The following is a 57671-nucleotide window of genomic DNA, read 5'->3' on the forward strand; positions in this document are numbered from 1 at the left end:
CACCCCCGACATGCTCGACGACATTCGTCAGCAGCTCTGTCGCGCACAGGCGGACGTCGTAGTCGTACCCACGGAGCCGATGCCGCAGCTCCGGTACGGCTTTCGGCGTCGCCGGCATGTGCAGCTCGACCGCCCTCATTCCTCGCCCGCCGTCTTCTTGAGTACGGCGGCGAGCGCCCGCGCCGTGGCCATGTTGCAGTTCCCCAGCGTGACGAGCCCCTGCGTGTGCCCGTACTTCCCGGCGAAGCTCGGCAGATGGATGGTCAGGGAGGGCAACTTGATGTCGTGCAGGGCGAGGGCGGCGCGGAGTTCTTCCACGCAGAGGGTGACGTCGTAGGGGGTGGTGGGGGAGTGGTCGGACATGGAGGAGCCCGCCTTCTGTGCGTTGTGTGACAAACACCTCACAGAGTGTCGTCGTGATCGCTACGGTGGAAGACGTTGCGTGTTCACAACGCGATCAGCGGAACGGGATACGGCGGTGGGCGTGTGGTTCGGCGCAAGGAAATCGATGGCTCGTCGAGCGTGCCCTGCTTCTACGGCAAGGAGCTGCGGTACAAGCGGGAGCAGGCAGGGCTCTCACTGGAGGCGTTCCTCGAAGGCAGCTACTACGGCAAGTCCTACCTCAGCGACATCGAGCATGGTCAGCGCAGGATGCCCATCGCTCTGGCTCGGCACGCGGACCAGCGGCTGGGGACAGACGGGTTCTTCGAGCGGAACTGCAAGGACGTACAGAAGGCCGGCAAGGGCGGTCACGCCGAGTACTTCGCGGATGTGCTCGAACTGGAGAAGCAGGCGGTGGAGATCGAGGAGTGGGAGCCGCTGCTGATCCCGGGTCCGCTTCAACTGGAGCCGTACATGCGGGCCTTGATACTCGCCACGTATCCAAGGGAGTCCGAGGAGGTGCTGGCGGCCAGGGTCGCCGCCCGGCGGGCTCGGGCCTGGCTCTTCGAGGACAGGGACTCGCCGGAGAGCTGGGTGGTGCTGCATGAGTCCGTGCTCTGGCAGCCCTTCCTGCCGCCCGACGAGATGGCCGAGCAGCTGGCCCATGTGGTGGAGGTGATGCGCAAGCGCCGGGCATTTCCGCAGCTCGTGCCCCAGAAGTCGGGCCCCCACCCCTTCATGATGGGCATGTCCAGATTCCTGGCCTTCAGCGATGCCCCTCCGGTCATGTACACCGAGGGGATGTACCACGGGCAGTTGATCGATGAGCCCGGACTCGTGAGGCAGTACTCAAAGGCATACGGTCGCCTGCGGGCCGCCGCACTGGACCCTGAGACGTCTCTGAGGCTGATCGAGCGAGCGGCTGAGGACTACCGAAATGGCAAGCGACCTCGCCCACTTGAGTGACACCCTCCGGCGCAAGCCGAGCTGCTCCGCGACGGCCCCGCCCTCCTCCTCACGGCCACCGCCTGGGCCCCGTTCATCGGCTCACTCAAGTAGAACCGCGTCCGGGCTCGGCCGGTTACCCGCCGGGTTTCCCGTACTGGAAAGCCGAGGAGCTTGACCCGGAAGTCGCCTGGTCGGGAGCATCGGCTTGACCAAGCCTGTCGACAAGAGGGGGACGCCGTGGGCGCACCGCTGCGGAAGCTCTCGGGAGACCCGGACTGCAAGAACGGCACCTGCCCCACCCTGTGGAGCACGGCCGACGGCAAGGAGTACGTCGTACAGGGTTACGTGATCAACGACTCCGAGCGGCTGGCGCAACTCGGCCTGCCCGAGGGCGAGACGGCGGTCATGGTCCCCGCGGCCGTACTGGAGGAGTACTTCCGTGCTCACCGGTGAGGAGTTCGGGCGCCTCTTCGAGACATTCGAGCGGACCGCGTTCCGGCTGGAGACGCTGGCCGAGTACGACGTGGAGGAAGAGCGCGAGGAGATCGCGCGCTTCCTGGCCGGCGAGGACATGGGTCCGGAGTGGGACGACAACCCGTGGGTGCGGTCCATGACGGACAAGGGCAAGCGGGTGTCCCGCGTCCACGTCCTGCGCTCCCCGCTGACCGACTATCTGCGCTACGAGTTGGCGGCCTACCCCGGCAACATCAAGGCCGGGGAGTCGATCGGCATCATCGACCTCACCGAGCGGAACGCGGACGGTCTGCCCGAACACGACTTCTGGCTCTTCGACGACCGTGACGTGTACCGGATGCACTACACCCCTGACGGCCGGTTCCTCGGCGGTGAACTCCTGCCCACCGACCGCCTCCCGGAGTACCGGGAATACCGGGATCTGGCGCTCTCCCGGGCCGTGCCGTTCACGGCCTACTGGGAGCGGCACCACTGACCACGGAATCCCTCGGAAGAGCACTGCGGGCATTGCGCGAGGCGTCGGGACTGACCGGCAGCGCGGTCGCCCGCAGGGCTTCCATGTCCGCGGCCAAGCTCTCGAAGATCGAGAACGGCCGGACCATGCCCACGGTGCAGGACGTCGACCTCGTCCTGTCCGCCCTCGGGGTGTCCGAAGAGGCCAAGGAACAGTTCCTCGCGGCGGCGCGGGCCGAGGCCACGGAAGCCAAGGCATGGCGTTTGCTGCGTCGCATGGGAGCCTGGAAGCACCAGAACACGATCAAGGGCATCGAAGCCAACACGAAGGCGCTCAGGCTCTTCCAGGGACAGCTCATCCCCGGCCTCCTCCAGACCCCCGAGTACGCCACGGCGGTGTTCTCCCTGCCACCGGCTCTGCCGGACGAGACCAGGGCGCGGACCGTGGCGGCCCGGTTGGAGCGGCAGGCTGCACTGTACGAGGACGGGCGGTCGTTCCACTTCGTCATCTGCGAACACGTGCTGCGGTGGCTGATCTGCGAGCCCACCGTCATGGCCGTCCAACTCGACCGGCTCGTCTCCCTGTCACGGCTCCCCGCCGTCCGCGTCGGCGTCGCCCCCCAAGCGGGCCGGAAACCGGACTTCCCCATGACCTGTTTCAGCATCCACGACGACAGCCTCGTCATTGTCGAGACCTTCCACTCGGAGGTGACGACACGGGACCCGCGGGATGTCCAGACGTACGTCGACACGTTCGACAGGTTCGCCGCGGTGGCGCTCTACGGCGACGACATGCGGAGCCTTGTCGAGGGCGTCCGGGACGAGTTCTTGAGGCATTGCAGCACGCGCTGAACGACTTCCCCTGGTCGACCGAGGCCAGACCGCCCGTCGCCTTTTGTGACCGATTTGCTGCGTTGAGTAGTATCCGTCTGTTATTTCCAAGGGGCGGCACCAAGATGGGGATGTCGCGGCGGCTCTGGACCGGGCGAAGCAAGCCGGATGTCAGGTGGTGCCGGACAAGAACGGGCACCGATGGGGTTGGGTGGTGTGCTGCTCCTGTGGAGCGCGCCACGTGGTTTCAGGCACCCCGAAAAACCCTGGCAACGAGGCGAAGCGCATCGACCGCTTCGTCCGGGAGCACCAGCACTGAAAGGACCGCCGTCGTGTCAGAGTGGAGCTTCACCCTCCTGGTCAACCAGCCTCTCACCGCCGAGCAGGCCGATGTCTTTGATCACTGCGATGCCTTCGCGGACGGGTCGGTCTCTTACACGCTGGGTCCCGAGAACCCCGGGGACTACAAGCATGTTTCGGATGTGAGCGCACTCAAAGAACTGTCCTGCGACATCGACGCCCCGACCCTCCTGGACGCCGTCGCCCAAGTGGCCCGCGCCGTCCGTCTCATCCCGGGGCTGCGGGCGGTCGGTGTCCGATACGACGACCTCGTGACCCTGGAGGAGGCCGCCCAGCGATGTGGGCGGGAACTGTCCCGGTGGCGAGAGGAATTCGCCGGGTTCCCCGGCCCGGAACCCGGCACCGGCGGCACCGAGTTCTACTCCTGGCGCAAGATCGCCGAGTGGCTGGCCCGGACGGGCGACGCCGTACCTGAGACGCCCTCCGACCTTCTCATCGCCGACCGTGCCCTGCGCCTGGCCGATGCCCTCGAAGGTGCCGACGTACCTCCGGGCACGCTCCGTTCCCTGGGTCTGCCCGCCACCTGAGTCTCGCTCTCCCTGCCCGGGGGCTTCGGCAGGATTCCGTAAAGTCGTCGTACGAGACCCAACCCGCCCCACCACCCCACCCATCTCAAGAACCAGCGAGGCGCAATCAGGCGCTTTCGGAAGGAAACGGGTCCCTCCCGACCAGGGGGACCCGGGGGAGGGAAGCAGATGAACGGGATGAAGAGGGCGCGGGGCGTTCGCGCGGTCGTGATCGGGGCGCTGGGGCTGGCCTCGGTGACGCTGGCCGCCGTACCGGCGTTCGCCAAGGGGGACGTGGAGGTCACGGTGCCGCGCACGGCGCACGTCGGCAAGACGTTCACGATCAAGGCGGACGGCGACGACGACATCGCCGGCTACCTGCACCAGCTGTGCCTGGAGGAGCGCACCGGCAAGCAGCCCTGGCACCAGGAGAACTGCACGACCCCGGTCAAGGGCGACGCCCGCCTCACCACCCACGGCTCGGCCGCCCACCGCGGCGACCTGCAACTGCGCGCCGTGCTCTACGGCCTGAAGAACAAGCACGACCACCACCCGGTGCACCTGCACACCTCCGGCGTGGTCACGGTCCACATCCGCTGAGCCCCCGGCCGGTGCTCGCCTCCGCCCGAGGCGGGCACCGGCACCGGCACCGGCACCGGCCGAGGCGATCAGACCCCGGTCGGCGCCATCGCCGGGCACACTTCACGTTCCCCCGCAGGGACCGCCGTGCGATGCCGCCTCTCGATGCTCTGCCCCCAGTACGTCCCCGCCACCATGAGCCCCGCGCCCAACGCCGCCCACAGCGTGAACCGTTCACCGCCGAGGGTGAGGCCGATGGCGACGGCCCAGATCGGCTCCGTGCCCAGGAGCAGGCTGGCCCGGGTGGCGGAGGTGCCCTGGACCGCCCAGGTCTGCGCGAGGAAGGCGAACACGCTGCAGAACAGGGCGAGATAGCCGAGCTGGGCCCAGGTGGCGGCGCCGCTGTGGGCCAGGGCGGGGAGGGAATGGGCGGCGGCCGGGAGGAACAGGGCGCAGCCCACGACGGTCTGGACGGTCGTCAGGTGCAGGGGGTCGATACGACGGCCCGTCGTGAGGCGTCCGACGAGCGTGACGTGAGCGGCCCGGACCACGGCGGCGGCCAGTATCAGCATGTCGCCGAGCCGGGGCGCGTGCAGCCCGTTGCCCGCGGTGAGGAGCCCGACGGCCAGTACGCAGAGGCCGGCGGCGAGGAAGAACGTCCGGGGGAGCCGACGACCGCCGACCCGGTCCAGCAGCGGCGTCAGCACGATCGTCAGGCTGATGATCAGCCCGGCGTTCGCGGCGCTGGTGTGCGCCACCCCGTATGTCTCCAGCACCAGCACGGCCGCCTGGGTGACCCCCAGCAGCGACCCGACGCGGACCTCCGCCCGGGTCCAGGAGCGGCGGGACCGGAAGGCGACCAGCGCTCCGCACGCCGACGCGGAGATCGCGTACCGGGCGAACAGCACCGCCAGGACCGGCAGCGCGGCGGTGGCCGTCTTGGCCGCGAGATAGCTGGAACCCCAGACCAGCGCGACCAGCAGAAGTACCGCATCGGTACGGCGGGAGACGTTCATGCCTCCACGCTGCCCCAGCAGGACATTGAAGGCCACAACCAACTTCTACAACAAAGGTGTAGCCGTTCTACATCATCGTCCTACACTGTCACCGTGGACGAACGGCAACTGCGGATCCTGCGCGAACTCGGAGACCTGGGCAGCGTCAGCGCCGTGGCCGAGGCGCTGCATGTGACGCCGTCCGCGATCTCGCAGCAGCTGCGGCTGCTCCAGCGCTCGATCCCGGTCCCGCTGACCGAACGCGCGGGCCGCCGGGTCGTACTGACCGACGCCGGACATGCCCTGGCCGCGGCCGCCATCGAGGTCGAGTCCGCCCTGGCCCGGGCCCGGCACGCCGTCACCGACTTCGCCGAACACCCCGGCGGCGTCGTGTCGGTGGCCGCGTTCCACAGCGCCGCCTCGGCGTTCTTCCCGCTCCTGCTGCACGGCCTCTCCGGCCCGGAGCATCCCCGCCTCGCGTTCGCCGACGAGGACGTCGCCCAGGACCGCTTCCCCGCGCTCACCCGCGATTACGACCTGGTGCTCGCCCACCGCCTCGACCACGCCCCGCCCTGGCCGCGCACCGTCACCTCGGCCACGCTGCTGCGCGAGCCCCTCGACGTGGCCCTGCCGGTGGGCCATCCGCTGGCCGCCGAGCCGGTGCTCTCGCCCCGGGACGTGGCGGACCAGCCGTGGATCACGGTCCATGACGGCTTCCCGCTGATGGCCACCATCGAGGCCATCGCCGCCTTCGCCGACCGCGCGCTCGACATCGTCCATCGGATCAATGAGTTCACCGTGGTCGCCGAGGTGGTGGCCGCGGGCGGCGGTGTCGCGCTGATGCCCCGCTGGACCGCCCGCCCGCACCCCGGCATCGTCCTCAGACCGCTGAGCGGAGTGCACGCCCGGCGCCGCATCGACGTACTCCACCGGCCCGAACGCACCGCCCGCAAGGCCGTACGGACGGTCCTCGCCGAACTGCGCACCACCGCCGCGCGGATCCAGGGCCGGGACCCCTCCGGGGCCTGAGACGCGTCACCCGGCCGCGTGCGGTGCGGTCTCCTCGGCCACCCAGCGCAGATACGCCTCGGAACCCCCGGTCACCGGCAGGGTGATCCACTCGGGGACCTCGTAGCCGTGGTGCTCGGCGACCCAGGCCGCCAGCTCGGGCAGCCGGTCGGCGGTCGTCTTGTACGAGATCCGCCACTCCTGAGCGGTCTCAACGGCCCCTTGCCACCGGTACACCGCGGTGAACGGCGGATCAATGTGGGCGCAGGCCGCCAGGCGGTTCTCCACCGCGCCCCGGGCGAGGGCCCCCGCGCGTTCCTCGTCGTCGACGGTCGTCTGCGCGATCACGATCTCGGTCATACAACTGCCTTTCCAGATCAAGGAAATTGGACCCTACCCACCCTCACGACGAGGCCGCGCCGCCCGCACTGCCCGCGCCGCCCGCGTCGCGCAAGTCACGGAAGAACGCCCTGATGTCGCCGACCAGCGGCTCCGGCTGCTCCATCGCCGCGAAGTGGCCGCCCCGGTCGAACTCCGTCCAGCGGACGATGTTGTCGGTGCGCTCGGCGACATGGCGCAGCGCGATGAAGTTCTCCTCGGGGAAGGAGGCGAACGCGGTCGGGGCCCGGGACGGCTCCGGCGGGCGGCCCCAGTAGGCGGCGTGCGCGCGCTCGTAGTAGAGGCGCGCGGCGGAGGTGGCGGTGTTGGTCAGCCAGTACAGCATCACGTTCGTCAGCAGATGATCGCGGTCGACGGCGTCCTCAGGACGGTCGGCCGAGTCCGTCCACTCCTTGAACTTCTCGACGATCCAGGCGAGTTGGCCGACCGGTGAGTCGGACAGTCCGTAGCCGAGGGTGTGCGGACGGGTGGACTGGATGTCCGCGTAGCCCTGCTGCTCGCGGCTCCAGGCCCGCATCCGCTCCCAGGACGCCTGGGTGCGCTCCGCCTCCGCCGGGGTGAGCGCGCCGAGTTCCTCCGGCGTCGGCTCGGCTGTGGCACCGGCGCCGGGCAGCAGGTTCAGATGGACGCCGATGACCTGGTCGGGGCGGGCACGGCCCAGCTCCCGGGAGACGGCCGCGCCCCAGTCGCCGCCCTGGGCGCCGTAACGGCCGTACCCCAGGCGGGACATCAGCTCGGCGAACGCGGCGGCGACCCGGCGGTACTCCCAGCCCTTCTCGCGGGTGGGTCCTGAGAAACCGAAGCCGGGGATGCTCGGCAGGACCAGATGGAAGGCGTCCGCCGGGTCGGCGCCGTGCGCCCGGGGGTCGGTGAGCGGGCCCGCGATCCGCTCGAACTCGGCGAGGGAGCCGGGCCAGCCGTGCGTGATGATCAGCGGGGTGGCGTCCGGTTCCGGGGAGCGGATGTGTGCGAAGTGCAGGTGGGCGCCGTCGACGGTGGTCGTGAACTGCGGCCACCGGTTCAGCCGGGCCTCCGCCGCCCGCCAGTCGTACTCGTGCCGCCAATAGCGCGCGAGTTCCCGCAGATAGTCGCCCGGAACGCCGTACTCCCAGCCCGCTCCCGGCAGTTCGTCCGGCCAGCGGGTGCGGTCCAGACGGCTCCTCAGATCCTCCAGGTCGCCCTCCGGGATCGCGATGCGGAACGGTCGGATGCTGTCCTGCGGTGCGGTCGTCATGGTGGTGCAGCCTAGGTGTCCGGCCCCGCCCGCACCGGGAGGCACCGCCCGCACCGGGAGGCCCCGCCCGCACCGGGATGCCTCGTGCGCACCAGGAGGCACCGGGAGGCACCGTGCGCGGCAGAACCGCCGAATCCCTCGGCAGCGCGTGCACGGACGCGGAACGCGAAGGGGACGCGAGGCCGGTGATGGCCCCACGTCCCCTTCTTCAGAAGCTCAGTTCAGCTCGGCAGAGCCGTTCAGTGCTTCTTGCTGCTCTTCTTGGCGTACGACGCGACATAGCCGTTCGCCGGGGAGCCCACGCCCGTCACGTCGTCGTAGCCCTTGGTCGCGGACAGCGAGCTGTCCTTGCCCAGGGTGCGGACGGAGTAGAGCAGGCCGCCGGTGGCGTCGATGCTGTTGGCGTAGTCCACGCGGACGACACCCAGGCCGTGGCCCGTGGGGTTGTCCGTGACGTCGTGGTAGACGCCCTTCTTGCCGAACTTCGCGTAGATCGACGGGTTGGCGAAACCGATCGCCTTGCCGCCGCGCGCCTGCTCGGCGAGGGCCTGGACCGCCGCGATGGTCGGCGCGGCCAGCGAGGTGCCGCCGATGCGGTACTCGCTGTACTGCTGCGACCCGTCGGGGAAGGTCTGGGTCTGGCCCACCAGGAACCCGGTGTTCGGGTCGGCGATGGCCGCGATGTCCGGGACGACGCGGTTGCCGGAGGCGTTGTTCGCCTTGGCGAGCGAGTCCGGGACGACGCCCTTCTGGTAGTACGGCTCGGCGACCGTGCTGCTGGTGCCGCCGCCCGCGCCCGAGGTGAAGGCACCGGGGAAGTTGGTCCAGCTCTTGCCGTCGGTCGACAGGCTGGACTTCGTGGTGCCCCAGCCGGTCTCCCACAGGTACTTGTCGCCCTTGCCGACCGCGAGGGAGGTGCCGCCGACGGCGGTCACCCAGGCGGAGTTGGCCGGGGTGTCGACCTGCTTGGTGCCGGTGTTGGCGACCTGGTCGCCGTCGTCACCGGAGGAGAAGTAGAAGCCGATGCCCTGCACCGCGCCCAGCTGGAAGACCTGGTCGTAGGCGGCCGCGAGGTCCGGCGTCTGGTTGGCCTCGACGTCGCCCCACGAGTTGGAGACGATGTCGGCCAGGTGGTTGTCGACCACCTTGCTCAGCGAGTCGAGCAGGTCGTCGTCGTAGCAGGACGCCGCACCGACGTAGGTGACATCGGCGTCCGGCGCGACCGCGTGCACGGCCTCGACGTCGAGGGTCTCCTCGCCGTACCAGCCCGCGGCACCGCACTCGTCGGTCTTGGTGAAGTTGGCCGGCAGCGACTGGTGCAGCTGACCGGTCTTCCAGGCCTTGTCGCCGTTCTTCTGCGCGTACTTGCCGGCGTCGTAGGCGATGGTCGGCGAGGCGTAGGCGTCGGTGATGGCGACGCGGACACCCTTGCCGGTGTACTTGCCGGCACCGTAGACCGAGCGCAGCTGCTTGCCGGTGTAACCCTTGACGGCGTAGGGCAGCTTGGTGCCGTACGCGGACGGCAGCGTGCTCGCGGTCTTCGAGCCGTAGTACGACGAGAACGGACCGGCGTTCTTGAACACCGCGTCCGGGGGCGGCAGCGTGTCGTCGTGGTCGGCCTTGTGCGGGGCGCTGTCCAGACCGGTGACGGTCAGGACGGTGCCCTTGAGGCCGGCCGGGACGGAGGCCGCCTGCGCCGGGGCGCGGTACGTCTTCGAACCCTTGGCGTAGTTGTGCAGCTGGGTGCCGAACGCCTTCTCGGCGGAGGCGACGTCACCGGAGACGGCGACGTAGTGCTGCGTGACCTCGGTGACCTTCAGACCGGCCGACGTCAGCCAGGACTTGACGGCGGCGACCTGGGCCTTGGTGGCGCCGAAGCGGGTCTGGGCCTGCTTGGGCGACAGGTACTTGCCGTAGTACGGCGAGCTGGGGTCGGACACGGCCTTGGCGTAGGCCGCGAGGCCCGCCGAGTCCTGGCCGGCCAGGTACACCCGGGCCTTGACCTGGGAGCCGTTGTTGGTCGCGCCCTTGTCCGCCTTGGCCGTGGCCCACAGCGGCTTGGTGCCCTTCAGAGCGTTGCGGGCGGGGCTGTCCGCGGCGTGGGCCGCGGGTATGCCCAGCGCCAGCGCACCGGCGATCATGGGCAGCGCGGCTGCCATGCTCACGGCGCGCGTGCGGTTGGATCTCATAGAACCCCCTGCGATGCGTTGCGCATGCACGTAGTAGGTAGGTACACGCGGTTCCGCGCCGGCCGGCGGCGGTGGTGAACAGCCGGCGAATGGATCACACGATGGGGGCAACTCTGACCGATGAACCGTTCATGCCAGGTAAACGGGACGGAAAGAGAAGCTCAAGTAACCATCACGTAGGGGGATTTGAGCGGTTTTTCCTTACGGCAGTGTTACGAAGGGACTTGTTCCCTGGTCAGGAGAGCGGTTTGGCTCCGCGCTCCTTGAGCATCCCGGCCATCACCTGGAGCTCCGACTGCTGCGCGTCCACCATGCCCTGGGCCAGCCGTTTCTCCACGCCCACCGTGCACTTGGCCACACAGCCCTCGGCCATGTGGATGCCGCCCTTGTGATGGTTCGTCATCAGCTGGAGATAGAAGATCTCGGCCTGCTTCCCGTTGAGGGTCGCGAGCTTCTTCATCTGCGTATTGGTGGCCATACCGGGCATCAGCGAGCCGTCCTTGGCCGTGACCATGCCGCCCATGCCCATCCAGGTCATCGGCGGGTCCGCGGACACCTTCGGCAGCCCCCACAGATCCAGCCAACCCAGCAGCATCCCGCGCTGGTTGGCCTGCGTCTGCGCGATGTCGTAGGCGAGCCGCCGTACGTCCTCGTCCTTCGTGTGGTCGCGGACGATGTACGACATCTCGACGGCCTGCTGGTGATGCACCGCCATGTCCCGCGCGAAGCCCGCGTCCGCCGAGTCCGCGGTCGGCGTCTTCTGCGCCGCCTTCCCGTCACCGGAGCCGGAGCCGGAGCCCGAGTCGGCGACCGCGTACGTGACCGCGCCGGCCGCGACGAGCACCGCCGCCGCGGCCCCCGCCGCCCAGCCGATGGCACGCCGGCTCACTTCATCACCCCACCGGTGCACGAGGCACCCGGCTCCGGCGTCTGCGGCCCCTGCACGAACTCCTCGAAGAACTTGTTCACTTCGGGATCGCTCGCGCTCTTCACGGCCACCTGGTGCCCCCACGCCGACAGCATCAGCGGCGCGGCCTGGTTCTCGTACGGACTCATCAGCGAGTACGGCGTCTTCTTCACCTTCGCCGAGAGCGCCTCGATGTCGGCCTTCGCCGCCTTGGGGGTGTACGTCACCCACACCGCGCCGTGCTCCAGCGAGTGCACCGTGTTCTCGTCGTGCAACTGCTGCGTGTAGACGTCACCGTTGCAGTCCGCCCACACCGGGTTGTGGTTGCCGCCCACCGGCGGATGCATCGGATACGACACCGGGGTCGTCACATGGGTCCGCGACAGCGTGCCCTTCCAGGTGCGCACGCCGTCCTTCCCGGTCGTGAAGTGCCCGGAGTCCCCGGAGCTCTTGCTGTTCACATCCCCGGTGTCCTTGCCGTTGTCGCCACTCGCGGCCGTGTCCTTCTTCCCGGACCCGGACCCGGAGTCCGCGAGGACGACACCGCCCACGACGAGCCCGGCGACGACGACCACGGACGCGGCGATGACCAGCGTCCGGTTCCGGCGCGCGCGCGAACGCTCGGCGCGCCGCATCTCCTCGATGCGCGCCTTGCGCGCCGCGCTGCTGCTGTTGTTGGCGGAACCCATGAGGCGATGTCCTTCTGGGGGGAGGGGGCGGACAGGGGGTGGAGCCCGCTGATCGTAATGGGGGAGTGGGGAACCGCCGTAGAGCGAGCACGGCAAAAGGGTTAAATTTGCACCTGGGATGCGTATTATTTACGCTCGCGCCATGAGGCTGCTGCGTTCCACCGACCTCGCCCTGCGCATCCTGATGCGCCTCGCCGTATCCACCGAGGACACGCCCGCGACCCGCAAGGTCGCCGAGGACATGGGCGTGCCCTACACGCATGCCGCGAAGGTCGTCGCCGAACTCCAGCACCTGGGCCTGGTCGACGCCCGCCGCGGCCGCGGCGGCGGCCTGGCGCTCACCGAACGGGGCCGTACGGCCTCCGTCGGCGCGATCGTGCGCACCTTCGAGGGCGACGACGAGGTGGTGGAGTGCGAGGGCGCCACCCCCTGCCCGCTGCGCTCGGACTGCCGGCTGCGCGGCGCGCTGCGCCGGGCCCAGGAGGCGTTCTACGGCTCCCTGGACCCGATCACCCTGGACCAGATCGTCAGGGACCCCACCGGCCCGGTCCTGCTGGGCATCTCGATGCGCCCGCCCGGAGCCCCGCTCCCCTGATGACGCGAAGGGCCGCCCACCGGAACCTCCGGCGAGCGGCCCTCTTCACCGTTCAGGCGGCGAGCCACAGGTCGGGCCCGAAGACCTCGTAGTGGATGTCGGCCGGTGCCACGCCCTTCTCGATCAGCTGACCGCGCACGGCACGCATGAACGGCAGCGGCCCGCAGAGGTAGGCGCAGGTGCCGGGCGCGATGTCGATTACGGACAGGTCGACCAGACCGGTACGGTCGCCGGGCCCGGCGTCCCGCTCGTAGAAGAAGCTGACGTCCGAGTCCGCGAGCTTGTCCGCGTGCGCCTGGTGGTCGACGCGCAGGGCGTGGTCCGCGGGGGAGCGGTCGCCGTGCACGACGGTGACCGGCGCGTCGTGCCCGTCGGCCGCGAGCGAGGCCAGCATGGCGACCATCGGGGTCACGCCGATGCCCGCGGAGGCGAGCAGCAGGGGCCGCCCGGCGACACCGTCGAGCACCAGATCGCCGTACGGCTCCGAAATCTGGAGCATGTCACCCACCCGTACCCGCGCGTGCAAGTGAGCGGACACCTCCCCCTCCGGTGTCGCACCCCCGTGCACCCGCTTGACGCTGAACCGCCGTACGTCCTCGCCCGGCGCCCCGGACAGGCTGTACTGGCGTATCTGCCGCGCTCCGTCGGCCAGTTTCACCCCCACGGAGACGTACTGCCCGGCGCGAAAGCCCCGCACGGGGGACCCGTCGGCGGGCCGCACCCGGAAGGAGACGACCTCGGCGGTCTCCTCTTCCCTCCCCACCACCTCCCACTCCCGGAACTCCTGGCTGCCGCTCTCCTCGTACAGCCGCTTCTCGACGGCGATGAGGGCGTTGGCCATCAGCCAGTAGACCTCGGTCCAGGCGGCGGCGACCTCGGGGGTGACGGCGTCGCCGAGGATCTCCGCGATGGCGGCGAACAGGTGCTCGTGCACGACCGGGTACTGCTCCGGTACGACGCCCAGCGAGGCGTGCTTGTGGGCGATGCGGCTCAGCATCGCGTCCGGCCGCTGGTCCGGGTGCTCGACCAGATACCCGGCGAACGCGGCGATGGAGCCCGCGAGGGCCGACTTCTGGGCGCCGGAGGCCTGGTTGCCGCGGTTGAACAGGTTCCGCAGCAGCTCGGGGTGGGCGTCGAAGAGCCGGGCGTAGAAGCGCTCGGTGATCTGCTCGATGGCGGCCCCCACGGCGGGGAGGGTGGCGCGGACGGTGGCAGCGGACTGCTCGGACAACATCGCGGACTCCTTGCGATCTCGACTGATCGAACGCTATTTAAATATGCATCCGAGATGCAAATTTAAGAGGGGTGTCCTGCCTCACGCCCCCACCCCGTCCCGCCCGGCCGTTACGGATGCCGCCGCCGACAGGCAAGATGGGCGTCAGGGCAGTACACCTGCCGTAAGAGAGGCGTTCAGTAGGTGGACGTCGGGGCGATCAAGGTCCGCAACACGGATGAAACGGTGTTGTGGTGGGATGCTCCTGACCAGCAAGGATGGGGAATCGGAAGATGGACAAGCAGCAGGAGTTCGTGCTCCGTACCTTGGAGGAGCGCGACATCCGGTTCGTACGCCTGTGGTTCACGGACGTGCTGGGCTTCCTCAAGTCCGTCGCCGTGGCCCCCGCCGAGCTGGAGCAGGCCTTCGACGAGGGCATCGGCTTCGACGGCTCCGCCATCGAGGGCTTCGCCCGGGTCTACGAGTCCGACATGATCGCCAAGCCGGACCCGTCGACCTTCCAGATGCTGCCGTGGCGCGCGGAGACCCCCGGTACGGCCCGGATGTTCTGCGACATCCTGATGCCGGACGGCTCCCCGTCCTTCGCCGACCCGCGCTACGTCCTCAAGCGCGCGCTGGCCCGCACCTCCGACCTGGGCTTCACCTTCTACACCCACCCGGAGATCGAGTTCTTCCTGCTGAAGGACCGCCCGCTGGACGGCACCCGCCCGACACCGGCCGACAACTCGGGCTACTTCGACCACACGCCGACCAGCGTGGGCATGGACTTCCGCCGCCAGGCGATCACGATGCTGGAGTCGATGGGCATCTCGGTGGAGTTCTCCCACCACGAGGGCGCCCCGGGCCAGCAGGAGATCGACCTGCGCTACGCCGACGCCCTCTCGACGGCCGACAACATCATGACCTTCCGCCTGGTCATGAAGCAGGTCGCGCTGGAACAGGGCGTCCAGGCCACCTTCATGCCCAAGCCCTTCTCCGAGCACCCGGGCAGCGGCATGCACACCCACCTCTCGCTCTTCGAGGGCGACCGCAACGCGTTCTACGAGTCCGGCGCGGAGTACCAGCTCTCCAAGGTGGGCCGCTCCTTCATCGCGGGCCTGCTCAAGCACGCCGCGGAGGCCGCCGCCGTCACCAATCAGTGGGTCAACTCCTACAAGCGCATCTGGGGCGGCTCGGAGCGGACGGCGGGGGCGGGCGGCGAAGCCCCCTCCTACATCTGCTGGGGCCACAACAACCGCAGCGCCCTGGTCCGCGTCCCGATGTACAAGCCCGGCAAGACCGGCTCGGCCCGCGTCGAGGTCCGCTCCCTGGACTCCGGCGCCAACCCCTACCTGGCCTACGCCGTCCTCCTCGCCGCCGGCCTGAAGGGCATCGAGGAGGGCTACGAGCTCCCGCCGGGCGCCGAGGACGACGTCTGGGCCCTCTCGGACGCCGAACGCCGCGCGATGGGCATCGAACCCCTCCCGCAGAACCTGGGCGAGGCCCTGACCCTGATGGAACGCAGCGACCTGGTCGCCGAGACCCTGGGCGAACACGTCTTCGACTTCTTCCTCCGCAACAAGCGCCAGGAATGGGAGGAGTACCGGTCCGAGGTGACGGCGTTCGAGCTGCGCAAGAACCTGCCGGTGCTGTAGGCGCAGGTCAGAGTGGGTTTCTCGTAGACCGGTCGTGTGGGGCCGACGGTTCGCAGCCGTCGGCCCCACGTCGTGTCAGTGCCCGTGGGCCGTCTGTGGGCCGTCCTGCGCCGGATCGGTGGCCGTGTACAGACCGTCCACGGCGTTCCGGGCCCGTGCGTCGCTACTCGGCATGAGGTGCGTGTACACCCGCAGCGTGAACCCTGGATCGTTGTGCCCCAGGTAGTGGCTCAACGCCTTGATGTTCTCCCCGGCATCCAGCAGAACCGACGCGTAGAAGTGCCGCAGCGCGTGCATGCCGTGCTCGCGTGCAGCCTGGTGACGCTCACCGGGCTTCGGCTCGGGGATGACCCCAGCCGCGACAAGAGCGGGCTTCCAGGCACGGTCGTTGAAGTCGGTACGCCGCACCGCGCCCGCGCCGTCGAGACGGGTGAACAGCAACTGGCGCGTCACCATGCGGCCGTCCTTCCGGAGCCACGGCAGAGTGATCGAGACCGGCGGGAACTCCTTCATATGGCGCTTGAGGATGTCAGCCACACGGTCAGGCAGTGGAACGTCACGGAGCTTGTCCCGCTTCGGCGGGCCGAAGACGAGACCGCCGGTCGTCACCTTCACCTGGTTCACAATGTGCAGCCAGCCGGACTCGAAGTCGATCTCATCGACGGGAAGTCCGAAGATCTCCCCTTGGCGCAGACCGCATCCCGCTCCGAGGTCGACCGCCGCACGGAAGCGCTCCGGAAGCGCTTCCCGGACTCCGAAGACGCGCTCAGCCGTCCACGGCACCACGCGGCCGGTACCTGGCGCGGGAGGACGTACGGACTGCGCGCGGCAAGGGTTCTTCGGCAAGTGGCCGTCGTCCACAGCCGCGTTGAGGATGGTCGACACATTGTTGTAGATCACGCGCCGGTACGACGTCGCGGGGAGTGCCCGCTCCAACTCGCTCAGCCAGTCCCGGATGTGCTCGGGCTTGAAGGAGCCGAGGGGGCGCGTGCCAAGGTAGGGGATCGCGTGTCCTCGAACCGCGGAGGTGACCGTCTCGCGGGTCGTCAGGTCGGTGGTCTGGGTGCTCAACCACTTCTCGGCGTACTGCCCGAACGTCACTCGGCCGGCAGCCGGGTCCACGTAGGTGCCGCTGTTCATGTCGGCTTCCGTCTTGCTGAGCCACTTCTCGGCGAGGCGCTTCTGTCCGTCGCGGAAGCTCTTGGACTTCTCGGTGCCGTCGGGGCCGACGTAGCGTGCCCGGTAGCGCAGGCCGGTGCCGTGGCGGTCGGTCTTGAGGCGGACGGTTTTGCCGTTGGCGTCGGTCTCGGTCTTGTACCAGCGGTCTTGGATGTGGCCTGCCATCTCGGTCGGCGTTCCCTTCTGGACATGGAGCGGGAGGACCACGGTGTGGCCCTCCCGAGGGCTGAACGGTGCTGATCGGACGCGTCAGGCGGCGTCCTGAGCGGAGGTCTTGCACTGGGCGACGTAGGCACGCACGTCGGCGGGGTCGTAGCGGACGTGCTTGCCGATGCGGAACCCGGGCGGGCCCGTGTGCTTCCTGCGCCACTGGTAGACGGTTTCGAGCGGCACGCCGAACATGTCGGCGATGTCATCCGGGGTGAGATACCGATCCGGGAGACCCCCGCGGAGGGTCGCGCGGGTGTCGCTCGCGACAACGGTCGGCAATGAGACCTCCAGAAGAAGGCAGAGCCTGCGAATGGGGTTGGACTCAGTAGCTGGCAGCCCGCGTGTGTCCGAGGTGGGGATTTCTGCGTCATCTGCGTCATCTGCGTCATTCAGGCTTCTGACCTGCGGTTTTTCGGTGACGCAGGGCGTTGGGGGTGCGTCATCGGTGACGCAGGCTGTCTGTCATCGGTGACGCAGGTGACGCGGGGTGACGCAGAGACGGGCCGTCTGCGTCACCCTTTCTGCGCAGGTCACCCGCCGTTTTGGGGGCCCGGGTGACGCAGGTGACGCAGCGGTTCCTACTTAGGAAAAAAGGAGGCGGGTGTCTGTGGTGGTGCAGTGCGGCTCAGGGCGTGAAGAAGGAGCCGCTTCGCGGCGCGTCCATCGCAGGGCGGCGACGCCGCCGAACAGCAAGAGGAGCACCCCGCCCCCGGTGCTCCTCTTGCTCGTAGGGCCGGTGCCGGCCGCCGTCAGAACGCCTGTTGCTCGTGTGACGTCTGCGCGGTGAGGCGGGTCATTTCGAGGTAGCGGCCGTCTTTGGTGCGCCCGGAGTCGATGAGGACGCCGCGGGCGGCGAGGGTGGGCTGGAGGCGCTTGAGGCGGTCGGAGAGGACTTTGCCGGTGGTGGGCCAGCCCTTGGGCAGGGGGCGGAAGTCCTCGCCGGTGTAGAGGCGGGTGAGGCAGTGCAGCCACTCGGTGGAGGTCATCCGCTGCGCTGCGCCCGGTTCGATGTCCGCGGCGTGCCTCAGGACGGTCTGCGCCAGCAGGTCGCCCTCGATCACGTCGTCGTTGAGGTCGTCCAGACTGGCCCGGTAGGCGGTGAGCGCGCCGAGGCCGGTCGCCGCGTCGAGCTGGGCGCACAGGTGCGCGAAGTCCGCCATGCGCAGATCGGTGGGAGTCTCCGTCTCGACCGCGCGGACCTTGACCGTGAGGTCCAGGAGCGAGCCGAGGACGACGGGCAACACCTCCGCGTACTCCGCCCAGAGCTCCGCCTCGGTGCGCCGGACCTTGGGCCGCTCCAGGCGTAGTGGCAGGAGCCGTTCGGCGAGGTCGGGCCGGATGACTCCGACGTCGATGCCGGTCAGGAGCAGGGGGCGGCGGTAGCGGGCGCGGAAGACGTCGCCATCGGTGAACAGGGCGCGCTTGACGTTCTCGGCGCCGGTGACGATGCAGCACATGGCGTCGGACAGTTCCGGGGTCATGTGGGAGAGGTTGTCCAGGGCCGTGACCCATCCTGCCGCCACCGCTGTGATCAGGTTCTCTTCGTCCTTCGGGGCGCGGCGCAGGTCGCCGCTCATGCCCTCGATGATCCGCACGAGCATCCGTCCGCCGGTGGACTTGCCGGCGCCCTGCGGGCCGGTGAGGAACGGGGCGGGGACGGGCACGGACGGGCCGAGGCAGCCGATCAGCCAGGCGATGGCCAGGCACTCGGTCTCCGCGGTGGCGAAGTTGCACAGCCGCAGCAGCAGGTCGATGCCCTTGCCCTCGGTGTCCTTGGCGGGCAGGGGGAGTTCGCCGGTGAGCTGGGTGCGCCGCCAGCAGACCTCGCGCGGGTCGGGGACGGCGATGTCCCAGCCGGTGGGGTGGATACGGACGGACTGGCCGTCGCTGCGGCCCAGATCCAACCAGGTCGCGCCGTCGAACCCGGGCGCCACTCGGATGTGAACAGCCTGTACGTCTTCCGTCATCGCGAGTGCTTCGATCAAGTCCAACGCCTCCTTGAGCGCGGTCCCGTTGAACACGCCGATCCCGTCCTTGAACAGGCCGACCATGAGTTCCTGCCGGTGGCTTCCCGACGTGCCCTGGGAGCGGATCGGGCGGGCCACGGGGTGCCCGTTCTTCTGCGCGTACACGGTGCCGTCGGCGGTGCGGAAGTACCGGAAGTGCGATTGCGCGTAGTCGGTGATGACCTCGCGGGCCGGGTTCTTCTCGTCCTCGGACACGGCTACATCCCCAGTGCGGTGCGGGCGTTGGTCCACGCGTCGGTGCAGTGCCGCGGGGACTCGCCCTTGGCCTGCGCCGCGGCGAACAGCCGCGCAATGTGGACGTCGGTGAGGCAGCCGCACCGGCCATGCGTCGACAGCACGGCCAGGAAGGTCCGGTAGACGGTAGCGTGGATCGCCTCGCGGGCCGCGGTGATGCGCTGCTCCGCCATGGCGATACCTCGCTCCAGGTAGGCGGGCGTGCGGTGACGGCACTCCCCGCCCACGGCCGGCGCGGGCACGGTGATGGTGCGCGCCGCCGCCTGGACCGTGCCGGGTACCTTCACGATCAGCACGCGCACCACGTCCGGCAGCTCCGCCATGGTGCCGATGCCGGAGTCGAGCCAACGGGCGTAGGCCATCAGGGACTTGATGTCGACGCCGGGCCGGACGCCGTTGGCGGACGGCATCGTGCCCCGGTAGATCCAGTGTTCGCCGCGCGTGGTGGCCACCGTCTGTGTGGCGGGCAGCGCCTTGCGGGCCCAAGCGATCGCGTCGGCGTTGTCGAGGTCCACGACGGTGAGGCCGGCGCCGCCGGGGTGGTACGCGACCGCTGCCGCCTCACGCCATGCCCGTGCCGACTGAGGGGAGCGGAGGACGGTGGGGTCGGTGGTGGCGGCGGCCCAGCCGTGGCAGGGCGCCGGGCAGGTGCAGGGGCCGGGGGTCTTCATGTTCGGCCGGCCACCGCACCGGGCGGGATTCCCGGCGCAGTCCGGGCAGTTCCCGAACGGCAGCTTCCCTCGGCGCAAGGGCATCACCGGCACGCCGGTAGCGGCCAGCGCCAGCGCAGAAGACAAGGGATCGGGTAGCGCATCCATGCCATCACACCCTCGCCGGATCAGGGTCGGTTGGGTCATGCTGAGACCTCCACTGTTGAAGTGGGTGGAACGAGGGCGGCCCCGGTTCTTTGGCGAGATGCGGGGGCCGCCCTCGGTTGTGCTGGTGGTCGGTGGCGGGGTGGGTCAGGGGCGGTGTGCGGCGGCGAGGGCGATGAGCCAGTCGGGCCAGTCCTGGGGCCAGTTGCGGTAAAACCACTCGGTGGTGCGCCTCGGCCCCCGCATCCCGGGCCGGGCGCCACGGCAGGGGCCTTCCACCTCGGCGCGCACGGGGTAGATGCCGTGGTCCGAGCCGGGGTTGTCGGGGACGTAGATGAAGGTGATGACCTCCGGGGTCACGATCCGCTTGTTGCGGTAGGTGATGTCCGGTAGGCCCTGGTCCTTGACCTCAAGCCGAATGGTGATCGTGTCAGCCATGCCAGGCATCTCTCCAGGTCAGCGGTTGAGTTCGTTGCGGTTGCGGGCGATGAGCCCGTACGCGGGGGCGGTGATGGTGTTGTTCTCCATCCGGACGGGGCCGGTGTAGTGGTGGTGGGTCTCGGTGCGGGTGGCCTTGGCCGAACGCACGGCGGACCCAATGGCGGTGACGACGGCGGCCAGGGCCGCGATGGGCAGCGTCACGAACAGCACGGACGAGAGGGTCACGGCGGCGAATCCCTTGCAGGCGAGCCAAATGCCGCAGCCGACCCCGACGCAGGTGGCGCCGACACCGATCCCGGCCACCGCCATCCCGGCCGCCCAGGCCGGGACGATCCGGTTGTCCGGCTGGACGACGGGCGGCGTGGACCCGTACGCGGGCAGCGGGGCCGGATCGCGGTAGGCGGTCGCCATCCGCGGTGTGGGCTGGTAGGCGTCAGCGAGGATCCGGCGGGCCTCGGCGTCGGCTTCGGCATCGGTCATGTGCAGCGGCCGGGGCGTGGGGTCGTGGTCGGGCATGGCGGGCTCCCTGCCGGGGTCAGGTGATCTGGCGGGCGGCGCCGGCGATGGCGCGGCACACGGCGGTGATGGTGGTGGCGGCGCCGGTGCCGGCGGTGAAGAAGCCGAACAGGAACAGCACGAGCGCGCTGAACGGGCCGACGTAGCGGCCGCGCAGAAGGACGAGTGCCAGCACTCCGAAGAGTGCGACGGCGGACAGGGTCACGATCACGAGCGGCCTCCCGAGGGGGTCTTGCAACGCGGCAGGCCGCCCCCGGGGTGTTGGGGGCGGCCCGTGCTGTCGCTTGTCGCGTTGCTTGTCGTCTGGCTTGTCGTGCGGCTTGTCGCTTGTCTTGTCTTGTCGCTTGTCGTCTCCCAGGTCAGAAGCCGTTTCCGGGTCCCACGGCCCGGTAGAGGGGCTTGTGTCTCCGGGGAGGCGACAGGCGCTGTCCGGTCAGCCCTCGGAGGGCTGTTCGGGGGCATGCCGGTGGTGGACGTAGCGGGCCTTGGTGCCCTCCCCGATACGGACGGCGGTGCCGTCCTGCACCCACGTCTTGAGCCAGCCGACGACCGTCTGCCGGGTCGTGCCGTGCTCGTCGGCGAGATCGCGGGCGATCGCGGAAGCACCGGTGCCGTCCGGGCCGGCGGCGAGCAGCAGCGTGAGTGCCGCCCGTTGTGCGGGGCTGTCCTGCTCGCCGCGCAGGGCGGACAGGTTCAGCCCGGCCCGCTCGCCCGCGGGCTTCTCCGGGCGGGTGGTGGCCGGGTCGGGGGCGGTGGCGAACTCGGCGTCGATCTGCTCCCGGAACCTTGCCAGTTCGGCCTCCACCGGGTCCGGCGCCGGCTTGCCGCGGAGCGCGGACAGGTTCAGTCCGGCCCGGCCCGAAGCGGCCTGCGACGCGGGCCCGCTCGGGGTGCCGTCGTCGGTGGCGAGGGTGTGCTCGCGCATCCATGCGGTGCGGTCGGTGTCCCAGCGGCGGGCGTAGGCGGGGCCTGCGGCTTTGGCGGAGACGTCGTCCAGCGTCGGATGCCGGTCGGAGGTGGCGGCGATGATCTCGCGGATCTGGTTCGGGAGGATGCGCCACGCCTTGAACAGGGCGGCCGGCGACTCGGGGGTGCCCATGAACCCGGCGCCCTTGAACGGGGCCTGCTCGACGCGCAGTCCGCGGGTGCCGGGGAACATCTTGGAAAGGTCCATGCCTTCCGTCTCACCCCCGGTCAGGGCGACGCGGACCTTGGCCTCGCGACGGATCATGAGGTTGCCCAGCACGCTCCCGGTCGCCCCGAGCGCGGTGAGGACGGTGCGGACGCCCATGGCGCGGGCGATCCGGATGACTTCCAGGATCTTCTCCCCGAGCTTGCGCACGTTGCGGTCGCTGCTGGCCAGGATCTCGGCGCCCTCATCGATGACCAGCATGATCTGGGGGATGCGCGCGCTGATGGGCAGTAGGTCGGTGTTGGCCTGGGCGAGCAGGTCCTGGTAGGCCATCTTGCGTTGCTTGGCCACCTTCACCGCGGTGTCCAGCATCGTCATGGCCTCGTCGTGGGTGCCGGCGAGCCAGTCGATCCCGGGCCGGACCGGGCCGCCGTCCGCCCGCTTGATCTCCCCATTCAGTGCCGGGAGGACCCAGGGCAGGCCCGCCGATCCGGCGTTGAGGTCGATGACCCAGGTCAGGATGTCCTCGGCGCGGGCGAACCCGGCCAGGATCGCGTGGACCATGTTCGTCTTGCCCGAGCCGGTCGGCCCGACCACCAGGGCGCACTGCTCGCGCAGATAGGCCAGGATCTCCTCGGCGTTGGTGCGGTAGCCCCACGGGATTCCGGTGTGTACGGACAGCGGCCCATACTCGGCCGGGTAGGTCCGCTCCTGCTCAAGGACGTTGACGGTGGTGACGTCGATGATGGCCCGGCCCTGGTGGATGCCAGGGGACGCGGTGGCGGTGCAGCCGTGCGGCAGTCGGGCATCGGCGGACAGGCGCGCCGACTCAGAGGCGATCTTGGCGTAGGTGGCGCCGCCGGGCGGGAGTTCGGCGTCGATGGAGTACCCGGTCCCGGTGGGCCAGGACTCGACCGCGAGGACACGCACGCTGATCCCGCACACCCGCTGGATGCGCTCCACCCACTCCGTGGCGATCGTGCGGCGTTCGGCGGACAGTTCTTCGGCGACCTGCCGTTCGGCCGCAGTGATCGCTTCCTCTTCCCGTGCCTCTTCGTGGAGGTTGGTGGAGCGGGTGGCGGCGCCGATGCCGACGCCGATGGTGGCGAGCGATCCGAGGGCGGTCCAGGTGAGGGGGCCGTGGGTGATGGCCCAGGTGGTCCATCCCGCGCCGACGAGCCAGGAGGCGGCGCGGGAGGCGATGGTTCGGCCGGCGTTGCGGGCGCGCAGGCCGGCGACGGTGTGGCCGAGGGCACCGGCGGCGCCGACGGTGAGGGCCCAGCCGGGCGGCATGCCGGTGGCGGCGCCGGTGGTGGCGAGGGCGAAGGCTCCGGTGGTGGCGGACAGGGCGCCGGTCACGGGTCCGTGACCGGCCGCCCAGTCCAGCACCGGGCCACTCGGCTTGGTGGCGGTGGTGGCCATGATCAGACGTTCCAGCCCTTCTCGGCCTCGGCCCCGTTGCGGGGGTCCTCGTGGCGGGCGATGTCCGCGGCGTGGACGTCGCGGAAGAGCGGGACGAGGGTGTCGGCGGCGTCCACGGCGTTGAGCAGGGTGCGGTGGATGTCGTCGAAGCCGTCCGCGATGTTCTTCTCGAAGGCGAACTCCTCGTCCGAGCGCTCCGCGAGGATGCGGAAGGTGTTGGCGACGGACAGCAGCGCCGTGGGGAGGTTGTCGATCATCGTGAGAACTTCCATGTTCCCGTCGGGCTCGTAGTCGCGGGCGGCGTTCTCCATCTCCGCCGCGGCCTCTTCGAACTTGAAACCAGACACGTGGATGGCCTCCTGATCAGCCGTGGGAGCAGTCGGGACGATGCGGTCGGGCCGCTCGACGCGGTCACCGACCGCGTCGGTGTCGGTGATGGTTTCCTCGGCGCGCAGGCGCTCGCGGATCTGTTCGTCACGGGCGGCGCGCTGCTCGCGGGCGGCCTGCATCAGCCGCCGGTACAGCCGCCGGCCGGGGTGCATCAGCCACTTCCAGCCGAGCTTGCGGCCCAGCGGCGTGGTCAGACAGCCCAGCATCCCCACCGCGCCGCCGAGGACGGCGGCGAGCAGTCGGCGGCCCTGGAAGCGGGCCGCCGACTTCAGCAGCCCCCACCGGGCACGGCGGCGGCCGGGCGCCTTGCGGACCTGGTCGCGCCGGGCCTTGACCTGGGCGTCGGTTCGCCGGTCGCGGGCGGCACGGGCTCGGTTGACCAGGGCCCGGGACCCGGACGCGGCCTTCCCTGCTGCCCATCCCGCCGCACGCCGCGCCGTCCCCTGCCCGCCCGCGGCCCTGCTCGCACGGGAGGCGGCGCGGGCGTCGCGGCGGGCGTCGGCGACCGCACGGCGCGCACCGGTGGTCTGCGCCCGCCGGTCGGCGCGCGTTCCACCGCCAGCGTGTTGCGCGGCGCGCAGGGCTTTGACCTGCCCTGCACGGCCCGTGCTCTTGCCCGCGGTGCTGTCGGCCGCGTGCTTGAGCGCGCCCCGCCCGGTCGACCTGCTCTTGGACAGGTCGACGGCGCCGGACCGGTGGGCGGTGGGGCTGTGGCCGCGCCGCTGCTGTGCGAGCCCGCTGCCCGGCTTGCCGCCGGTGCGACCCGCACCGGAAGACGCCGAACGGCCGCGCCCGGCCCCCGCGCCCGTGCCGCCGTGGCGCAGGCCCGCAGCGCGGGCTGCACGATGGCCGGCGGCACGCGCGGCGGTCCGGCGCGCGTCGCGGCGAGAACTGGGCTTGCGGGAACGGGCGGCGGCGACGGTGCCGAGGACGACGGCGCCGGTCGCGGCGACCACGGCGGCGACCGGACCACCGGCCAGGCCCGCGGCGGCGACCGCGCCCACCGTGCTGTTCGCCCCTGTCAGGGCCAGCGGGACGACGGGCCACCCACCGGGGGTGTGCTCCACCTCCTTGTCGTCCTTGACCGCAGTGGACTTGGGCTCGGGCGGAGGCGGCGGTTCGGGAGCGGGAGCCTCAACAGCTACCGCTTCGGTGCTGAGATCCGTCATGCTGAATGCCACTCCTTCGCGGAGTAGGGCCCGGCCAGGGCTGTAGGAGGCGATTGGCCGGGCCTGCCAACAGGGCTTAAGCAGCGCGCTGTTCATCCTGGTAGGCGCAGTTCGCGCAGGCGCCGAGCGAGGGCGGGATGACGTAACCGGCATCACGGCCGCACTGCGGGCAGACGCGGCGGGCGGCGTTCGCCTTGGCCAGCGCCGCCCACTTCGCCGGCGTCATGGGGCGGACCGGCTTGGCCAGGTCGATGGAGTAGAGGTAGGCGACCAGCGGGCCGCGACGGCGCCGTGGACGCTCGATCTGCGCGACCACGTCCTGACCGCCGGGCCGAAGACCGAGAGCACGGAGCTGTCGGACCGTGGCGAGCCCGTCAGGCGCGAGCCGCCACGGGTAGACGGGGATCGAGGCCATCAGCGGCCCGCGATCGCCAGCTCAGCACCGCCCGCGGCCGGGTCGCGGTGCTCGGCGTAGCGGGAGGAGACCCAGCCGACCGACCAGCCGCACAGCTCCGCCGCGGACCGGACCGGCAGCCCGGCACCGAACGCGGCGGCCACGATCTGCCGTGCCTCGTCCTCGGGGAGCTTGGTCGTGGCCGGGCCGCGCTCCAGCAGCGCGGCGCGTTCACGCTCGGCCCGCTCCTCACGCTCACGCTGTTCACGGCGTTCACGCTCGACCCGCTCCGCGGCCTCACGATCGCGGCGCGCGGCGGCCTCCCGCTCGATGCGCTCACGGTCCCGCTCGCGCTGTTCACGCTCGCGTTCACGGCGTTCACGCTCCACCCGCTCAGCGGTCTCGCGGGCGGTGCGCTCCTCCTGCTCCCGCAGCTGCCGGCGCTCCTCCCGCTCGGCCGCCTCGCGGGCCAACCGGGCTTCGTGTTCACGCTGTTCACGAGCCAGCGCCGCGGCGTGCTCGCGCTCCTCACGCGCCTCCCGACGAGCAGCCTCCGCACGCTCACGGGCCGCCTGCTCGGCCCGCTCCCGCTCGGCTCGCCGCTCCTCGTCCAGGCGTTTGACGGCGGTGGTGATGGCGCGGCGGTAGGCCAGGCCGGTCTCCGCCGTGACGATCAGCAGCAGCGGCGCCACCGCGTGCACGGCCACGCCGACCAGGTCGCTTTTCAGGGCGGAGTCGGCGACGTTCAGGGCCAGGGTCATGCAGCCGGTCATCCACCGCAGCACGATGGGCCACCGGCCACCGTGCCCTCCGAGACGGGCGAGGACGGCGTCCAGGCGCACGACGATGACGACCGCGGCGTCCACGACGAGGGGCAGGATCGGCGCGGTCCACGCCCACTGGGCGGGTGTGTGAGCGGCGGCGAGCGGGGTCACGGTGAGAACGGAGTAGAGCACCGCGCCGGCCACGATCGCCCACATGCCCACGGACAGGGCCTTCTCCGCTGAACGGATATGAACGCCGTTCACGCCGCCCCCTCGATCTGCTTCGGGGCGGGCATGTGGAGGCGGCGGAAGCCGTTGGAGGCCGAGTTGTAGATGAACTCCTCACACCGCCACGTGAACGCGGCGGCCGGGTGTTCACCACAGGGATACCACCGAGCCCCGGCGGGCACGCCGTGGGTCGCGGTGTCGGCGTGCGCGTCCTTGAGGGAGGCGTAGATGGTGTGGGGCTCACCGTGGTGCAGCAGCACCGTCAGCGACTGTCCCTCCATCGGCTCAGCCTCCAACTCCTCACGGAGTCGGCGGATCGCGATGTCCTTCAGCAGGAGCTCCTGCCGCGAGACGGACAACTCCTTCATCGCGCCGGACAGGAGGACACCCACCTCGTCCGTGGTGGCCTCCGCCCGCTCCAGCGCAGCCTCCAACTCCCCGATCTGCTCGCGCAGGATCGCAGCGTCACTCTCCGCCGTCTCGGCACGCGTCGTCAGGCTTTCCACCTCGCGCAGGTGCCGACCCGAGACGGTGTCCGCCTGCTCCTGGACCTCCCGCGCCCGAGTGCGGGCCTGCTCGGCGTCCTGCTCCAGCCGCTGAAGGCGGCCGGTGGTCACGATGCGGATCACGCCGCCTCCCCCGCAGTCGCGGTGACCCGGTTGGTCAGCTCACGCCGCGCGGCCAGCACCCGGCGGCGAGCCCGCCGCAGCCGGCGCGTGCTCAGCTCCGACGGCGCCTGGTCCAGGAGGGCGATCTGCACGTCCAGCAGCTCGACCTCCGCGCGGATGAGCGGCATCTCGGTCTCGATCGCGTCCAGCTCCGCGGCCGTGGGCTCGCGGTCGTACTCGTCGGCGGTAACAATCGCCTGAACAGCAGCGATGGCATGCATGGGTCGTTGTTCCTCTCACAGGGATGGGACGGCCCGAACAGCACCCCCCGGATTGCCCTCCGGGGGGTGCGGCCGTTTGTGGGGGTGGGTCAGGGGCGGGACAGCAGGTGGGCCGCCGAGGCAGCGAGGCTGTCGGCCGCAGAGATGGCCGACTCACGCCGCGCCGCCAGCACCTCCGTGCTCGTGGCGCCGCGCATGTCGTATGCGGCCCGGACCGCCTCGTTCACGTTGAGTCGGAGCTGCGGGAGCAGCACCGTGAGGGCGATCTGCGGGGCGGTGACAGCCGACCGCGTGACGTGGCTCGCCTCGCGGGCAGCGGCGACGTCGGCCGGGGCCGCGCCGGACAGGCGCAGATCCTCGCGTACCCACATCGCACGGCGGTGATCCGCCAGCGCGGTGCTCAGCTTGGACAGCGCCGTCAGGGCACGGTCCCGCAGCGTCTGCCGGCGCTGGGCGCGGGCCGCGTAGTACTGCTGGACACCGACAACACCGGCACCCAACACGGTGCCGACGACCGCGACAACCGCGGCGGCGATCTCCATCGAACTCCCCCTCTCGGGGCCAGACTCTCCGGCTCCCCGCACCCCCGCCCGTACGGCCCCGCACACGGCAGGGTCGGACGGACGGGAGAGGCAGCCGGCCGCAGCTCAGACGCCGCGAAGCCGGGTAGCGGCGGGACAGTTTCAGACAGCGGCGATGACGAGCGCGGCGACCAGCAGCCATAGGTGGTGGAAGGACTGGTCGAGGGCGTAGGCGCCGGTGCCGAGGCTCGGGTTGTCGTCGTGGCCGGCGCGCGGGGCACCGAGCCGGTAGAAGCCGCCCAGGCCCAGCGCCTCGGCGAGCCGGGCGAGGGTGGTGCGCCGGTCGGCCCACCAGTGCGTGACGGCGTCGACGGTGAGCCCGGCGGCGACGCCGAGCACCGACAGCCGCAGGCCCAGCGACCATGAGGTCACCAGTAAGAAGGTGAGCTTGGTGAGGGTCAGGGTGGCGACGTGCCGGGCGTCCGCGAGCCGGCCGACCCAGCCGGGGCGGCCCTTCGTCATGGACTGGTGTGAGGTCTGCACCCAGTGGTCGCCGACGCTGTGAGCGACGAACAGGGCGACGAACACAGCAGCGAAGGCAGCGGCATTGGTCATGACGGAACTCCTTACGTGTGGGACGCGCGGCGACCCGCTGGCCAGCGGGAGCACTCCGGCCTGCATTCGAGGCGTAGGCCCGAGATCGGCCAGGCCGGAGCTGTAGCGGCTGGGCCGCTGAAGGTTCTTCGGAAGTCGGATCACGCATGCCGTCACCGCCCCGAAAAGCGGATCAGGGCAGGTCACCCGGCCCGACATGGGCGGTCGGGATGGTGACCCGCACCCATCGACCACCCGTGTTCAGGCGGCTGGGTCGGCACTCTGTTGAGTTCTCAAGGACCGGTGGCTCCCAGCAGCGCGGTAACCCCTTGCGGGGCTCCCGTGTGGTACACGGGGCCGCCAGAGCCGGTGAGCTACCTAGGTAGCTTCGCTGAAGAAAAAGCTACCTAGGTAGCTTGCTAGGCGTCAACCCCTACGCGAGCGCCAGGGAAAATTACCTAGGTTGGATACGCTCTAGGTATGGACTGGAAGCCGGAGAAACCGCCAACCGCCAAAGAGATCGCTGCCCGGTTCCGCGACGACCTGGCGGCCGAGAGGTACTCGCCGGGCGCCCGGCTCCCAGGAGCCAAGGGGATGGCCAAGGAGTTGGGCGTTTCGCTCATGACGGTGCAGAGCGCGTACAAGCAACTCGCAGAAGACGGTCTGGTGGAGGGCCGGGCAGGGAGCGGCACCTACGTCATCGACCCCAAGAAGGGGAACCAGACAGCCGGTCAAACGGCCCGTGGACTTCGCGAACTGCAAGACCACCTGGCGCATGTCACCTCCCAGCTTTCTGAACTGCGCGTCCGGGTCGAGCAGTTGGAAGCCACCCGTTCCGGCGTCGTTGACGAGAACCAGTAAGCCCCAAGTCGGCGTGATCCGCAGCGAACAGGGTTAACAGCGCCTCACTGTTACCTGTTAACAACCCACGTCAGGCGGTGTATTGGCATGATGACCGGAGGCACCGCCTGACGCTGGGGGAGCAATGAAGACGAAGCTGCAAACGGCACGTCTCGCCCGAGGCTGGTCGCAAGCTCAGCTCATCGACGCAATGGTCGACGCGGCGGCGCGACTCGATACCGACCTGCCCGCTCCATCCAGCCTCAAAGCCCAGATCTCGATGTTCGAGAACGGACGGCGAGTGCCTGGTCAGAGCTATCAGACGTTGTTCTGTGAGGTCTACGAAGCGAGTCGTGCGGAACTGGGCTTCGCTCTGGAGAGTGCGCCATCTCAGCTCGACTCGCTGCCAATGCTGCCCATGCCTCAGATGGTCACCCCCAAGGCCAGTACACAAGTCCTCGGCTACTTGAAGTCCATTTTCGTGCAGCACGCGCAGGCGGAGCCCCTTGTGGGGCCTCGATTCCTGGTGCCAGCCGTACAGGGCCAGGTACCGCTGATCGAAGAGCTGTGCAAAGAAGCCACAGGACCACACAGAGACGACGTGGTCCGCGTCGGTGCTCGGTACGCGGAATTCCTCGGGTGGCTGCACCAGGACTCAGGAGATTCCCAGTCAGCGATGCTCTGGACGAACCGCGCCCTCGACTACGCAAGCGAACTGACCGATCCGACACTGAGTGCCTACGTGTTCCAGCGGCGGAGCAACATCGCGGCCGAAGCAGGGCAAGCCGGCTATGCCGTCGGACTCGCGAACAGTGCTCTGAACGAGGCACGCAAACTTCCCCGCCAGGTTCGAGCCGTCTCGCTCCGGGCGCGCGCCAACGCCCATGCCCTCCTTGGGCACGCTGATGAGTGCTGGCGAACGCTCGACGAAGCACGGGAGCTGGCTGACGCCGGAGCCGGAGAAGGTAGCGATCTCGCCTCGTACTGCTCCGTGCAGTACATCGACATGGAGGCGGCCACCTGCGCGCTCGCCCTCGGCCGACCGGAGGAAGCGGTCACGACACTAAAGAAGAGTCTTTCCCAGTGGCCGGCTGAGCAACAGCGAGACAAGGGGTTGTGCTTTGCCCGGCTCGCAACCGGATACGCGCTGATCGAGGACATTGAATCGGCGTATAACGTGGCGTTCGAGGCGGCAGCCATCGCCCAAGCCACAGGGTCAGCCCGCATCCTCGCGGAACTCGGGCGAGTACAGCGTCGCCTCAGCCGGTGGAGCAAGCTCGTTGAGATTGCGGAGTTCAACCGGCTGTTGGGCACCATGAGAGGGAACTGAACCGGACGAGGGAGAGTCGTGAACCTTCTGCCTACGATCACCACCACAGACGTTCAGCAGCAGTCCCCCCGCGTCGCCGTTCTCCCGATCGGAGCGTTCGAGCAGCACGGCGCCCACCTGCCACTCATCACGGACGCCGCAATCGCAAGCATCATCGCGCGAGAGGTTGCAGCGGCGTACCCAGTGCTGCACCTGCCGCCAGTCACGATCGCATGCAGCCACGAGCACGGCACATGGTCGGGGACGGTGAGCATCAGCGCCAGGACGATGCACGTGCTCGTGACCGACATCGCGCAGTCCCTCGAAGCATCCGGCATTCGAAAGCTCGTTCTCATCAACGCTCACGGCGGGAACTATGTCCTGTCGAATATCGTGCAGGAAGCCAACCTGACCGAGCCACGCATGAGCCTGTTCCCGCAGGGACGGGAGTGGAATCGAGCCCGCGAGCATGCCGGACTGGTCACCACCTCGCACGAGGACATGCACGCGGGTGAGATCGAAACTTCGATTCTCCTGCACGCGGATCCGTCCCTTGTGCGGCCCGGCTACGAGGATGCCGACCATGACGGCGGCGACCGTCCTTTCCTCCTCGTGGAGGGGATGAAGGCGTACACCGAATCCGGAGTCATCGGCTTCCCGTCCCACGCCACGGCAGGCAAGGGGAAAGCAGTTTTGGCAAGCCTGGTCGAGGACTTCGCGGCACACATGCGAGCGCTCGGGGAGTGAGGAAGGCCGTTCCAACCCGCGTTCCGGAGGGGGCCAAACAGGGGGCCAAACGTTGCGGCGTGCCCCGGACGACCGTGGACAGCCACGGACGGAAACAGGAGCGTCGGATCGGGGTGTTCCCTGACTTCACCAGGCCAGCTACCTCCGAAATCGCGTTCCTGCCGCAGTGAGGTCCCGGGCCCTGCGCCGGGCCGTCTGTGGGCCGTCCGAGGGTGGCCAACGACGACAGATGACGACAGTCAGCGACTGTCGTGATGCTGGTCAGCGGGGTGTTCGAGGGTAACGTTCCTGGTCGATCCGGCGAGTCGTCAGTTCCTCCGCAACAAGCGCCAGGAATGGGAGGAGTACCGCTCGGAGGTCACGGCCTTCGAGCTGCGCAAGAACCTCCCCGTCCTGTAACCGCCTCTCTCCCGGGGCCGCCGTCCGAAAACGACCGGCCCCGCCCCCTCCCCCCTGCCAGAATCAGGCGCACGCCTATTCGATCTCGGGGGAGAGCCGTGAAGGACGCGACGGAACTGATCAAGGCCCTCACCGGCCTGGCCTGGCCGCTGATGACAGGCGTTGTGCTCTGGCGGCTCTTCCCCCTGATCAAGGAGATAGTCCGCTCGCGGGGTTTCACGATCAAGGTGGGCGAGGCCGAGCTGTCGGTGCAGGAGGTCTCGGAGAGTCTGATCCGCACCACCGCCGACCTCCAGGGCCGACTGGCCTCCGTGCGCGCACCGGTGGCCAGCCGCACGCTGGACTCGGTGCTCTGGGTGGACGACCGCCCGGAGAACAACGCCACCGAGGTGGCCCAACTCCGCGCCCTGGGCGTCGAGGTCACCCTGGCGAAGTCCACCGACGAGGCCCTGCGCACCCTCGCCCGCCCCAACCGCCCCTTCGACGCCGTCATCTCGGACATGAGCCGCCGGGAACGCACCCGCACCAACCGCACTGCCGGCCTCGACCTGATCCGCGAACTGCGCGCCCAGGACGACCCGATCCCGGTATTCATCTACGCCACCGCCCGCGCCCTTGCCCTGCGCGAGGAGATCACGAACGCGGGCGGCACCGGAGTCGTCGGCTCCTCCACCGAACTCTTCCAACTCCTCCGGGGCGTAGGCGAGTTCCCGACCCAGCGCACCTGACCGGAGGCCCGCCGGGCCCGCACCCGCCCACGGCGGGGAGGGGACACGGCGGGTGGTGTCCGCCCGCAGCGGCCGGCGAAAACCCGTCGCGCCTCTGAACCCCCTGAACGCCGGACCGAGGACGGACACCACCCGCCGGGGCACCGACTCACCGCCTCCCCCGAGGCGCGACACAAGCCACGACGGCGCTCAAGGGGCCGCCGCAGGCATCCGGCGACGGCGAGGCAGCCGCAGGCGGGTGACCACAACGACGCTGAAGGGGCCGCCGCACCACCACGGCGAGCCAGCCACAGCCACCCGACCCGGCACAGGCCGCCGCAGGCGACTACGCTCCCTCCAGGACCAGAGCTGACCCCGAGGGGAGCCCCACAGATGACGCCGGGCCGCAGAAGCAGCACCTTCACGCGCCTGCTCCGACACGGCTTCACCGACGCCACCGCCGCCGAGCGCCTCCTCGACACCCCCGAACTCTCACCGGTCCGCGACGACCCCTTCCTCCTCGAAGCCCTGGGCGCCACCGCCGACCCCGACCTCGCGCTGCACGGCCTCGTCCGCCTCCTGGAAGCCCAGCCCGCCCCGAACGCCCACCGCGAACTCCTCGACACCCTCATCGCCGCCAAGCCCCTGCGCGACCGCCTCCTGAGCGTCCTCGGCGCCTCCACCGCCCTCGCCGACCACCTCGCCCGCCACCCCACCGACTGGCAGGCCCTGGTCACGTACGAGCCCCAGGACCTCCACCCCGGCGTCAGCGAATTCGAACGGGGCCTGGACGGCGCCACCGACCCCGTCGCCCTCCGCGTCGCCTACCGCCGCTGCCTCCTCTCCATCGCCGCCCGCGACGTCTGCGGCACCACCGACGTCGCCGAGACCGCCGCCGAACTCGCCGACCTCGCCACCGCCACCCTCCGCGCCGCCCTCGCCATGGCCGAGGCCGCCGCCCCCGAGGACGCCGCCGCCTGCCGCCTCGCGGTGATCGGCATGGGCAAGTGCGGCGGCCACGAGCTGAACTACGTCTCCGACGTGGACGTGATCTTCGTGGCGGAGGCCACCGAGGGCACCGACGAGACCAAGGCCCTGCGCGCGGCCACCAACCTCGCCTCACACCTGATGCGGATCTGCTCCGAGACCACCGTCGAGGGCTCCATCTGGCCGGTCGACGCCAACCTCCGCCCCGAGGGCCGCAACGGCCCCCTCGTGCGCACCCTCTCCTCCCACGTCGCCTACTACCAACGCTGGGCGAAGACCTGGGAGTTCCAGGCCCTCCTCAAGGCCCGCCCGGTCGCCGGCGACGAGAACCTCGGCCGGGAGTACCTGGCCGCGCTGCACCCCCTGGTCTGGCAGGCCGCCGACCGCGACAACTTCGTGGCGGACGTGCAGAAGATGCGCCGCCGCGTGGTCGACAACATCCCCGCGGCCGAAGTGGACCGGGAACTCAAGCTGGGCCCCGGCGGCCTGCGGGACGTCGAATTCGCCGTACAGCTCCTCCAGTTGGTCCATGGCCGCACCGACCCCACCCTGCGCAGCGGCACCACCCTGGACGCCCTCAAGGCCCTCGCCGCCGGCGGGTACGTGGGCCGGGAGGACGCCGCCCGGCTGGACGAGGCGTACCGCTTCCTGCGCGCGATGGAGCACCGCATCCAGCTCTTCCGGCTGCGCCGCACCCACCTCGTCCCCACCGCCGAGGAGGACCTGCGCCGCCTGGGCCGCTCCCTCGGCCTGCGCGCCAACCCCGTCACCGAGCTGAACCGCGAGTGGAAGCGGCACGCCGGCGTCGTACGACGGCTGCACGAGAAGCTGTTCTACCGCCCGCTCCTGGACGCCGTCGCCCAGCTCGCCCCCGGCGAGGCCCGCCTGCGGCCCGAGGCCGCCCGCGAACGCCTGGTCGCCCTCGGCTACGCCGACCCCGCCGCGGCGCTGCGCCATCTGGAGGCCCTGGCCTCGGGCGTCACCCGCAAGGCCGCGATCCAGCGCACCCTGCTCCCCGTCCTGCTGGGCTGGTTCGCCGACTCCGCCGACCCGGACGCCGGTCTGCTGAACTTCCGCAAGGTCTCCGACGCCCTCGGCAAGACCCCCTGGTACCTGCGCCTGCTCCGCGACGAGGGCGCCGCCGCCGAGAACCTGGCCCGCGTCCTGTCGGCGGGCCGCCTGGCGCCCGACCTCCTGATGCGCGCCCCCGAGGCGGTCGCCCTGCTCGGCGACGGCGACGGCGCGGCGCGGGGCCTGACCCCCCGCAGCCGTACCGCGCTGGAACAGGAGATCCTGGCCGCCGTCGGCCGGGCGGAGAACGGCGAGCAGGGCGTCACCGCCGCCCGCGGTGTCCGCCGCCGCGAACTCTTCCGTACCGCCGCCGCCGACATCGTGGCCTCCTACGGCACCGAGGCCACCCCCGTGCAGGCCGACCAGGGCGCCCTGGTCGACCTCGTCGGCGGCGCCGTCTCCGACCTCACCGCGGCCACCCTCGCGGGCACGCTGCGCGCGGTGGTGCGGGCCGGCTGGGGCGATCTGCTGCCCACCCGGTTCGCGATCATCGGCATGGGCCGGTTCGGCGGCCATGAGCTGGGCTACGGCTCCGACGCGGACGTCCTGTTCGTCCATGAGCCGCAGGAGGGCGTGGACGAGCAGGAGGCCACCGCCGCCGCGAACAAGGTCGTCGCCGAGATGCGCCGGCTCCTCCAGCTGCCCAGTGCCGACCCGCCGCTGCTGATCGACGCCGACCTGCGCCCGGAGGGCAAGTCGGGCCCGCTGGTGCGCACGCTGAAGTCGTACGCGGCGTACTACCGCCGCTGGTCCCTGGTGTGGGAGTCGCAGGCGCTGCTGCGGGCGGAGCCGTTCGCGGGCGACGCCGACCTGGGCCGCCGCTTCGTGGAGCTGATCGACCCGTTGCGCTATCCGGCGCGCGGCCTGACCGAGGACTCGGTGCGCGAGATCCGCCGGCTGAAGGCCCGCATGGAGTCGGAACGGCTGCCGCGCGGCGCCGACCCCCGGCTGCACACCAAGCTGGGCCCCGGCGGCCTCTCGGACGTGGAGTGGACGGTCCAGCTGCTCCAGCTGCGGCACGCCCATGAGGTTCCTGGGCTGCGTACGACCCGTACCCGGGCCGCGCTGGCGGCCGCGCGGGAGGCGGGCCTGCTGGGCGAGGAGGAGACGGCGACCCTGGACGAGGCATGGGTGCTGGCCACCCGGGTGCGCAACGCGGTGATGCTGGTGCGCGGCCGGGCGGGCGACACCTTCCCCACCCAGCCCCGCGAGCTGGCCGCGGTGGGCCGCTACCTGGGCTACGGCGAGGGCCATGTCGGCGACATGCTGGACGCGTACGGCCGTACGACTCGTAAGGCCCGCACGGTCATGGAGGAACTCTTCTACGACGACGAGGCGTAACCGGGTTGACGGCCCGCGCTCTCGCGCACCCCCCGGGGCAGCCCATACGGCCCCGCCCCGTACCAGACCCGCGCCACCCCGAACCCGAACGAGAGGCAGAGCACGCCGCCCACCGCGTCCAGCCAGAAATGGTTGGCCGTGGAGACGATGACCACCAGCGTCGCCACCGGATACAGCAGCCCCAGCACCCGCGCCCACGGCACCGACGCCAGCGCGAAGATCGTCAGCCCGCACCACAGCGACCAGCCGATGTGCATGGACGGCATCGCCGCGTACTGGTTGGACATGTGCTTGAGGTCTCCGGAGGCCATCGAGCCCCAGGTGTGGTGCACCATCACCGTGTCCACGAACCGGCCGCCCCGCATCAGGCGGGGCGGGGCGAGCGGGAACAGGTAGTAGCCGACCAACGCGCCCCCCGTGGTGGCGAAGAGCGCGAGGCGCGCGGCCGCGTACCGGCCCGGATGCCACCGGTACAGCCACACCAGGACGCCGAGCGTCATGATGAAGTGCAGTGTGGCGTAGTAGTAGTTCATGCCGATGATCAGCCAAGTCACCGCGTTCACGGCGTGGTTGACGGACCGTTCGACATCGATGCCCAGCGTCCGCTCCGTGCGCCAGATCCAGTCCGCGTTGCGCAGCGCCTCGCCCTTCTGCTCGGGCACCGCGTTGCGGATCAGCGAGTACAGCCAGTAACTCACCGCGATCAGAAGGATCTCGAACCAGAGCCGGGGTCTGCGCGGCCGGCGCAGCCGGCCCAGCAGACCTCTCGCGCCGCTGCCGTCCCTGCCCGTGTCGGTCCGGGGACCGGCCGCCTCTTCGCGACCTTCCCACTGCGTCACGGTCGAGTCACTCATAGGCATCAAGTCTGCCAGAAAAGGCTCCGGGGCCCGATCATCCCAAGGCCGGGTCCACCCCGCACCTTCTGCGAGATGCGCAGGAGTTCTACGACATGCGCGGCGGATGTTCTACGACGTACGCAGCAGATGCGGCGCCGAGGCCGTGGACCCGCGCACCACCAGCTCCGGCATGAACACGAACTCGCTGTGCGGCGCGGGCGTACCGCCGACCTCCTCAAGCAGCGTGCGCACCGCCGCCTGCCCCATCGCCGGGACCGGCTTGCGGACCGTGGTGAGCGGCGGGTCGGTGAAGGCGATCAGCGGGGAGTCGTCGAAACCGACCACGGACACGTCCCGAGGCACCTCCAGACCCCGCTGCCGGGCGGCCCGTATGGCGCCGAGGGCCATCATGTCGCTGGCGCAGACCACCGCGGTGCAGTCCCGGTCGATCAGCGCCGTCGCGGCGGCCTGACCGCCCTCCAGGGTGTACAGCGAGTGCTGCACCAGCTCGGTCTCCACCACCTCGGCGCCGAGCCCCAACTGGTCCTGCATCGCCCGCAGGAAGCCCTCGATCTTGCGCTGCACGGGCACGAACCGCTTCGGTCCGAGCGCGAGCCCGATCCGGGTGTGCCCGAGCGAGACGAGGTGGGTCACCGCGAGCGTCATCGCGGCGCGGTCGTCGGGGGAGATGAACGGCGCCTGCACCCGCGGTGAGAACCCGTCCACCAGCACGAACGGCACGCCCTGCGCCCGTAGCCGCTCATAGCGCTGCATATCGGCGGTGGTGTCGGCGTGCAGTCCGGAGACGTAGATGATGCCCGCGACACCGCGGTCCACCAGCATCTCGGTCAGTTCGTCCTCGGTGGAGCCGCCCGGGGTCTGGGTGGCGAGCACCGGGGTGTAGCCCTGGCGGGTCAGCGCCTGGCCGATGACCTGCGCCAGGGCAGGGAATATCGGGTTCTCCAGCTCCGGCGTGATGAGCCCGACCAGACCCTCGCTGCGCTGGCGCAGCCGTACCGGCCGTTCGTAGCCCAGCACATCGAGTGCGGCGAGCACGGACTGGCGGGTGGTGGCGGCGACGCCCGGTTTCCCGTTGAGGACCCGGCTGACGGTCGCTTCGCTCACCCCCGCCTGCGCTGCGATGTCGGCAAGCCGTGTGGTCACGCCACTGGACTGTACCGGTCGTCTCTCGCCTTGCACACCGCTCGGGCGCCGGGTGCGCGCGGTCGTACGACCTCCTGCGGGTTGCTGCCTCATTGCGCTCCCTTTGAGTTCGTCGTGGCAAGAGCTTGCAGAGTCTTGCACAAGTTCCCGTGCGCTGCTGAGCGGTAACAACGGGGTAACCATCGTGTTCCCTTGCACTTTTTTTCTGCAAGGTCTTTCGCAACGCTTACATCGCTGTTACGTTCCTGGACGCCCGGCCACTGGCAACGGCGCAGTCGGCAAGTCGCAGGGGCGGGCGGGACCGCCCCCTGTACCACTCGGGCTCAACCCTCAAGGAGAACTCATGCGGCGTGGCATAGCGGCCTCCGCGCTGGTGGCGTCCCTCGCCCTCGCGGCGACGGCCTGCGGCGGCGGGAGCAGCGACAGCAAGTCGGACGGGCCGGTGACCATCACCTGGTGGGACACCTCCAACGCCACGAATGAGGCACCGACGTACAAGACCCTTGTGCAGAAGTTCGAAGCTGCGAACAAGAACATCAAGGTCAAGTACGTCAACGTCCCCTTCGACCAGGCGCAGAACAAGTTCGACACCGCCGCGGGTGCCTCCGGCGCCCCGGACGTGCTGCGCTCCGAGGTCGGCTGGACCCCCGCCTTCGCCAAGAAGGGCTACTTCCTGCCGCTGGACGGCACCGAGGCCCTCGCCGACAAGGCCAAGTTCGAGCCGAACCTGATCAAGCAGGCGCAGTACCAGGGCAAGACCTACGGCGTGCCGCTGGTCACCGACACCCTGGCCCTGGTCTACAACAAGGACCTGTTCAAGAAGGCCGGCATCACCACGCCGCCCAAGACCTGGGACGAGCTGAAGTCCGACGCGGCCAAGGTCAAGGACAAGACCGGCCAGGACGGCTACTGGGGCTCCACCGCGGGCTACTACGGCCAGCCCTTCCTGTACGGCGAGGGCACCGACACCGTCGACGTCGCCGCCAAGAAGGTCACCGTCGACTCGCCGGCCGCCAAGAAGGCGTACGCGACCTGGCTGAGCCTGTTCTCCGGCAAGGGCCTGCACAAGGCCGACACCACCGCGGACGCCTACGCGCACATCATGGACGCGTTCTCCAACGGCAAGGTCGCCGCGATCATCCAGGGCCCCTGGGAGAACACGAACATCTACAAGGGCAGCGCCTTCAAGGACAAGACCAACCTGGGCGTCGCGGTCGTCCCGGCCGGTTCCACCGGCAAGGCGGAGGCCCCGACCGGCGGTCACAACCTCGCGGTCTACGCCGGTTCCGACAAGGCACACCAGGCGGCGGCCCTGAAGTTCGTCAACTTCATGACGTCGGCCTCCTCCCAGGAGACCATCGCCCTGAAGAACGCCACCCTGCCGACGCGTACGGACGCCTACACCGCCAAGGTGACGGCCGACCCGGGCACCGCCGGCTTCCAGAGCGTGCTGTCCGCCGCCCAGCCCCGCCCCTCGCTGCCCGAGTACGGCTCGCTGTGGGCGCCGCTCGACACCGAGCTGCCGAAGATCGCCAGTGGCAAGGAGTCGCTGGACCAGGGTCTGAGCAACGCCGGTACCGCCATCGGCAAGCTGGTCCCCGACTTCAGCAAGTAAGCCCGGATGGCCGCCGGCTGCCTCACCCACGAGGAGGCAGCCGGCGGCCACCGCCCTGTGCCCGGCCATCCTTGAACCATTTGAAGGTGTCGAACCATGACAGTCGCCATCGACCGCGCGACCGGCAAGAGCCGCGGTGACCGCGCGCCTCGGCCAGGGCTGGGGCAGCGCATGAAGAACAGTCTCCAGAAATACTGGTACGCCTACGCGATGATCGCCCCGGTGGTCATCGTGCTCGCCGTGCTCGTCGGCTACCCGCTCGTGCGCGGCTTCTACATCACGCTGACCGACGCCAACAGCCTCAACTCGGCGCGCACCATCGGCGTCAACCACATCGCCGCGACCTACAAGTTCGTCGGTCTGGACAACTACAAGAACATCCTGTTCGGCCCGCTGTCCTACGACCGCTTCTGGTCCCATGTGATCTGGACGATCGTCTGGACGGTCGCCTGTGTCACCCTGCACTACACCTTCGGCCTCGGCCTCGCGATGATGCTGAACCAGAAGCTGCGCGGCCGCACCGTCTACCGGGTGCTGCTCGTCCTGCCGTGGGCCGTGCCCACCTTCGTCACCGTCTTCTCCTGGCGGATCATGCTCGCCGACACCGGCGCGATCAACCAGATCCTGCACGCGCTGCACCTGCCGCAGCCGCAGTGGCTGGAGGACACCTTCTGGCAGCGCTTCGCCGCCATCATGGTCAACACCTGGTGCGGTGTGCCGTTCATGATGCTCTCGCTGCTCGGCGGCCTGCAGTCCATCGACAGCACCCTGTACGAGGCGGCGAAGATGGACGGCGCCAACTCCTGGCAGCGCTTTAGGCACGTCACCCTGCCCGGCCTGCGCTCGGTCAGCTCCACGGTGGTCCTGCTCGGCGTCATCTGGACCTTCAACCAGTTCGCCATCATCTTCCTGCTGTTCGGCCCGACCAGCGCCCCGGACGCCCAGATCCTCGTCACCTGGGCCTACTACCTGGGCTTCGGCCAGCAGCCGCGCGACTTCGCGCAGTCCGCCGCCTACGGCGTACTGCTGCTGTCGATCGTCACCGTCTTCACCTCCTTCTACTTCCGCTGGCTGAAGCGCAATGACCAGCTCGCCGTCTGACGCCGCAGGAGCCGCCGCCATGAGCACCACCACCCTCGACAAGCGGGCCGACGCACCGGCCCCCGCCGTGACGCCCGCGGGGCGCGGCCGCCGGCCAGGCGAGCGCGGCCCCCTCGGCACCGTCCTGCTGCACGCCGGCCTCATGGTCGCGAGCCTCATCGCCCTGGCCCCGGTGGCCTGGCTGGTCTACCTCTCGCTCGGCCCGGACAAGAACGACTATCTGCACCCGGGCGGCATCGCCAAGAAGATGAGCTTCGCCAACTACGGCTTCGTGCTCCAGCACACGGAGTTCCTCAGCTGGTTCAAGTCCACGATGATCGTGGCCCTCGGCACCACCGTCGTCGGTGTGCTGCTCGCCGCGACCACCGGCTACGCCGTCTCCCGGATGCGCTTTCCCGGCCACAAGCAGCTGATGTGGGTCCTGCTGCTCACCCAGGCGTTCCCGATCGCCGTCCTGATCGTGCCGATGTACCAGATCTTCAGCGACCTGGGCCTCATCGACTCCTACTGGGCGCTGATCCTCGTCAACTGCACCACCGCGGTGCCGTACAGCGCCTGGCTGCTCAAGGGCTACTTCGACACGATCCCGATCGAGATCGACGAGGCGGGCCGGGTCGACGGGCTCACCCCGTTCGGCACCTTCTTCCGGCTGATCCTGCCGCTGGCCCGGCCGGGCCTGGCCGTCGCCGCGTTCTACAACTTCATCACCGCGGTCGCCGAGGTGGCCTTCGCCACCACCTTCATGCTGGACGACTCCAAGTACACCTTCTCCGTCGGCCTGCAGACCTTCGTCAGCGAGCACGACGCCGAGTGGAACTACATGGCCGCCACCGCGGTGCTGATCGCGATACCCGTCTCGCTGTTCTTCTACCTGGTGCAGAAGAACCTCGTCACCGGTCTCACCTCCGGCGGCACCAAGGGCTGACGCCCTTGACGCACTGAGGCTCCCGCGCGCCCCGGCGCGCGGGTAGGCGGCCGCGGTGTCCCTCCGACCCCGCTGACATCGCGGCCGCCTCGCATCCCGTTCCCCCGGCCCGCCTCCGCCGCCGTACCACACGGGCCATACGCGTCCGTGACCCCACGCGCAATGACCCGAATTCCGTCACCACCAAGGAAGCCATGAGCCAGCAGCACACTGCCGCCCCGGCCACCGACTCCGCCACCGCCACCGTCGCAGGCCATCGCCGCGACTGGTGGCGGGAGGCGGTCATCTACCAGGTCTACCCGCGCAGCTTCGCCGACAGCAACGGCGACGGCATGGGCGACCTGGAGGGCGTACGCTCCCGCCTGCCGTACCTGCGCGACCTCGGCGTCGACGCGGTGTGGCTCAGCCCCTTCTACGCCTCCCCGCAGGCCGACGCCGGCTACGACGTCGCCGACTACCGCGCGGTCGACCCGATGTTCGGCACCCTGCTGGACGCCGACGCCCTGATCCGCGAGGCCCACGGGCTCGGCCTGCGCATCATCGTGGACCTGGTGCCCAACCACTCCTCCGACCAGCACGAGTGGTTCAAGCGCGCCCTCGCCGAGGGCCCCGGCTCCCCGCTGCGGGAGCGCTACCACTTCCGCCCCGGCAAGGGCGCGGCGGGCGAACTGCCGCCCAACGACTGGGAGTCCATCTTCGGCGGCCCGGCCTGGACCCGGGTCACCGAGCCCGACGGCGCGCCCGGGGAGTGGTACCTGCACCTGTTCGCCCCCGAGCAGCCCGACCTCAACTGGGAACACCCGGCGGTCGGCGACGAGTTCCGCTCCATCCTGCGCTTCTGGCTGGACATGGGCGTGGACGGCTTCCGCATCGACGTGGCGCACGGCCTGGTCAAGGCCGAGGGCCTGCCCGACCTCGGCTCCGGCGAGCAGCTGAAGCTGCTGGGCAACGATGTCATGCCGTTCTTCGACCAGGACGGCGTGCACGCCATCTACCGGCAGTGGCGGACCATCCTCGACGAGTACGCCGGTGAGCGCATCTTCGTGGCCGAGGCATGGACCCCGACCGTCGAGCGCACCGCCAACTACGTCCGCCCGGACGAGCTGCACCAGGCGTTCAACTTCCAGTACCTGTCGACGGCTTGGGACGCGGCCGAGCTGCGTACGGTCATCGACGGAACCCTGGAGGCGATGCGCCCGGTCGGCGCCCCGGCCACCTGGGTGCTGTCCAACCACGACGTCACCCGGCACGCCACCCGCTTCGCCAACCCGGCGGGGCTCGGCACCCAGATCCGCACGGCCGGCGACCGCGAACTCGGCCTGCGCCGGGCCCGCGCCGCGACCCTGCTGATGCTGGCGCTGCCCGGCTCGGCCTACCTCTACCAGGGCGAGGAACTGGGCCTCCCGGACGTCGTGGACCTGCCCGACGAGGTGCGCCAGGACCCGGCGTACTTCCGCGGCGCGGGCCAGGACGGCTTCCGCGACGGCTGCCGGGTGCCGATCCCGTGGACCCGCACGGGATCGTCGTACGGCTTCGGCGACGGCGGCAGCTGGCTCCCGCAGCCGGCGAGCTGGGGCGAGCTGAGCGTTCAGGCGCAGACCGGGACGGCGGGCTCCACCCTGGAGCTGTACCGCGCCGCCCTCGCCGCCCGCCGCGCCCAGCCCGACCTGGGCGCCGGGGACATGCTGGAGTGGCTGCGCGCCCCCGAGGGCGTCCTGGCCTTCCGCCGGGGCGAGTTCGTGTGCGTCGCCAACACCACGGGCGAGTCGGTGACGACCCCGGCGTACGGCCGGGTGCTGCTGGCGAGCGGCGAGGTGGCCGAGACCGGTGGCGAGGCGAAGGTGCCCGCCGACACCACCGTGTGGTGGACCGCGGCGGTCTGACACCCCGTGTGAAATTTCTTGCATCAACTTCTCTGCGGCCCGCTGCCTTTTCCGGCAGCGGGCCCTTAACATCTGCGTCACCGCAAGGTTTCTGAAACTTTGCAGCAAGCACCTTCAGCGACGAAGGAACCCCACATGGTACGCAAGACGCTCTCCGGGGCGGTCGCCCTCGCGGCCGCCGCCCTTGTCATGACCCCGACGACCGCGCATGCCTCCGCGCCCGGCACCAAGGACGTCACCGCCGTCCTGTTCGAGTGGAACTACGCCTCGGTGGCCCGCGAGTGCACCAGCACGCTGGGCCCCGCGGGCTACGGCTTCGTGCAGGTCTCGCCGCCCGAGGAGCACATACAGGGCTCCCAGTGGTGGACCTCGTACCAGCCGGTGTCGTACAAGATCGCGGGCCGGCTCGGCGACCGGACCACCTTCAAGAACATGATCTCCACCTGCCACACGGCCGGTGTGAAGGTCGTGGTGGACACCGTCATCAACCACATGACCGCGGGCAGCGGCACCGGCACCGGCGGCACGCAGTACACCAAGTACAACTACCCGGGCGTGTACGCGGACTCCGACTTCCACACCTGCCGGACCAACATCAGCAACTACCAGGACCGCTCGAACGTCCAGAACTGCGAACTGTCGGGCCTGGCCGACCTGGACACCGGCGCGGAGCACGTCCGCGCGACGATCGCCGGGTACATGAACGACCTGCTCTCGCTCGGCGCCGACGGCTTCCGCATCGACGCGGCCAAGCACATCGCCGCCGCCGACCTGGCGAACATCAAGAGCCGGCTGACCAACCCGGGCGTCTACTGGAAGCAGGAGGTCATCTACGGCGCGGGCGAGGCCGTCCAGCCCACCGAGTACACGGGCAACGGGGACGTCCAGGAGTTCCGCTACGGCTACGACCTCAAGCGCGTCTTCAACAGCGAGAAGCTCGCCTACCTGAACAACTTCGGCGAGGGCTGGGGATACCTGCCCAGCAACGTGGCCGGCGTCTTCGTGGACAACCACGACACCGAGCGCAACGGCGCCACCCTGAACTACAAGGACGGCGCCAACTACACGCTGGCCAACGTCTTCATGCTGGCCTGGCCCTACGGCTCCCCGGACATCAACTCCGGCTACGAGTGGAGCGACACGGACGCGGGCCCGCCCAACAACGGCCAGGTCAACGCCTGCTGGCAGGACGGCTGGAAGTGCCAGCACGCCTGGCCGGAGATCAAGTCCATGGTCGCCTTCCGCAACGCCACCCACGGCCAGGCGGTCTCCAACTGGTGGGACGACGGCGACAATCTGATCGCCTTCGGCCGCGGCAGCAAGGGCTATGTGGTCATCAACCACGAGGGCGCGACGGCCAGTCGCTCCTTCCAGACCTCGCTGCCCGCCGGCACCTACTGCAACGTGCAGAACAACACCACGGTGACGGTCAACAGCACCGGCTGGTTCACGGCCTCGGTCGCCCCGAACACCGCGCTGGCGATCTACGCCGGCAAGTCCTCCTGCTGAACGGGGAGTCGGCCCGCACCGCGCCCCCATGGCGGTGCGGGCCGCGGCATTTGAAATTCCTTGCCGATGCTTTCACGGCTCTTGCTGCAACCCTTTCGCGAAGGATACGGTCACGCGGGCGCCCGGCCTCGAAGCCGAGCCGCGGCGTGGGGTCGGACCCGAACGAGCCGCCATCGCAAGGAGTTCATGCCTGTGATACCGAGATGGCCGACGCCCGCACAGCGTCGCACCACCCACCGCAGGAGAGCCGCGGCCCTCGCCGTCGCCGCGCTCACGGCCGCACTCGTGCAGCCACTGGCCGCGCCCGCCGCGCAGGCCGCCACCCCGCCCCCGCCCCCGTCGGACTCGGCCCTCGCGGCCCAGCCGGCCCGGCACGGCGACACCCATGAGCAGTTCTACTTCGTCATGCCGGACCGGTTCGCCAACGGCGACAAGGCCAACGACAGGGGCGGGCTCACCGGTTCGCGCATGACGACCGGCTACGACCCCACCGACGAGGGCTTCTTCCAGGGCGGCGACCTCAAGGGCGTCACCCAGAAGCTCGACTACATCAAGGGGCTCGGCACCACCGCCCTGTGGCTGGCGCCGATCTTCAAGAACATCCCGGTGCAGGGCACAGGGGCCAACGCCTCGGCGGGCTACCACGGTTACTGGATCACCGACTTCACCCAGGTCGACCCGCACTTCGGCACCAACCAGGACCTGAAGAACCTCATCTCCAAAGCGCACGCCAAGGGCATGAAGGTCTTCTTCGACGTCATCACCAACCACACCGCCGACGTGGTGACGAACAAGGAGAACTCCTCCGACTACCGCTCCAAGGGCGCCTACCCGTACCTCACCAAGGACGGCAAGCCCTTCGACGACGCCGACTACGCGGACGGAGCCAAGGAGTTCCCGGCCGTCTCCGCCGCCTCCTTCCCGTACACCCCGCAGGTCACCACCGAGTCCAAGGTCCCGGCCTGGCTCAACGACCCGACGATGTACCACAACCGGGGCGACTCCACCTTCGCCGGGGAGTCCGGCACCTACGGCGACTTCGACGGCCTGGACGACCTGTGGACCGAGCGCCCCGAGGTCGTGCACGGCATGGAGCGGATCTACGAGCGGTGGGTGAAGGACTTCGCCGTCGACGGATTCCGCATCGACACCGCCAAGAACGTCGACCTGGACTTCTGGACCCAGTGGGCCACCGCACTCGACACGTACGCGGCGGCGCACGGCCGGAAGAACTTCTTCATGTTCGGCGAGACGTACGACACCGACACCTCCGTGACCGCCCCGTACGTCACCCAGGGCCGCCTCGACGCCACCCTCGACTTCCCCTTCCAGGGCGCGGCCCGCGGCTACGCCTCCCAGGGCGCGAGCGCCGCCAAGCTGGCGAGCGTCCTCGGCGACGACTACAAGTACACGACCGACCGGGCCAACGCCTATGAGCAGGTCACCTTCCTCGGCAACCACGACATGGGCCGCATCGGGTACTTCCTCAAGCAGGACAACCCGAAGGCCTCGGACGCCGAACTGCTGAAGAAGGACGAGCTGGCGAACGAGGTGATGTTCCTCAGCCGCGGCAACCCGGTCGTCTACTACGGCGACGAACAGGGCTTCACCGGCGACGGCGGCGACAAGGCGGCCCGCCAGACCATGTTCGCCTCCCAGGTGCCCGGCTACCTCGCCGACGACGAGATCGGCACCGACCGCACCCACGCCAGCGACTCCTACGACACGAAAGCGCCGCTGTACCGGCAGATCGCCGGCCTCTCCGCCCTGCGCAAGGCCAACCCGGCCCTGACCGACGGCGTGCAGAGCGAGCGGTACGCGGCCGACGGCGCCGGGATCTACGCCTTCACCCGCACCGACGCCAGAAGCGGCCAGGAGTACATCGTCGCGTTCAACAACGCGAGCGAGGCCGAGTCGGCCACCTTCGCGACCGGTTCGGCAGACATGTCGTACCGGGGTGTCTACGGCGCGACGGGCAGCGTGAGTTCGGACGGCGGCCGCAAGGTCACCGTCACCGTCCCGGCCGAGTCCGCCGTCGTCTACAAGGCGTCCGGCGCCCTCGACAAGCCCGCGAGCAGGCCCACGCTCACCCTGAACGCCCCGGCCGCCGGTGCCACCGGCACCGTGACCCTCGGCGCCGGCGCCGGCGTCGACGGCGGTCAGCTGAACCGGGTGGTCTTCGCCGCCCAGGTCGGCAACGCCAAGTGGCAGGTCCTCGGCTCCGCCGACCACGCCCCCTACCAGGTCACCCAGACCCTCGGCGGCAAGGTCCCGGCCGGTACCGCGCTGCGCTACAAGGCCGTCGTGATCGACAGCGCGGGACACACCGCGAGCGCCACGGCGCAGAGCACCACCGGCGCCGTACCCGCGCCCGCCCCGCCCACCGCCTCCTCGCGCGACTACGTGATCGTCCACTACCAGCGCACCGACGGCGACTACGACAACTGGGGCCTGTACGCGTGGGGCGACATCGCCGACGGCGAGTCCACCACCTGGCCGGCCGGGCACCCCTTCACCGGCCGGGACGCCTGGGGCGCCTTCGCCTACGTCAAGGTCAAGCCGGGCGCCTCGAACGTGGGCTTCCTGGTCGTGGACAAGAACGGCAACAAGGACACCGACTCCGACCGGAGCATCGACGTCACCAGGACCGGCGAGGTCTGGGTGAAGCAGGGCGACGCCGGCGTCCAGACCCAGCGGCCCTCCTCGTACCCCGCGCCGGACACCACCAAGGCCGTCATCCACTACCACCGCGCCGACGGCGACTACGACGGCTGGGGGCTGCACGTCTGGACGGGCGCCGCGAACCCCACCGACTGGTCGGCCCCCCTGAAGCCGGTGAAGACTGACGCCTATGGCGCCGTCTTCGAGGTCCCGCTCGCCGCGGGTGCCAGCAGCCTCAGCTACATCATCCACAACGGCGACGAGAAGGACCTCGCCGCCGACCAGTCCCTCGACCTCAAGGCCGACGGCTACGAGGTGTGGCTGTTGAACGGCCAGGACAAGCATCTGCTGCCGGGGCCCGCGGGCACCGCCGCCGACCTCGACCTGACCACCTCCAAGGCGGTCTGGATCGACCGGAACACCCTCGCCTGGGACGGCGCCGACGGTGCCGCCTCCACCCAGCTGGTCTACTCCCACGACGGCTCCATCACCGCCAAGGACGGGGCCCTGACCAGCGACGACGAGCGCTGGCTCCGGCTGGAGAAGACCACCCTCACGGACGCCCAGAAGGCCAAGTTCCCCTATCTGAAGGACTACACGGCCTGGTCCGTGGACCCGCGTGACCGCGGCCGGGTGCGCGAGGCGCTCACCGGTCAGCTGGTCGCCTCCCAGCGCGCCGCCGACGGTGCCGTGCTGGCCGCGACCGGTGTGCAGACCGCGGGCGTCCTGGACGACCTCTACCCGGCCGCCACCGAGGCGCGGCTCGGCCCGGTCTTCCACGGCGGCAGGCCCACCCTCTCCGTATGGGCGCCCACCGCCCAGAGCGTCGCCCTGGAGATCGACGGCACGGACCGGCCCATGCGCCGCGACGACACCACCGGCGTCTGGTCGGTCACCGGGCCCGCGTCCTGGAAGGGCAAGAGCTACCGGTACGTGGTCAAGGTGTGGGCGCCCAGCGTCCGGCAGCTGGTCACCAACAAGGTCACCGACCCCTACTCGGTCGCGCTCACCGCGAACTCCGAGCGCAGCGTGGTGGCCGACCTGGACGACAGGTCCCTCGCGCCGAGCGGCTGGTCCACCCTGCGCAAACCCAAGGCCGTACCGCTGCGGGACGCGCAGATCCAGGAGCTGCACGTCCGGGACTTCTCGGTCGCGGACAAGACCGTCCCGGCGCGGGACCGGGGCACCTACCTCGCCTTCACCGACAAGAACAGCGACGGCTCCCAGCACCTGAGGGAGCTGGCGAAGTCCGGGACGTCGTACGTGCATCTGCTGCCCGCCTTCGACTTCGCCACCGTGCCCGAGAAGAAGGCCGACCAGCAGAGCCCCGACTGCGATCTCGCCGCCTACCCGGCCGACTCCGACCAGCAGCAGGCCTGCGTGGCGAAGAGCGCCGCGAAGGACGCCTACAACTGGGGCTACGACCCGTACCACTTCACCGTCCCCGAGGGCTCCTACGCCACCGACCCGGACGGCACCGCGCGCACCGAGCAGTTCCGGCGGATGGTGCAGGGGATCAACCAGGACGGCCTGCGGGTCGTGATGGACGTCGTCTACAACCACACCTCGGCCAGTGGCCAGGCGGACACCTCCGTCCTGGACAAGATCGTGCCCGGCTACTACCAGCGGCTGCTCGCCGACGGCTCGGTGGCGAACTCCACCTGCTGCTCCAACACCGCGCCGGAGAACGCGATGATGGGCAAGCTGGTCGTGGACTCGATCGTCACCTGGGCCAAGGAGTACAAGGTCGACGGGTTCCGCTTCGACCTCATGGGCCACCACCCGAAGGCCAACATCCTCGCGGTCAGAAAGGCCCTCGACGCGCTCACCCTGAAGAAGGACGGCGTCGACGGAAAGAAGATCATCCTGTACGGCGAGGGCTGGAACTTCGGGGAGGTCGCCGACAACGCCCGCTTCGTGCAGGCCACCCAGGCGAACATGGCCGGCACCGGCATCGCCACCTTCTCCGACCGGGCCCGCGACGCGGTGCGCGGCGGGAGCCCCTTCGACTCCGACCCCGGCGTCCAGGGCTTCGCCTCCGGTCTGTACACCGACCCCAACGGCTCGGCGGCCAACGGTACGCCGGCCGAGCAGAAGGCCCGGCTGCTGCACTACCAGGACCTGATCAAGGTCGGGCTGACCGGCAACCTCGCCAAGTACCACTTCACCGACACCGACGGCAAGGAGGTCACCGGCGCCGAGGTGGACTACAACGGCGCGCCCGCCGGATACGCGGCCGCGCCCGGCGACGCCCTCGCCTATGTGGACGCGCACGACAACGAGTCCCTGTTCGACGCGCTCGCCTACAAGCTGCCCCAGGGCACCTCGGCCGCCGACCGGGCCCGGATGCAGGTCCTGGCGATGGCCACGGCCACCCTCTCGCAGGGCCCGTCGCTGTCGCAGGCGGGCACCGATCTGCTGCGCTCGAAGTCGCTGGACCGCAACTCCTTCGACAGCGGCGACTGGTTCAACGCCATCCACTGGAACTGCGCCGACGGCAACGGCTTCGGCCGGGGCCTGCCCATGGCGGCCGACAACCAGGACAAGTGGTCGTACGCCGGACCGCTGCTGACCTCGGTCAAGGTCGGCTGCCCGCAGATCGAGGGCAGTTCGGCCGCCTACCAGGATCTGCTGAGGATCCGTACGACCGAGAAGGCGTTCTCGCTCGACACCGCGGGCCGGGTGCAGAGCGAGCTGTCCTTCCCGCTGTCCGGCAAGGACGAGACCCCGGGCGTGATCACCATGACCCTGGGTGACCTGGTCGTCGTCTTCAACGCCACCCCGCAGGCGCAGCGGCAGACGGTCTCCGCCCTGGCCGGGACCGGGTACCGGCTGCACCCGGTGCAGGCGTCCGGCGCGGACCCGGTGGTGAAGACCTCCGGTTACACGGCGGCCACCGGCACCTTCACGGTGCCGGCCAGGACCGTGGCGGTGTTCACCCGCTCCTAGCCCCTCTCCTGGCCCGCTTCACGAAGCCAGGGAGGTGAGCCGGCCGACGAGCTCCGCGAAGGGGCCGTCGGCCGGTTCGTCCTTGAGGATGGCGCGCAGCACGTCCGCCATGCCCTCGTCCCGGGTCGCGCTCACCGCGACCAGGGCGGCGAAGTCGTGCACCAGCTGGAGTTCCAGTTCCTCGCGCGGGATACGGCGGCCGTCCAGCCAGATCAGTGCGGTGGACTCGGCGAGCGAGATCCAGGACCGGATGACCAGCTCCAGGCGCGGGGACGCCTTCGCGATCCCGAGGTGGGCCAGCATCTGCTCGTACGCGGACTGCCGTACGTCGTCGATCAGCGCGTTGGTGGTCGAGACGTGCTCCTTCTCCCGGGAGCCGGTCGCGGACACCGCCGGGCCGCCGCGCATCAGGGCCGAGAAACCGGGGCCGTACTCGTCCACATGGGCGAAGAATCGATGCATCACATGCAGCAGCCGGGCGCCCAGCGGACCCTCGTGCGGCTCGGTGAAGCGGGCCTTCAGCTCCTCCGAGGCGCGCCGCAACGCGGCCTCGTACAGGCTGAGTTTGCCCGGGAAGTAGTGGTACACCAGCGGCCGCGAGATACCCGCGGCCGCCGCTATGTCGTCGATGGAGACCTCGTCGGGCGAGCGGCGGCTGAACAGGTCGAGAGCGACGCCGATCAGCTGCTGCCGTCGCTCCTCGACACCCATCCTGCGGCGCACCCCGGTAGTCATACGAACACCTTACCGAGCGGATCCGGCCGTCAACGGTTCGGACCCGAACCGGTGTTCACATCACTGCGTCACAGATCGAGCACAAGGCGTTCGCCGCGGGCCCGGGACACACAGATCAGCATCGAGTCGTGGCGCTCCGCGTCCGTGAGCAGCTCGTCCCGGTGCTCCACCTCGCCCTCCAGGACCCGCTGCTGGCACGTCCCGCAGAAGCCCTGCTCACAGGAGTAGACGGTGCCCGGCAGCTCCCGGCGCACCGCGGCCAGCACCGTGGAGTCGGCCGGCACGCTCACCGTGCGCCCGCTGCGCCGCAGTTCCACCTCGAACGCGGTGTTCCCGTCCGCCGAGGCACGCGGCGCGAACCGCTCCAGATGCAGCGCGGCCCCCTCCGGCACCCGCGCCGCGACCGCCTCCATCAGCCCCTCGGGGCCGCAGCAGTACACCGCCGTGCCCGGGGCCACCGCCGTGAACAGGGCGTCCAGGTCCGGCCGCCCGTCCTCGTCCTCCGCCACCAGGGACAGCCGGTCCCCGGCCAGCTCCCGCACCTCGTCCAGGAAGGGCATCGAGGCCCGGGTCCGCCCGCAGTACAGCAGCCGCCAGTCGGCATCCTCCGGCAGCGCGCGCAGCATCGGCAGCACCGGGGTGATGCCGATCCCGCCGACGACGAAGACGTACGACCGCGCCTCGGCGAGCGGGAACCGGTTGCGCGGCCCGCGCACCTCCAGCTCCATGCCCTCGGCCAGCTGCTCGTGCACCTCCCGCGAACCGCCCCGCCCGTCCTCGACCAGCCGGGTGGCGACCGTGTACGCCGAGGTGTCCGCGGGATCCCCGCACAGCGAGTACTGCCGCACCAGCCCCGAGGGCAGCACCAGATCCAGATGCGCGCCCGGCGTCCAGCGCGGCAACTCCGCACCCTCCAGACGCAGTCGTACGACACCGTCGGCGATCGTCTCGTGCGCGGTGAGCAGCAGCCGCAGCGCCCGGGAGCGGGGCCGCCCGGAGATCGGCGTCTCCAGCGCGGGCATCGGCCACAGCGGCGAGACCTGGACGCGGCGGCGCAGCGCGCTCCGGGTGAGCAGGGCGGCGCCCGCGAGCAGGGCGACCGTGAGCGGCTTCGGCATCAGGCGGCACCCTTCGGGGAACGCTCCGCCTGCTCGGCGGCGAGCGCGGCCGGGGAGGCGGCCAGATAGGCGACGGCCTGGGCGGTGGAGAACTCGTGCGAGGGGTGGTAGTCCCGGCCGAGATAGCGCGGGATGGAGCGCAGCATGGCACCGGTGCCGGGCAGCACGCCCGCACGGCCGCGGTCGTAGAAGTCCTTGAAGGACGCCTTGGCCGCCTCGGGGCCGGCCAGCGTCGGGTCGTTCGCCATGAAGAAGCGGACCCCGCGCTGCCACAGGAAGAGCAGCGCCGAGAACGCGCTCGCCCAGGTGCGGGCCCGGCGCCGGTAGCTGCCGTCCAGATGCGTGAACAGGTCGAAGGCGACCGAGCGGTGCTCCACCTCCTCCGCGCCGTGCCAGCGCAGCAGGTCCAGCATGGTGGGGTCGGCGCCGCGCCGGTCCAGCTCGGCCGCGCCGAGCACCCAGTCGCCGAGGAACGCGGTGTAGTGCTCGATCGCCGCGATGATCGCCACCCGCTCCAGGAGCCACCAGCGGCGCGCCCGGCCGGGCGGCAGGGTGCGGTCGCCGAGCAGCTTCTCGAAGAACCAGTCGACCTGCGCGGTGTACGGCGTCGGGTCCAGGCCCTGCTCGCGCAGATGCGGCAGCACCTCGTCATGGGACTGGGAGTGCATGGCCTCCTGCCCGATGAACCCGATGACGTCCTCGCGCAGCCGGTCGTCCTTGATCAGCGGCAGCGCCTGCTTGTACACGTGCACGAACCAGCGCTCGCCGGCGGGCAGCAGCAGGTGCAGCACATTGATGGTGTGCGTGGTGAACGGATCCCCGGGCACCCAGTGCAGCGGTGTGTCCTCCCACGAGAAGGACACATTGCGGGCCTTGAGCGCGATGCGCTCGGACTCCACCGGCCGGGCCTGCGTATGAGACATGGCGTCAATGTACTGACGGGTAGGCGCTCTGAGAAGGGTTCCGGCACGGCTTGTTTACGCGAATGTCAATAACATTCGTACGCGCGGGCCCTAGTGCAGCCCGTCGATCGCCTTGCCGCCCGCCAGCGTGCCCTTCAGCTGAGCCTGCGCCCCCTTGGTGGCCTTGGAGATCAGCAGCGAGCCCGGCGCCGACGCGGTGATCCCGCCGCTCGCGTGGATCGCCACCGTGTCCGGGGCGCCCGCGGCCAGCAGATACCAGTGCCCGCCCTTGGACTTCCACAGCACCCCGGCCAGCACATGCGGATCGCGCGGACCGCAGGCCGCGGTATCGGTGCCCTTCGCCGTGACGGCACCGTAGCGGGAGCCGGGGACACGGAACTGGGCCAGTGCCGCGGCGCCGTCACCGCGCCAGGTCTCGGCGCGGGTGCAGACCCATTGGCCGGCCCCGCTGCCGTCGGGCAGCGGCTGCTCCGCGTAGTCCCAGGCGTTGACGCTGCGCACACCCGAGGAGCGCTCGGTGGCCAGCGAGCAGGCGAACGGCGCCCACGCCTGGAGCCCCGCGGGCCCGGCGGCCGCACCGGGAGCGCCGGGGCGGCCCGCGGTGAGACGGGCCGGGACCAGCTCGCCGAGGTCGGTGGCCAGTTGGGTGCCGGAGCCGCCGGAGACCTGGAGCACGGTCCAGGAGGTGCAGTTGCCGGTGGCCAGGGCGGGGCTGGTCAGCGGGGCGGTGACACCGCCGGTGACCGTGAGCGGGGTGGGCGCCGAGGCCGGCTTCAGCAGATCGCGGGTGGCCGCCTTGGTCACCCAGGGGGCCAGCAGATACTGCACATTGCCGTCGGCGCGGCCGAGGACCAGGGCGCTCGCCTCGGCGCCGGTCGCGCCGTCCACCCGGGCGAAGTCCAGGGCGGCGCCCTGGGTGCCGTCGGCCGGTTCCGCGTAGCGGGCGATGCGCAGACCGTCGTAGAGGATCACCACCCGGGCGGCGTCGACCTGCCCCGCGTACAGCAGTTGGGGCGGGCCCGCGGGGCCGCCGGTCTGGGTGCCGGGGGTGGCCGACACCCGGACGTTCTGCCCCGGCCGGGCCCAGACCGCGAGGGCGCGGCGCAGCAGGTCCTTGTCGCCGGTGAGCGGGCCGCGCGCGGGCCAGGCCGAGAAGTCGGTGCGGGCCGCGGAACGCCAGGCGGTGGGGGAGATCCGGGTCAGTTTGCCCGGGTCGAGGGCGGCCTGGGCGGCCGGGTTCTCGGCGTAGACGGGGGCGGCGGCGCCGTCCGGGCCCCAGCCGGAGTGCGGCAGCGCGAGCAGCGCCCCGCACACCGCGAGGGCGGCCGCGGCGCCGAGGGCGGCCCGGGTGTGCTGGCGGCGGCGCAGCAGATCGGTGGGCCGGGCCTGGAGGGTGCAGGGGTCGAACTCGGGGGAGGAGAGCAGGCCCGGCTGGGCGGGCACGCTGTTCGCCATGGCGAGGGCGCCGCCCGGGTCGTCCACCCCGGCCGCGTCCAGGATCTTGCGGATCTCCTGGTCGGGCAGCCGGTCCAGGCCGCGCAGCACATAGGCGGCACGGGCCGGCGCGGACAGCTTCGACAGCCGCTGGTCCAGGGCGAGTTCGTCGGCGCCGCCGGAGCGCGGGAGCAGCCGCAGGCCCCAGACACGGGGCAGCAGCGGGGGCAGGCCGCGGTGCGGGCGGGCGGCGGCGAGGGCGGCGCGCAGGACCCGCTCGCGCAGATAGGCGTACCCGGGGTCGCTCTCCCGGGCCGCCGGGTCACCGGGGTCCCGGCGGGTGGGGGTACGGCCCGAGGGCTGGGCCGGGATCCGGTCGGCCTGCCTGCGGCCCCGGGGCAGGGCGCGCTGGGTGAGGGCGTGTGCGGTCAGCACCCGGCGGGCGCGGCCGAGGCCCGGCGGCAGCACCAGATGGGCGAGCCGGACCAGCCGTGGATAGTGCTCGACGAGCATGGCCTCGGCCCGCTCGACGTCGGCAGGTCCGGAGGCGGCGGCGGGGGCGTGACGGTGGGCTACATCCTGTGACTGCACGTCCGGAAGAACGAGCGAGCCCTTGGTTGGTCACCGTCAAGCGCCGCGTACATGCCGATGCGGCGGCCGGTTCAGGCCTCCGGACCGGCCAGGGCGCGCGCGTAGTTGGCCATCGACCGCTGGTAGCGCGGCAGATGGGCGGCCAGCGCCTCGATCACCAGGGACAGGCCCTCGCGGTCGCGGCCCAGGCTGGAGAGGCACAGCGCGAGACAGGCGCGCACCGCGTCGTCCAACTCGTCGCTCGGTCCGTCCAGTTCGGGCATGAGGAGCTGTACACCCTCCTCCGGCTGCCCGATGTTGCGCAGCGAACTCGCCAGCTGGATCCGGGTCCGCCGCCCCCGGTAGCCGTCGAGGCCGCGCGCCAGCGCCTCCCGGTACAGCGGCACGGCCCGGTCCGAGTGCCCGGTCGAGTCGAAGGCGCAGGCCCGCTCGAAGGGGCCCCGCGGGCTGTCCTCGGGCAGTTCGGCGACGAGGCCGTCGATCAGGGCGCGGAACCGATCCGCGCGCTCCTCGGGGTACTCGTCGCGGGCGAAGGCGGCCCAAGCGGCGTCCACCCGGTCTTCCCAGTCCTGGTTCACCGCGTCACCCTCGCACACACGTGCCCCCGGGGTCACCGGAATTGAACCGGTGCTCAGCTGGGCCCGCCGTCGAGATACGCCAGCACCGCGAGCACCCGCCGGTTGTCGTCGTCCGACACCTCCAGGCCGAGCTTGCCGAAGATGTTGGAGGTGTGCTTGGCCACCGCCCGTTCGGTGACGACCAGTTGGGCGGCGATGCCCGCGTTCGACCGGCCCTGCGCCATCAGCTCCAGCACCTCCCGCTCGCGCGGGGTGAGCCCCCCGAGCGGCCGGTCGTCGGCCGAACTCCGGGCCAGAAGCTGCTGGATGACCTGCGGATCCATCGCCGTACCTCCCGCCGCGACCCGCCGTACGGCGTCCACGAACTGCTCCGCGTCGAACACCCGGTCCTTGAGCAGATACCCGATCCCGCCGGTGCCGTCCGCGAGCAGCTCCCGCGCGTACAACTGCTCCACATGCTGGGAGAGGACCAGCACCGGCAGCCCCGGCCGGGCCCGCCGGGCGGCCAGGGCGCACTGCAGGCCCTCGTCGGTGTGCGTGGGCGGCAGCCGTACGTCGACCACCGCCACATCCGGCTTCAACTCGGCGAGCGCCCGCGTCAGTTCGGGTCCGGACTCGACGGCCGCCGCGATCTCGAAGCCGTACGCCTCAAGCAGCCGGACCAGTCCGTCGCGCAGCAGGAAGAGGTCTTCGGCTAGGACAACACGCACGGGATCTCCATGGTCACCATGGTGGGGCCGCCCGCGGGAGAGCTGACGGCCAGGACGCCGTCGAATGTACCGAGCCGCTTCTCGATCCCGGCGAGCCCGGAGCCGGACCCGACCGAGGCACCGCCCCTGCCGTTGTCAGTGACCGTGATCCGCAGCCGGCCGTCGGTGTGGTGCAGATCCACCCAGAGCCGGTCGGCACCCGCGTGCTTGGCCGCGTTGGTGAGCACCTCGCTGACCGCGAAGTAGGCGGCCGACTCCACCGGCGCGTCCGCCCGGCCCGGCAGCTCCACCGCGACCTCGGCCGGCAGCGGCAGCCGCAGCGCCAACGCCCGTACGGCGTCGCCGAGTCCGCGTTCGGCGAGCACCGGCGGATGGATGCCGCGGACCAGGTCGCGCAGCTCCTCCAGGGCGTCCACGGAGTTGCGGCGGGCCTGCGCCAGCAGCCGCCTGGCCTGCTCCGGGTCCTTGTCGAGCAGCATCTCGATGGTGCCGAGGTCCATGCCCATGGCGACGAGACGGGCCTGGGCGCCGTCGTGCAGATCCCGTTCGATGCGCCGCAGTTCGGCGGCCGAGGTGTCCACCGCGTCCCGCCGGGTCTCGGTCAACACCCGTACTCGCTCCACGAGTTCGCCCTCGCTGTTGTCGAGCACCGCCCGCACGAGCCGGAAGTGCGCGGTCAGCAGGCCCGGGGTGAACCGCAGGGCGACCCGCAGGATCACGAGGGCGAGGACGGCCGCGCCGATGGCGGTGGCCTCCCCGGTGACCGGGACGAACGCGTACCAGTACGTGCCGCCCCGGGCGTACGCCCGCCACAGCCCGAAGGGCAGCAGCAGTCCCTCGACGGGGTAGAACAGCAGCAGGGCGGGGAGCAGCGCGCTGATGAAACCCGCGGTGAAGTCCACCGGCAGCCAGCGCACGTCCCGCCAGGTCTGCGGGTCGCCCAGCATCGTGAAGGTGCGCGTCCACGGGTTGGTGCCGCGCGGGATCGGCCGGTACACCGCCCGGATCCGCACCCCGCACCACTCCGCCGCCAGCCTCCGGCGCACATCCGCCAGCGCCCTGACCCCCGTCAGCACCAGGGGGGTCGTGAGCAGTCCGATGCCGAGCGGGACGAAGGCGAGGGACACCAGGGTCAGGACCAGGAACGCGATGCCGAAGGGCATCGTGATCAGGGCCAGCATCAGCCCCTGTACGGCG

53 protein-coding genes (2 of these 53 cut by a window edge) are annotated in these 57671 nt (G+C 70.4%); 20 read left to right on the forward strand and 33 right to left on the reverse strand.

Going from position 1 to position 57671, the window contains the following annotated elements:
• Positions 1-139 carry the start of an ATP-binding protein gene (locus tag AB0N90_RS08030; RefSeq protein ID WP_365193889.1) on the reverse strand. Its footprint begins 335 nt before the window's first position, so 139 of the gene's 474 nt are visible here — the first part of the coding sequence; its start codon is at positions 137-139; the stop codon falls past the left edge of the window.
• Positions 136-363 carry a hypothetical protein gene (locus AB0N90_RS08035; RefSeq protein WP_232987591.1) on the reverse strand — a complete coding sequence of 76 codons (228 nt, stop codon included), beginning with the start codon at positions 361-363 and terminating at the stop codon, positions 136-138. The genes AB0N90_RS08030 and AB0N90_RS08035 overlap by 4 nt, the downstream gene beginning before the upstream one ends.
• Before the next feature lie 123 nt (positions 364-486).
• Here AB0N90_RS08035 and AB0N90_RS08040 point away from each other — a divergent pair, with 123 nt between their 5' ends.
• From AB0N90_RS08040 to AB0N90_RS08065, 6 genes are all read left to right on the forward strand, one after another.
• Positions 487-1347: a helix-turn-helix transcriptional regulator gene (locus AB0N90_RS08040; RefSeq protein ID WP_365194728.1), complete on the forward strand. Its 861-nt coding sequence runs from the start codon at positions 487-489 to the stop codon at positions 1345-1347.
• 219 nt (positions 1348-1566) lie between these two features.
• A complete protein-coding gene (locus AB0N90_RS08045; protein ID WP_365193891.1) occupies positions 1567-1782 on the forward strand; it encodes a hypothetical protein in 216 nt (71 codons plus the stop codon).
• Positions 1769-2278 carry a DUF6879 family protein gene (locus AB0N90_RS08050; RefSeq protein ID WP_365193894.1) on the forward strand — a complete coding sequence of 170 codons (510 nt, stop codon included), beginning with the start codon at positions 1769-1771 and terminating at the stop codon, positions 2276-2278. Before AB0N90_RS08045 ends, AB0N90_RS08050 begins: the two co-directional genes overlap by 14 nt.
• The gene (locus tag AB0N90_RS08055) at positions 2275-3108 is read left to right on the forward strand and encodes a helix-turn-helix transcriptional regulator (RefSeq protein ID WP_365194731.1); all 834 of its coding nucleotides are present in this window, start codon (positions 2275-2277) and stop codon (positions 3106-3108) included. The genes AB0N90_RS08050 and AB0N90_RS08055 overlap by 4 nt, the downstream gene beginning before the upstream one ends.
• Positions 3109-3419: 311 nt before the next feature.
• Positions 3420-3974, forward strand: a complete 555-nt coding sequence (locus AB0N90_RS08060) for a hypothetical protein (RefSeq protein ID WP_365193897.1) — start codon at positions 3420-3422, stop codon at positions 3972-3974.
• 168 nt (positions 3975-4142) lie between these two features.
• Positions 4143-4553, forward strand: coding sequence for a hypothetical protein (locus tag AB0N90_RS08065; RefSeq protein ID WP_365193898.1), 411 nt, complete (start codon positions 4143-4145; stop codon positions 4551-4553).
• Positions 4554-4621: 68 nt separating this feature from the next.
• On the opposite strand, the gene AB0N90_RS08070 is transcribed toward AB0N90_RS08065, so the two are convergent.
• On the reverse strand, positions 4622-5548 hold the full coding sequence (locus AB0N90_RS08070) for a DMT family transporter (RefSeq protein ID WP_365193901.1): 927 nt from the start codon (positions 5546-5548) through the stop codon (positions 4622-4624).
• A gap of 93 nt (positions 5549-5641) precedes the next feature.
• Here AB0N90_RS08070 and AB0N90_RS08075 point away from each other — a divergent pair, with 93 nt between their 5' ends.
• Positions 5642-6556 carry a LysR family transcriptional regulator gene (locus tag AB0N90_RS08075; RefSeq protein WP_365193902.1) on the forward strand — a complete coding sequence of 305 codons (915 nt, stop codon included), beginning with the start codon at positions 5642-5644 and terminating at the stop codon, positions 6554-6556.
• 6 nt (positions 6557-6562) lie between these two features.
• Here AB0N90_RS08075 and cutA read toward each other — a convergent pair whose 3' ends face one another.
• The 5 genes from cutA to AB0N90_RS08100 all read right to left on the reverse strand — a co-directional run bounded on the left by cutA (position 6563) and on the right by AB0N90_RS08100 (position 11953).
• The gene (gene cutA, locus AB0N90_RS08080; protein ID WP_365193905.1) at positions 6563-6895 is read right to left on the reverse strand and encodes a divalent-cation tolerance protein CutA; all 333 of its coding nucleotides are present in this window, start codon (positions 6893-6895) and stop codon (positions 6563-6565) included.
• A gap of 43 nt (positions 6896-6938) precedes the next feature.
• Positions 6939-8168, reverse strand: coding sequence for an epoxide hydrolase family protein (locus AB0N90_RS08085; RefSeq protein ID WP_365193908.1), 1230 nt, complete (start codon positions 8166-8168; stop codon positions 6939-6941).
• A 239-nt stretch (positions 8169-8407) separates the two neighbouring features.
• Positions 8408-10357, reverse strand: a complete 1950-nt coding sequence (locus AB0N90_RS08090; protein ID WP_365193910.1) for a S53 family peptidase — start codon at positions 10355-10357, stop codon at positions 8408-8410.
• A 235-nt stretch (positions 10358-10592) separates the two neighbouring features.
• Entirely contained in the window at positions 10593-11246 is a 654-nt protein-coding gene (locus AB0N90_RS08095; protein WP_365193912.1) for a DUF305 domain-containing protein, read from the reverse strand.
• Positions 11243-11953: a DUF3105 domain-containing protein gene (locus AB0N90_RS08100; protein WP_365193914.1), complete on the reverse strand. Its 711-nt coding sequence runs from the start codon at positions 11951-11953 to the stop codon at positions 11243-11245. Before AB0N90_RS08100 ends, AB0N90_RS08095 begins: the two co-directional genes overlap by 4 nt.
• A gap of 142 nt (positions 11954-12095) precedes the next feature.
• Here AB0N90_RS08100 and AB0N90_RS08105 point away from each other — a divergent pair, with 142 nt between their 5' ends.
• The gene (locus AB0N90_RS08105; protein WP_365193917.1) at positions 12096-12548 is read left to right on the forward strand and encodes an Rrf2 family transcriptional regulator; all 453 of its coding nucleotides are present in this window, start codon (positions 12096-12098) and stop codon (positions 12546-12548) included.
• Positions 12549-12600: 52 nt separating this feature from the next.
• Here AB0N90_RS08105 and AB0N90_RS08110 read toward each other — a convergent pair whose 3' ends face one another.
• Positions 12601-13782: a globin domain-containing protein gene (locus AB0N90_RS08110; protein WP_365193920.1), complete on the reverse strand. Its 1182-nt coding sequence runs from the start codon at positions 13780-13782 to the stop codon at positions 12601-12603.
• A gap of 272 nt (positions 13783-14054) precedes the next feature.
• Here AB0N90_RS08110 and AB0N90_RS08115 point away from each other — a divergent pair, with 272 nt between their 5' ends.
• Positions 14055-15416 (forward strand): glutamine synthetase family protein, encoded by a 1362-nt coding sequence (locus tag AB0N90_RS08115; protein WP_037656358.1) that lies wholly within the window; start codon positions 14055-14057, stop codon positions 15414-15416.
• A 75-nt stretch (positions 15417-15491) separates the two neighbouring features.
• Here the strand turns inward: AB0N90_RS08115 and AB0N90_RS08120 are convergent, their stop codons facing one another.
• The 15 genes from AB0N90_RS08120 to AB0N90_RS08190 form a co-directional block, all read right to left on the reverse strand.
• Positions 15492-16760, reverse strand: coding sequence for a site-specific integrase (locus AB0N90_RS08120; RefSeq protein ID WP_365193923.1), 1269 nt, complete (start codon positions 16758-16760; stop codon positions 15492-15494).
• A gap of 84 nt (positions 16761-16844) precedes the next feature.
• Positions 16845-17084: a helix-turn-helix domain-containing protein gene (locus AB0N90_RS08125; protein ID WP_365193926.1), complete on the reverse strand. Its 240-nt coding sequence runs from the start codon at positions 17082-17084 to the stop codon at positions 16845-16847.
• Positions 17085-17554: 470 nt separating this feature from the next.
• Entirely contained in the window at positions 17555-19027 is a 1473-nt protein-coding gene (locus AB0N90_RS08130; protein ID WP_365193929.1) for an ATP-binding protein, read from the reverse strand.
• A 2-nt stretch (positions 19028-19029) separates the two neighbouring features.
• Complete coding sequence (locus tag AB0N90_RS08135; RefSeq protein WP_365193931.1) at positions 19030-19923, reverse strand: bifunctional DNA primase/polymerase; 894 nt, start codon at positions 19921-19923, stop codon at positions 19030-19032.
• Positions 19924-20028: 105 nt separating this feature from the next.
• Positions 20029-20319 (reverse strand): hypothetical protein, encoded by a 291-nt coding sequence (locus AB0N90_RS08140; RefSeq protein ID WP_365193933.1) that lies wholly within the window; start codon positions 20317-20319, stop codon positions 20029-20031.
• A gap of 18 nt (positions 20320-20337) precedes the next feature.
• The gene (locus AB0N90_RS08145) at positions 20338-20838 is read right to left on the reverse strand and encodes a hypothetical protein (protein ID WP_365193935.1); all 501 of its coding nucleotides are present in this window, start codon (positions 20836-20838) and stop codon (positions 20338-20340) included.
• 19 nt (positions 20839-20857) lie between these two features.
• Positions 20858-21049, reverse strand: coding sequence for a hypothetical protein (locus tag AB0N90_RS08150; RefSeq protein WP_365193937.1), 192 nt, complete (start codon positions 21047-21049; stop codon positions 20858-20860).
• Positions 21050-21271: 222 nt separating this feature from the next.
• Complete coding sequence (locus AB0N90_RS08155; RefSeq protein WP_365193938.1) at positions 21272-23392, reverse strand: hypothetical protein; 2121 nt, start codon at positions 23390-23392, stop codon at positions 21272-21274.
• A 2-nt stretch (positions 23393-23394) separates the two neighbouring features.
• Positions 23395-24951, reverse strand: coding sequence for a hypothetical protein (locus AB0N90_RS08160; protein ID WP_365193940.1), 1557 nt, complete (start codon positions 24949-24951; stop codon positions 23395-23397).
• A gap of 76 nt (positions 24952-25027) precedes the next feature.
• Positions 25028-25366, reverse strand: a complete 339-nt coding sequence (locus tag AB0N90_RS08165) for an RRQRL motif-containing zinc-binding protein (protein ID WP_365193943.1) — start codon at positions 25364-25366, stop codon at positions 25028-25030.
• Positions 25366-26373 carry a DUF2637 domain-containing protein gene (locus AB0N90_RS08170; protein ID WP_365193946.1) on the reverse strand — a complete coding sequence of 336 codons (1008 nt, stop codon included), beginning with the start codon at positions 26371-26373 and terminating at the stop codon, positions 25366-25368. The genes AB0N90_RS08165 and AB0N90_RS08170 overlap by 1 nt, the downstream gene beginning before the upstream one ends.
• Positions 26370-26966 (reverse strand): hypothetical protein, encoded by a 597-nt coding sequence (locus AB0N90_RS08175; protein WP_365193947.1) that lies wholly within the window; start codon positions 26964-26966, stop codon positions 26370-26372. The genes AB0N90_RS08170 and AB0N90_RS08175 overlap by 4 nt, the downstream gene beginning before the upstream one ends.
• Complete coding sequence (locus tag AB0N90_RS08180) at positions 26963-27226, reverse strand: DUF6284 family protein (RefSeq protein ID WP_365193950.1); 264 nt, start codon at positions 27224-27226, stop codon at positions 26963-26965. Before AB0N90_RS08180 ends, AB0N90_RS08175 begins: the two co-directional genes overlap by 4 nt.
• 89 nt (positions 27227-27315) lie before the next feature.
• Positions 27316-27768 (reverse strand): protein kilB, encoded by a 453-nt coding sequence (locus tag AB0N90_RS08185; protein ID WP_365193953.1) that lies wholly within the window; start codon positions 27766-27768, stop codon positions 27316-27318.
• A 141-nt stretch (positions 27769-27909) separates the two neighbouring features.
• Positions 27910-28362, reverse strand: coding sequence for a DUF3307 domain-containing protein (locus AB0N90_RS08190; RefSeq protein ID WP_365193956.1), 453 nt, complete (start codon positions 28360-28362; stop codon positions 27910-27912).
• Positions 28363-28821: 459 nt separating this feature from the next.
• Here AB0N90_RS08190 and AB0N90_RS08195 point away from each other — a divergent pair, with 459 nt between their 5' ends.
• The 5 genes from AB0N90_RS08195 to AB0N90_RS08215 all read left to right on the forward strand — a co-directional run bounded on the left by AB0N90_RS08195 (position 28822) and on the right by AB0N90_RS08215 (position 35742).
• The gene (locus tag AB0N90_RS08195) at positions 28822-29202 is read left to right on the forward strand and encodes a winged helix-turn-helix domain-containing protein (protein WP_365193959.1); all 381 of its coding nucleotides are present in this window, start codon (positions 28822-28824) and stop codon (positions 29200-29202) included.
• 124 nt (positions 29203-29326) lie between these two features.
• The gene (locus AB0N90_RS08200) at positions 29327-30511 is read left to right on the forward strand and encodes a helix-turn-helix transcriptional regulator (RefSeq protein WP_365193961.1); all 1185 of its coding nucleotides are present in this window, start codon (positions 29327-29329) and stop codon (positions 30509-30511) included.
• 18 nt (positions 30512-30529) lie between these two features.
• On the forward strand, positions 30530-31237 hold the full coding sequence (locus AB0N90_RS08205) for a creatininase family protein (protein WP_365193963.1): 708 nt from the start codon (positions 30530-30532) through the stop codon (positions 31235-31237).
• Positions 31238-31734: 497 nt separating this feature from the next.
• Complete coding sequence (locus AB0N90_RS08210) at positions 31735-32364, forward strand: response regulator (protein ID WP_365193966.1); 630 nt, start codon at positions 31735-31737, stop codon at positions 32362-32364.
• A 372-nt stretch (positions 32365-32736) separates the two neighbouring features.
• Positions 32737-35742, forward strand: coding sequence for a bifunctional [glutamine synthetase] adenylyltransferase/[glutamine synthetase]-adenylyl-L-tyrosine phosphorylase (locus tag AB0N90_RS08215; protein WP_365193969.1), 3006 nt, complete (start codon positions 32737-32739; stop codon positions 35740-35742).
• Here AB0N90_RS08215 and AB0N90_RS08220 read toward each other — a convergent pair.
• Together AB0N90_RS08220 and AB0N90_RS08225 are read right to left on the reverse strand one after the other, a co-directional pair.
• A complete protein-coding gene (locus tag AB0N90_RS08220) occupies positions 35724-36596 on the reverse strand; it encodes a phosphatase PAP2 family protein (RefSeq protein ID WP_365193972.1) in 873 nt (290 codons plus the stop codon). The two genes, AB0N90_RS08215 and AB0N90_RS08220, sit on opposite strands and share 19 nt — an antisense overlap.
• 111 nt (positions 36597-36707) lie before the next feature.
• On the reverse strand, positions 36708-37742 hold the full coding sequence (locus AB0N90_RS08225) for a LacI family DNA-binding transcriptional regulator (RefSeq protein WP_361671293.1): 1035 nt from the start codon (positions 37740-37742) through the stop codon (positions 36708-36710).
• A 343-nt stretch (positions 37743-38085) separates the two neighbouring features.
• Between AB0N90_RS08225 and AB0N90_RS08230 the strand changes: the two genes are divergently transcribed.
• From AB0N90_RS08230 to pulA, 6 genes are all read left to right on the forward strand, one after another.
• Positions 38086-39357, forward strand: coding sequence for an extracellular solute-binding protein (locus tag AB0N90_RS08230; RefSeq protein WP_085564413.1), 1272 nt, complete (start codon positions 38086-38088; stop codon positions 39355-39357).
• Positions 39358-39453: 96 nt separating this feature from the next.
• On the forward strand, positions 39454-40458 hold the full coding sequence (locus AB0N90_RS08235; RefSeq protein ID WP_361671290.1) for a sugar ABC transporter permease: 1005 nt from the start codon (positions 39454-39456) through the stop codon (positions 40456-40458).
• 19 nt (positions 40459-40477) lie between these two features.
• Positions 40478-41383 carry an ABC transporter permease subunit gene (locus tag AB0N90_RS08240; RefSeq protein ID WP_365193975.1) on the forward strand — a complete coding sequence of 302 codons (906 nt, stop codon included), beginning with the start codon at positions 40478-40480 and terminating at the stop codon, positions 41381-41383.
• 194 nt (positions 41384-41577) lie between these two features.
• Positions 41578-43266, forward strand: coding sequence for a glycoside hydrolase family 13 protein (locus AB0N90_RS08245; protein ID WP_365193977.1), 1689 nt, complete (start codon positions 41578-41580; stop codon positions 43264-43266).
• A gap of 135 nt (positions 43267-43401) precedes the next feature.
• The gene (locus AB0N90_RS08250) at positions 43402-44775 is read left to right on the forward strand and encodes an alpha-amylase family protein (protein ID WP_365193980.1); all 1374 of its coding nucleotides are present in this window, start codon (positions 43402-43404) and stop codon (positions 44773-44775) included.
• Between the two features lie 186 nt (positions 44776-44961).
• Positions 44962-50385, forward strand: coding sequence for a pullulanase-type alpha-1,6-glucosidase (gene pulA / locus AB0N90_RS08255; protein WP_365193982.1), 5424 nt, complete (start codon positions 44962-44964; stop codon positions 50383-50385).
• Between the two features lie 18 nt (positions 50386-50403).
• Here the strand turns inward: pulA and AB0N90_RS08260 are convergent, their stop codons facing one another.
• The 7 genes from AB0N90_RS08260 to AB0N90_RS08290 all read right to left on the reverse strand — a co-directional run.
• Positions 50404-51120, reverse strand: a complete 717-nt coding sequence (locus AB0N90_RS08260; RefSeq protein ID WP_365193985.1) for a TetR/AcrR family transcriptional regulator — start codon at positions 51118-51120, stop codon at positions 50404-50406.
• A gap of 68 nt (positions 51121-51188) precedes the next feature.
• Complete coding sequence (locus AB0N90_RS08265) at positions 51189-52238, reverse strand: PDR/VanB family oxidoreductase (RefSeq protein WP_365193988.1); 1050 nt, start codon at positions 52236-52238, stop codon at positions 51189-51191.
• Complete coding sequence (locus AB0N90_RS08270) at positions 52238-53161, reverse strand: metal-dependent hydrolase (RefSeq protein ID WP_365193991.1); 924 nt, start codon at positions 53159-53161, stop codon at positions 52238-52240. Before AB0N90_RS08270 ends, AB0N90_RS08265 begins: the two co-directional genes overlap by 1 nt.
• Before the next feature lie 90 nt (positions 53162-53251).
• Positions 53252-55186, reverse strand: a complete 1935-nt coding sequence (locus AB0N90_RS08275; protein WP_365193994.1) for a hypothetical protein — start codon at positions 55184-55186, stop codon at positions 53252-53254.
• 71 nt (positions 55187-55257) lie between these two features.
• Positions 55258-55764, reverse strand: coding sequence for a tetratricopeptide repeat protein (locus AB0N90_RS08280; protein WP_365193996.1), 507 nt, complete (start codon positions 55762-55764; stop codon positions 55258-55260).
• Positions 55765-55817: 53 nt separating this feature from the next.
• Positions 55818-56474, reverse strand: coding sequence for a response regulator transcription factor (locus tag AB0N90_RS08285; RefSeq protein ID WP_361671266.1), 657 nt, complete (start codon positions 56472-56474; stop codon positions 55818-55820).
• Positions 56459-57671, reverse strand: partial view of a sensor domain-containing protein gene (locus AB0N90_RS08290; RefSeq protein ID WP_365193998.1) — the 3' portion only. 47 nt of this gene lie beyond the right edge of the window; only the last 1213 of its 1260 coding nucleotides appear in the window; the start codon falls outside the window, past its right edge; the stop codon is at positions 56459-56461. The genes AB0N90_RS08285 and AB0N90_RS08290 overlap by 16 nt, the downstream gene beginning before the upstream one ends.

Origin of the sequence: Streptomyces sp. NPDC093018, assembly GCF_040684035.1 — a bacterium.
GTDB lineage: Bacteria > Actinomycetota > Actinomycetes > Streptomycetales > Streptomycetaceae > Streptomyces > Streptomyces murinus.

What these genes read in the sequence shown, in the direction of transcription:
- AB0N90_RS08035 (WP_232987591.1), bottom strand. Translation starts at nt 363, where the DNA reads ATGTCCGACCACTCCCCCACCACCCCCTACGACGTCACCCTCTGCGTG.
- AB0N90_RS08065 (WP_365193898.1), top strand. Translation starts at nt 4,143, where the DNA reads ATGAACGGGATGAAGAGGGCGCGGGGCGTTCGCGCGGTCGTGATCGGG.
- AB0N90_RS08070 (WP_365193901.1), bottom strand. Translation starts at nt 5,548, where the DNA reads ATGAACGTCTCCCGCCGTACCGATGCGGTACTTCTGCTGGTCGCGCTG.
- cutA (WP_365193905.1), bottom strand. Translation starts at nt 6,895, where the DNA reads ATGACCGAGATCGTGATCGCGCAGACGACCGTCGACGACGAGGAACGC.
- AB0N90_RS08085 (WP_365193908.1), bottom strand. Translation starts at nt 8,168, where the DNA reads ATGACGACCGCACCGCAGGACAGCATCCGACCGTTCCGCATCGCGATC.
- AB0N90_RS08090 (WP_365193910.1), bottom strand. Translation starts at nt 10,357, where the DNA reads ATGAGATCCAACCGCACGCGCGCCGTGAGCATGGCAGCCGCGCTGCCC.
- AB0N90_RS08100 (WP_365193914.1), bottom strand. Translation starts at nt 11,953, where the DNA reads ATGGGTTCCGCCAACAACAGCAGCAGCGCGGCGCGCAAGGCGCGCATC.
- AB0N90_RS08105 (WP_365193917.1), top strand. Translation starts at nt 12,096, where the DNA reads ATGAGGCTGCTGCGTTCCACCGACCTCGCCCTGCGCATCCTGATGCGC.
- AB0N90_RS08110 (WP_365193920.1), bottom strand. Translation starts at nt 13,782, where the DNA reads ATGTTGTCCGAGCAGTCCGCTGCCACCGTCCGCGCCACCCTCCCCGCC.
- AB0N90_RS08115 (WP_037656358.1), top strand. Translation starts at nt 14,055, where the DNA reads ATGGACAAGCAGCAGGAGTTCGTGCTCCGTACCTTGGAGGAGCGCGAC.
- AB0N90_RS08120 (WP_365193923.1), bottom strand. Translation starts at nt 16,760, where the DNA reads ATGGCAGGCCACATCCAAGACCGCTGGTACAAGACCGAGACCGACGCC.
- AB0N90_RS08135 (WP_365193931.1), bottom strand. Translation starts at nt 19,923, where the DNA reads ATGACCCAACCGACCCTGATCCGGCGAGGGTGTGATGGCATGGATGCG.
- AB0N90_RS08140 (WP_365193933.1), bottom strand. Translation starts at nt 20,319, where the DNA reads ATGGCTGACACGATCACCATTCGGCTTGAGGTCAAGGACCAGGGCCTA.
- AB0N90_RS08145 (WP_365193935.1), bottom strand. Translation starts at nt 20,838, where the DNA reads ATGCCCGACCACGACCCCACGCCCCGGCCGCTGCACATGACCGATGCC.
- AB0N90_RS08155 (WP_365193938.1), bottom strand. Translation starts at nt 23,392, where the DNA reads ATGGCCACCACCGCCACCAAGCCGAGTGGCCCGGTGCTGGACTGGGCG.
- AB0N90_RS08160 (WP_365193940.1), bottom strand. Translation starts at nt 24,951, where the DNA reads ATGACGGATCTCAGCACCGAAGCGGTAGCTGTTGAGGCTCCCGCTCCC.
- AB0N90_RS08165 (WP_365193943.1), bottom strand. Translation starts at nt 25,366, where the DNA reads ATGGCCTCGATCCCCGTCTACCCGTGGCGGCTCGCGCCTGACGGGCTC.
- AB0N90_RS08180 (WP_365193950.1), bottom strand. Translation starts at nt 27,226, where the DNA reads ATGCATGCCATCGCTGCTGTTCAGGCGATTGTTACCGCCGACGAGTAC.
- AB0N90_RS08185 (WP_365193953.1), bottom strand. Translation starts at nt 27,768, where the DNA reads ATGGAGATCGCCGCCGCGGTTGTCGCGGTCGTCGGCACCGTGTTGGGT.
- AB0N90_RS08190 (WP_365193956.1), bottom strand. Translation starts at nt 28,362, where the DNA reads ATGACCAATGCCGCTGCCTTCGCTGCTGTGTTCGTCGCCCTGTTCGTC.
- AB0N90_RS08195 (WP_365193959.1), top strand. Translation starts at nt 28,822, where the DNA reads ATGGACTGGAAGCCGGAGAAACCGCCAACCGCCAAAGAGATCGCTGCC.
- AB0N90_RS08200 (WP_365193961.1), top strand. Translation starts at nt 29,327, where the DNA reads ATGAAGACGAAGCTGCAAACGGCACGTCTCGCCCGAGGCTGGTCGCAA.
- AB0N90_RS08215 (WP_365193969.1), top strand. Translation starts at nt 32,737, where the DNA reads ATGACGCCGGGCCGCAGAAGCAGCACCTTCACGCGCCTGCTCCGACAC.
- AB0N90_RS08220 (WP_365193972.1), bottom strand. Translation starts at nt 36,596, where the DNA reads ATGAGTGACTCGACCGTGACGCAGTGGGAAGGTCGCGAAGAGGCGGCC.
- AB0N90_RS08230 (WP_085564413.1), top strand. Translation starts at nt 38,086, where the DNA reads ATGCGGCGTGGCATAGCGGCCTCCGCGCTGGTGGCGTCCCTCGCCCTC.
- AB0N90_RS08235 (WP_361671290.1), top strand. Translation starts at nt 39,454, where the DNA reads ATGACAGTCGCCATCGACCGCGCGACCGGCAAGAGCCGCGGTGACCGC.
- AB0N90_RS08240 (WP_365193975.1), top strand. Translation starts at nt 40,478, where the DNA reads ATGAGCACCACCACCCTCGACAAGCGGGCCGACGCACCGGCCCCCGCC.
- AB0N90_RS08245 (WP_365193977.1), top strand. Translation starts at nt 41,578, where the DNA reads ATGAGCCAGCAGCACACTGCCGCCCCGGCCACCGACTCCGCCACCGCC.
- AB0N90_RS08250 (WP_365193980.1), top strand. Translation starts at nt 43,402, where the DNA reads ATGGTACGCAAGACGCTCTCCGGGGCGGTCGCCCTCGCGGCCGCCGCC.
- pulA (WP_365193982.1), top strand. Translation starts at nt 44,962, where the DNA reads ATGCCTGTGATACCGAGATGGCCGACGCCCGCACAGCGTCGCACCACC.
- AB0N90_RS08260 (WP_365193985.1), bottom strand. Translation starts at nt 51,120, where the DNA reads ATGACTACCGGGGTGCGCCGCAGGATGGGTGTCGAGGAGCGACGGCAG.
- AB0N90_RS08265 (WP_365193988.1), bottom strand. Translation starts at nt 52,238, where the DNA reads ATGCCGAAGCCGCTCACGGTCGCCCTGCTCGCGGGCGCCGCCCTGCTC.
- AB0N90_RS08270 (WP_365193991.1), bottom strand. Translation starts at nt 53,161, where the DNA reads ATGTCTCATACGCAGGCCCGGCCGGTGGAGTCCGAGCGCATCGCGCTC.